General features: G+C 45.9%; 59 protein-coding genes, 1 tRNA gene and 1 other RNA gene (1 of these 61 running past the window's edge). 32 read left to right on the top strand and 29 right to left on the bottom strand.

All coding sequences use genetic code 11. From position 1 onward, the window contains the following. On the top strand, nucleotides 1–2248 hold the 3' portion of the coding sequence (gene barA, locus ACF8CV_RS17750) for a two-component sensor histidine kinase BarA (RefSeq protein ID WP_138938650.1). It extends 551 nt beyond the left edge of the window; only the last 2248 of its 2799 coding nucleotides appear in the window; the start codon falls outside the window, past its left edge; its stop codon occupies nucleotides 2246–2248. Between the two features lie 69 nt (nucleotides 2249–2317). On the opposite strand, the gene acpS is transcribed toward barA, so the two are convergent. From acpS to rpoE, 11 genes are all read right to left on the bottom strand, one after another. Beyond that, nucleotides 2318–2698 (bottom strand): holo-ACP synthase, encoded by a 381-nt coding sequence (acpS, locus tag ACF8CV_RS17745; protein WP_017449143.1) that lies wholly within the window; start codon nucleotides 2696–2698, stop codon nucleotides 2318–2320. Nucleotides 2699–2711: 13 nt separating this feature from the next. Continuing rightward, nucleotides 2712–3443: a pyridoxine 5'-phosphate synthase gene (pdxJ, locus tag ACF8CV_RS17740; RefSeq protein ID WP_005484124.1), complete on the bottom strand. Its 732-nt coding sequence runs from the start codon at nucleotides 3441–3443 to the stop codon at nucleotides 2712–2714. Beyond that, the gene (gene recO / locus ACF8CV_RS17735) at nucleotides 3440–4171 is read right to left on the bottom strand and encodes a DNA repair protein RecO (RefSeq protein ID WP_138938651.1); all 732 of its coding nucleotides are present in this window, start codon (nucleotides 4169–4171) and stop codon (nucleotides 3440–3442) included. Before recO ends, pdxJ begins: the two co-directional genes overlap by 4 nt. 121 nt (nucleotides 4172–4292) lie before the next feature. Beyond that, nucleotides 4293–5255: a GTPase Era gene (era, locus tag ACF8CV_RS17730; RefSeq protein WP_005460684.1), complete on the bottom strand. Its 963-nt coding sequence runs from the start codon at nucleotides 5253–5255 to the stop codon at nucleotides 4293–4295. Continuing rightward, nucleotides 5248–5925, bottom strand: a complete 678-nt coding sequence (gene rnc / locus ACF8CV_RS17725; RefSeq protein WP_005460683.1) for a ribonuclease III — start codon at nucleotides 5923–5925, stop codon at nucleotides 5248–5250. Before rnc ends, era begins: the two co-directional genes overlap by 8 nt. Nucleotides 5926–5945: 20 nt before the next feature. Then, on the bottom strand, nucleotides 5946–6845 hold the full coding sequence (lepB, locus tag ACF8CV_RS17720) for a signal peptidase I (RefSeq protein ID WP_005460682.1): 900 nt from the start codon (nucleotides 6843–6845) through the stop codon (nucleotides 5946–5948). Nucleotides 6846–6948: 103 nt separating this feature from the next. Next, nucleotides 6949–8742, bottom strand: a complete 1794-nt coding sequence (gene lepA, locus ACF8CV_RS17715; protein ID WP_005460681.1) for a translation elongation factor 4 — start codon at nucleotides 8740–8742, stop codon at nucleotides 6949–6951. A 127-nt stretch (nucleotides 8743–8869) separates the two neighbouring features. After that, the gene (locus ACF8CV_RS17710) at nucleotides 8870–9340 is read right to left on the bottom strand and encodes a SoxR reducing system RseC family protein (protein ID WP_208870998.1); all 471 of its coding nucleotides are present in this window, start codon (nucleotides 9338–9340) and stop codon (nucleotides 8870–8872) included. Continuing rightward, nucleotides 9340–10302: a sigma-E factor regulatory protein RseB gene (rseB, locus tag ACF8CV_RS17705; protein ID WP_005490311.1), complete on the bottom strand. Its 963-nt coding sequence runs from the start codon at nucleotides 10300–10302 to the stop codon at nucleotides 9340–9342. Before rseB ends, ACF8CV_RS17710 begins: the two co-directional genes overlap by 1 nt. Next, nucleotides 10299–10925, bottom strand: coding sequence for a sigma-E factor negative regulatory protein (locus ACF8CV_RS17700; RefSeq protein ID WP_208870999.1), 627 nt, complete (start codon nucleotides 10923–10925; stop codon nucleotides 10299–10301). The genes rseB and ACF8CV_RS17700 overlap by 4 nt, the downstream gene beginning before the upstream one ends. A gap of 26 nt (nucleotides 10926–10951) precedes the next feature. Next, the gene (gene rpoE / locus ACF8CV_RS17695; RefSeq protein ID WP_005493913.1) at nucleotides 10952–11530 is read right to left on the bottom strand and encodes an RNA polymerase sigma factor RpoE; all 579 of its coding nucleotides are present in this window, start codon (nucleotides 11528–11530) and stop codon (nucleotides 10952–10954) included. A 573-nt stretch (nucleotides 11531–12103) separates the two neighbouring features. Here rpoE and nadB point away from each other — a divergent pair. Continuing rightward, on the top strand, nucleotides 12104–13726 hold the full coding sequence (gene nadB / locus ACF8CV_RS17690; protein ID WP_005490333.1) for an L-aspartate oxidase: 1623 nt from the start codon (nucleotides 12104–12106) through the stop codon (nucleotides 13724–13726). An 18-nt stretch (nucleotides 13727–13744) separates the two neighbouring features. Here the strand turns inward: nadB and ACF8CV_RS17685 are convergent, their stop codons facing one another. After that, on the bottom strand, nucleotides 13745–14167 hold the full coding sequence (locus ACF8CV_RS17685) for a protein YgfX (protein WP_323135442.1): 423 nt from the start codon (nucleotides 14165–14167) through the stop codon (nucleotides 13745–13747). Next, on the bottom strand, nucleotides 14139–14399 hold the full coding sequence (locus tag ACF8CV_RS17680; RefSeq protein ID WP_005458651.1) for a succinate dehydrogenase assembly factor 2: 261 nt from the start codon (nucleotides 14397–14399) through the stop codon (nucleotides 14139–14141). Before ACF8CV_RS17680 ends, ACF8CV_RS17685 begins: the two co-directional genes overlap by 29 nt. A 404-nt stretch (nucleotides 14400–14803) precedes the next feature. Here ACF8CV_RS17680 and ygfZ point away from each other — a divergent pair, with 404 nt between their 5' ends. The 3 genes from ygfZ to ACF8CV_RS17665 all read left to right on the top strand — a co-directional run bounded on the left by ygfZ (nucleotide 14804) and on the right by ACF8CV_RS17665 (nucleotide 17092). Beyond that, nucleotides 14804–15772, top strand: a complete 969-nt coding sequence (ygfZ, locus tag ACF8CV_RS17675; protein WP_005493910.1) for a tRNA-modifying protein YgfZ — start codon at nucleotides 14804–14806, stop codon at nucleotides 15770–15772. Continuing rightward, nucleotides 15765–16238: an aminoacyl-tRNA deacylase gene (locus ACF8CV_RS17670; protein WP_020835379.1), complete on the top strand. Its 474-nt coding sequence runs from the start codon at nucleotides 15765–15767 to the stop codon at nucleotides 16236–16238. The genes ygfZ and ACF8CV_RS17670 overlap by 8 nt, the downstream gene beginning before the upstream one ends. Nucleotides 16239–16885: 647 nt before the next feature. Next, nucleotides 16886–17092 carry a DUF1107 domain-containing protein gene (locus ACF8CV_RS17665; protein WP_005380970.1) on the top strand — a complete coding sequence of 69 codons (207 nt, stop codon included), beginning with the start codon at nucleotides 16886–16888 and terminating at the stop codon, nucleotides 17090–17092. An 82-nt stretch (nucleotides 17093–17174) separates the two neighbouring features. Here ACF8CV_RS17665 and ACF8CV_RS17660 read toward each other — a convergent pair whose 3' ends face one another. Genes ACF8CV_RS17660 through ACF8CV_RS17650 form a run of 3 tightly spaced genes read right to left on the bottom strand, consistent with a single transcriptional unit; the run spans nucleotide 17175 to nucleotide 20212 of the window. Then, nucleotides 17175–18383, bottom strand: coding sequence for an FAD-dependent 2-octaprenylphenol hydroxylase (locus tag ACF8CV_RS17660; protein WP_140203363.1), 1209 nt, complete (start codon nucleotides 18381–18383; stop codon nucleotides 17175–17177). A gap of 49 nt (nucleotides 18384–18432) precedes the next feature. Further along, nucleotides 18433–19611, bottom strand: coding sequence for a 2-octaprenyl-6-methoxyphenyl hydroxylase (ubiH, locus tag ACF8CV_RS17655; RefSeq protein WP_005493906.1), 1179 nt, complete (start codon nucleotides 19609–19611; stop codon nucleotides 18433–18435). Between the two features lie 22 nt (nucleotides 19612–19633). Beyond that, nucleotides 19634–20212: a YecA family protein gene (locus ACF8CV_RS17650; RefSeq protein WP_005457285.1), complete on the bottom strand. Its 579-nt coding sequence runs from the start codon at nucleotides 20210–20212 to the stop codon at nucleotides 19634–19636. A gap of 249 nt (nucleotides 20213–20461) precedes the next feature. Between ACF8CV_RS17650 and ACF8CV_RS17645 the strand changes: the two genes are divergently transcribed. The 5 genes from ACF8CV_RS17645 (at nucleotide 20462) to serA (ending at nucleotide 23799) form a co-directional block, all read left to right on the top strand. Then, on the top strand, nucleotides 20462–20770 hold the full coding sequence (locus tag ACF8CV_RS17645) for a cell division protein ZapA (RefSeq protein ID WP_005484120.1): 309 nt from the start codon (nucleotides 20462–20464) through the stop codon (nucleotides 20768–20770). A gap of 8 nt (nucleotides 20771–20778) precedes the next feature. Then, nucleotides 20779–20963, top strand: a non-coding RNA gene (ssrS, locus tag ACF8CV_RS17640) — 6S RNA. Between the two features lie 19 nt (nucleotides 20964–20982). Beyond that, a complete protein-coding gene (locus ACF8CV_RS17635; protein WP_024699283.1) occupies nucleotides 20983–21576 on the top strand; it encodes a 5-formyltetrahydrofolate cyclo-ligase in 594 nt (197 codons plus the stop codon). A 59-nt stretch (nucleotides 21577–21635) separates the two neighbouring features. Then, nucleotides 21636–22292: a ribose-5-phosphate isomerase RpiA gene (rpiA, locus tag ACF8CV_RS17630; protein ID WP_005493901.1), complete on the top strand. Its 657-nt coding sequence runs from the start codon at nucleotides 21636–21638 to the stop codon at nucleotides 22290–22292. Nucleotides 22293–22566: 274 nt separating this feature from the next. Continuing rightward, on the top strand, nucleotides 22567–23799 hold the full coding sequence (gene serA / locus ACF8CV_RS17625) for a phosphoglycerate dehydrogenase (RefSeq protein WP_005482463.1): 1233 nt from the start codon (nucleotides 22567–22569) through the stop codon (nucleotides 23797–23799). Between the two features lie 64 nt (nucleotides 23800–23863). Here serA and ACF8CV_RS17620 read toward each other — a convergent pair whose 3' ends face one another. Together ACF8CV_RS17620 and ACF8CV_RS17615 are read right to left on the bottom strand one after the other, a co-directional pair. After that, entirely contained in the window at nucleotides 23864–24556 is a 693-nt protein-coding gene (locus ACF8CV_RS17620) for an oxidative stress defense protein (protein WP_023585651.1), read from the bottom strand. A 223-nt stretch (nucleotides 24557–24779) separates the two neighbouring features. Then, complete coding sequence (locus tag ACF8CV_RS17615) at nucleotides 24780–25676, bottom strand: LysR family transcriptional regulator ArgP (protein ID WP_029843003.1); 897 nt, start codon at nucleotides 25674–25676, stop codon at nucleotides 24780–24782. A 139-nt stretch (nucleotides 25677–25815) separates the two neighbouring features. Between ACF8CV_RS17615 and ACF8CV_RS17610 the strand changes: the two genes are divergently transcribed. Together ACF8CV_RS17610 and ACF8CV_RS17605 are read left to right on the top strand one after the other, a co-directional pair. Next, nucleotides 25816–26445, top strand: a complete 630-nt coding sequence (locus tag ACF8CV_RS17610) for a LysE/ArgO family amino acid transporter (protein WP_017449137.1) — start codon at nucleotides 25816–25818, stop codon at nucleotides 26443–26445. Nucleotides 26446–26469: 24 nt separating this feature from the next. Then, nucleotides 26470–26952 carry a YbaK/EbsC family protein gene (locus tag ACF8CV_RS17605; protein ID WP_021450043.1) on the top strand — a complete coding sequence of 161 codons (483 nt, stop codon included), beginning with the start codon at nucleotides 26470–26472 and terminating at the stop codon, nucleotides 26950–26952. 47 nt (nucleotides 26953–26999) lie between these two features. Here the strand turns inward: ACF8CV_RS17605 and mscS are convergent, their stop codons facing one another. The 5 genes from mscS to ACF8CV_RS17580 all read right to left on the bottom strand — a co-directional run bounded on the left by mscS (nucleotide 27000) and on the right by ACF8CV_RS17580 (nucleotide 33988). Then, nucleotides 27000–27866 (bottom strand): small-conductance mechanosensitive channel MscS, encoded by an 867-nt coding sequence (gene mscS / locus ACF8CV_RS17600; RefSeq protein ID WP_005482477.1) that lies wholly within the window; start codon nucleotides 27864–27866, stop codon nucleotides 27000–27002. Between the two features lie 450 nt (nucleotides 27867–28316). After that, entirely contained in the window at nucleotides 28317–29393 is a 1077-nt protein-coding gene (gene fbaA, locus ACF8CV_RS17595) for a class II fructose-bisphosphate aldolase (protein WP_005482445.1), read from the bottom strand. 154 nt (nucleotides 29394–29547) lie between these two features. Beyond that, a complete protein-coding gene (locus ACF8CV_RS17590) occupies nucleotides 29548–30708 on the bottom strand; it encodes a phosphoglycerate kinase (RefSeq protein ID WP_005482432.1) in 1161 nt (386 codons plus the stop codon). A gap of 153 nt (nucleotides 30709–30861) precedes the next feature. Then, nucleotides 30862–31899, bottom strand: coding sequence for an erythrose-4-phosphate dehydrogenase (gene epd, locus ACF8CV_RS17585; protein ID WP_005461726.1), 1038 nt, complete (start codon nucleotides 31897–31899; stop codon nucleotides 30862–30864). A gap of 130 nt (nucleotides 31900–32029) precedes the next feature. Next, nucleotides 32030–33988, bottom strand: a complete 1959-nt coding sequence (locus ACF8CV_RS17580; protein WP_015297287.1) for a ligand-gated channel protein — start codon at nucleotides 33986–33988, stop codon at nucleotides 32030–32032. 136 nt (nucleotides 33989–34124) lie between these two features. Here ACF8CV_RS17580 and ACF8CV_RS17575 point away from each other — a divergent pair, with 136 nt between their 5' ends. Next, nucleotides 34125–35018, top strand: a complete 894-nt coding sequence (locus ACF8CV_RS17575) for a LysR family transcriptional regulator (protein WP_005461724.1) — start codon at nucleotides 34125–34127, stop codon at nucleotides 35016–35018. 77 nt (nucleotides 35019–35095) lie between these two features. On the opposite strand, the gene tkt is transcribed toward ACF8CV_RS17575, so the two are convergent. After that, nucleotides 35096–37090 (bottom strand): transketolase, encoded by a 1995-nt coding sequence (tkt, locus tag ACF8CV_RS17570; RefSeq protein WP_005493886.1) that lies wholly within the window; start codon nucleotides 37088–37090, stop codon nucleotides 35096–35098. Between the two features lie 316 nt (nucleotides 37091–37406). Between tkt and metK the strand changes: the two genes are divergently transcribed. From metK to ruvX, 8 genes are all read left to right on the top strand, one after another. Then, nucleotides 37407–38561, top strand: a complete 1155-nt coding sequence (gene metK, locus ACF8CV_RS17565; RefSeq protein ID WP_005461723.1) for a methionine adenosyltransferase — start codon at nucleotides 37407–37409, stop codon at nucleotides 38559–38561. Nucleotides 38562–38905: 344 nt separating this feature from the next. Next, a complete protein-coding gene (locus ACF8CV_RS17560) occupies nucleotides 38906–39703 on the top strand; it encodes a DUF2189 domain-containing protein (RefSeq protein WP_005461722.1) in 798 nt (265 codons plus the stop codon). A 66-nt stretch (nucleotides 39704–39769) separates the two neighbouring features. Then, a complete protein-coding gene (locus ACF8CV_RS17555) occupies nucleotides 39770–40267 on the top strand; it encodes a SprT family zinc-dependent metalloprotease (RefSeq protein WP_015297290.1) in 498 nt (165 codons plus the stop codon). Between the two features lie 119 nt (nucleotides 40268–40386). Then, nucleotides 40387–41082, top strand: coding sequence for a deoxyribonuclease I (gene endA / locus ACF8CV_RS17550; protein ID WP_005493878.1), 696 nt, complete (start codon nucleotides 40387–40389; stop codon nucleotides 41080–41082). Between the two features lie 124 nt (nucleotides 41083–41206). Next, nucleotides 41207–41938: a 16S rRNA (uracil(1498)-N(3))-methyltransferase gene (gene rsmE, locus ACF8CV_RS17545; protein WP_017449132.1), complete on the top strand. Its 732-nt coding sequence runs from the start codon at nucleotides 41207–41209 to the stop codon at nucleotides 41936–41938. Nucleotides 41939–41952: 14 nt separating this feature from the next. After that, entirely contained in the window at nucleotides 41953–42903 is a 951-nt protein-coding gene (gene gshB, locus ACF8CV_RS17540; RefSeq protein ID WP_005425823.1) for a glutathione synthase, read from the top strand. Nucleotides 42904–43016: 113 nt separating this feature from the next. Continuing rightward, nucleotides 43017–43580 (top strand): YqgE/AlgH family protein, encoded by a 564-nt coding sequence (locus ACF8CV_RS17535; RefSeq protein ID WP_005461717.1) that lies wholly within the window; start codon nucleotides 43017–43019, stop codon nucleotides 43578–43580. 48 nt (nucleotides 43581–43628) lie between these two features. Next, complete coding sequence (gene ruvX / locus ACF8CV_RS17530) at nucleotides 43629–44054, top strand: Holliday junction resolvase RuvX (protein WP_005461715.1); 426 nt, start codon at nucleotides 43629–43631, stop codon at nucleotides 44052–44054. A 61-nt stretch (nucleotides 44055–44115) separates the two neighbouring features. On the opposite strand, the gene ACF8CV_RS17525 is transcribed toward ruvX, so the two are convergent. Then, nucleotides 44116–45222, bottom strand: coding sequence for a PilT/PilU family type 4a pilus ATPase (locus tag ACF8CV_RS17525; protein WP_005461714.1), 1107 nt, complete (start codon nucleotides 45220–45222; stop codon nucleotides 44116–44118). Between the two features lie 30 nt (nucleotides 45223–45252). After that, nucleotides 45253–46293 (bottom strand): type IV pilus twitching motility protein PilT, encoded by a 1041-nt coding sequence (locus tag ACF8CV_RS17520; protein WP_005461712.1) that lies wholly within the window; start codon nucleotides 46291–46293, stop codon nucleotides 45253–45255. Between the two features lie 28 nt (nucleotides 46294–46321). Between ACF8CV_RS17520 and ACF8CV_RS17515 the strand changes: the two genes are divergently transcribed. From ACF8CV_RS17515 to hemW, 7 genes are all read left to right on the top strand, one after another. Further along, the gene (locus ACF8CV_RS17515; protein ID WP_138938657.1) at nucleotides 46322–47035 is read left to right on the top strand and encodes a YggS family pyridoxal phosphate-dependent enzyme; all 714 of its coding nucleotides are present in this window, start codon (nucleotides 46322–46324) and stop codon (nucleotides 47033–47035) included. A gap of 119 nt (nucleotides 47036–47154) precedes the next feature. Beyond that, a complete protein-coding gene (gene proC, locus ACF8CV_RS17510; RefSeq protein ID WP_005482485.1) occupies nucleotides 47155–47973 on the top strand; it encodes a pyrroline-5-carboxylate reductase in 819 nt (272 codons plus the stop codon). A 52-nt stretch (nucleotides 47974–48025) separates the two neighbouring features. After that, nucleotides 48026–48583: a YggT family protein gene (locus ACF8CV_RS17505; RefSeq protein ID WP_138938658.1), complete on the top strand. Its 558-nt coding sequence runs from the start codon at nucleotides 48026–48028 to the stop codon at nucleotides 48581–48583. After that, on the top strand, nucleotides 48583–48873 hold the full coding sequence (yggU, locus tag ACF8CV_RS17500) for a DUF167 family protein YggU (protein ID WP_005482461.1): 291 nt from the start codon (nucleotides 48583–48585) through the stop codon (nucleotides 48871–48873). Before ACF8CV_RS17505 ends, yggU begins: the two co-directional genes overlap by 1 nt. Before the next feature lie 127 nt (nucleotides 48874–49000). Beyond that, nucleotides 49001–49432: a DUF4426 domain-containing protein gene (locus ACF8CV_RS17495; protein WP_005461703.1), complete on the top strand. Its 432-nt coding sequence runs from the start codon at nucleotides 49001–49003 to the stop codon at nucleotides 49430–49432. A 117-nt stretch (nucleotides 49433–49549) separates the two neighbouring features. Next, on the top strand, nucleotides 49550–50152 hold the full coding sequence (locus ACF8CV_RS17490; protein ID WP_025518666.1) for an XTP/dITP diphosphatase: 603 nt from the start codon (nucleotides 49550–49552) through the stop codon (nucleotides 50150–50152). 18 nt (nucleotides 50153–50170) lie between these two features. Continuing rightward, on the top strand, nucleotides 50171–51349 hold the full coding sequence (gene hemW / locus ACF8CV_RS17485; RefSeq protein WP_029852371.1) for a radical SAM family heme chaperone HemW: 1179 nt from the start codon (nucleotides 50171–50173) through the stop codon (nucleotides 51347–51349). Nucleotides 51350–51410: 61 nt separating this feature from the next. On the opposite strand, the gene glsB is transcribed toward hemW, so the two are convergent. The 3 genes from glsB to trmB form a co-directional block, all read right to left on the bottom strand. Then, nucleotides 51411–52331: a glutaminase B gene (glsB, locus tag ACF8CV_RS17480; RefSeq protein ID WP_005482494.1), complete on the bottom strand. Its 921-nt coding sequence runs from the start codon at nucleotides 52329–52331 to the stop codon at nucleotides 51411–51413. Between the two features lie 92 nt (nucleotides 52332–52423). Further along, nucleotides 52424–53452, bottom strand: coding sequence for a TRM11 family SAM-dependent methyltransferase (locus ACF8CV_RS17475; protein WP_392417361.1), 1029 nt, complete (start codon nucleotides 53450–53452; stop codon nucleotides 52424–52426). Between the two features lie 11 nt (nucleotides 53453–53463). Beyond that, on the bottom strand, nucleotides 53464–54183 hold the full coding sequence (gene trmB, locus ACF8CV_RS17470) for a tRNA (guanosine(46)-N7)-methyltransferase TrmB (RefSeq protein ID WP_005482471.1): 720 nt from the start codon (nucleotides 54181–54183) through the stop codon (nucleotides 53464–53466). 203 nt (nucleotides 54184–54386) lie between these two features. On the opposite strand from trmB, the gene mutY reads away from it, so the two are divergent. The 4 genes from mutY (at nucleotide 54387) to ACF8CV_RS17450 (ending at nucleotide 57159) form a co-directional block, all read left to right on the top strand. Beyond that, the gene (gene mutY / locus ACF8CV_RS17465) at nucleotides 54387–55463 is read left to right on the top strand and encodes an A/G-specific adenine glycosylase (RefSeq protein WP_029816103.1); all 1077 of its coding nucleotides are present in this window, start codon (nucleotides 54387–54389) and stop codon (nucleotides 55461–55463) included. Between the two features lie 19 nt (nucleotides 55464–55482). Beyond that, a complete protein-coding gene (locus tag ACF8CV_RS17460) occupies nucleotides 55483–55755 on the top strand; it encodes an oxidative damage protection protein (RefSeq protein WP_005482430.1) in 273 nt (90 codons plus the stop codon). Between the two features lie 88 nt (nucleotides 55756–55843). Next, nucleotides 55844–56983 (top strand): membrane-bound lytic murein transglycosylase MltC, encoded by a 1140-nt coding sequence (gene mltC, locus ACF8CV_RS17455; protein WP_005490305.1) that lies wholly within the window; start codon nucleotides 55844–55846, stop codon nucleotides 56981–56983. Between the two features lie 100 nt (nucleotides 56984–57083). Next, nucleotides 57084–57159, top strand: a tRNA-Phe gene (locus ACF8CV_RS17450). The last annotated feature ends 50 nt before the right edge of the window (nucleotides 57160–57209 follow it).

The following is a 57209-nucleotide window of genomic DNA, read 5'->3' as shown; positions in this document are numbered from 1 at the left end:
TGGTCTTGGGCTTGCTAGCGTGTTTGCTTCCCGCTTAATGCATGATGTTACCCAACCAATCACGCACATGAAAAACGTCGTTGATCGCATTCGTCGTGGTCACTTGGATGTGCGTATCGAAGGCAAAATGCACGGCGAGTTAGACCAACTGAAAAACGGTATCAACGCCATGGCGGTTTCGCTATCGGAATACCACGTCGAGATGCAGCACAGTATAGACCAAGCCACGTCAGACCTACGCGAAACCTTGGAACAGTTAGAAATTCAAAACGTTGAGCTCGATATTGCGAAGAAGCGCGCACAAGAAGCCGCACGTGTGAAGTCAGAATTTTTGGCCAATATGTCGCACGAATTACGTACGCCATTGAATGGTGTAATTGGCTTTACTCGTCAAATGCTCAAAACGCAGCTTTCTAATAGCCAAACCGACTACTTGCAAACCATTGAGAAGTCCGCAAACAACCTACTGAACATCATCAATGACATTCTCGATTTCTCGAAATTGGAAGCCGGTAAGTTGGCGTTGGAAAACATTCCATTTGATTTCCGCGAAAGCTTAGAAGAAGTAATCAACCTACAAGCCACCAGCGCGCATGAGAAAGGTCTGGAGATCACCTTGAAAGTGGATCCGAAGATCCCGCCAGGTCTAGTCGGAGACCCGCTACGTATCCAACAAATTTTGACTAACTTGGTGGGGAACTCCATTAAGTTTACTGAGCGCGGAAACATCGATGTTAGCGTCGAAATGCGTTCACAAGCAGGTGACTCGGTTGAGCTGCAATTTATGGTGCGAGACACCGGTATCGGTATTTCAGAGCGTCAACAAGCGCAGTTATTCCAAGCATTCAGCCAAGCGGATGCCAGCATCTCTCGTCGATATGGTGGTACGGGTCTGGGCTTGGTTATCACCCAGAAACTGGTTAGTCAGATGGGCGGCGAAATCAGTTTGACCAGTCGTCTTCACCAAGGTTCGACATTCTGGTTTACGCTTCGCCTCAACTCGACAGAAATGCCAATGAGCGATCTGATTGAAGTCGAGCTACTAACAGGCAAACAGTTGCTGTTGGTAGAACCAAACATGCAAGCGGCATCGGTGACTCAGCAGATCTTGAGTCAAGAAGGTATTCTCGTGACCTATCGTTCTTCCTTACCAGAGAACGAAGAGCACTACGATTACGTATTGCTGAACTTGGCAGCTAACCAAACTTATGACGAGCAATCAGTCGCTGCTTGGATTGAGCAAGCGAAGCGCATGGCACCAAGTGTCATCATGGGTACACCGAGCACCGAATTAGCGCTTGCCGACCAAATCATGACCGAGCATCAAATCCAGTGCTTAACCAAACCGCTATCACGCCGTAAGCTGCTGCAAAGTTTGATCAATGAACATGTTGAAGCACCTCAAGCTATTGCCGCTCCTGTTGCAACAGAAGAAAGCGAACGACTGCCACTGACAGTGCTCGCGGTGGATGATAACCCTGCAAACCTAAAACTGATTTCAGCACTACTGAAAGAAAGGGTTGAAACCGTAACGGCTTGTAGCAATGGTCAGCAAGCCGTAAATCTCGCTACCGAGAAGAAATACGACCTGATCTTTATGGACATCCAAATGCCATTAATGGATGGCGTGACCGCTTGTCAGAACATCAAAGAGCTTGAGCTAAACAAAGACACACCAGTGATCGCCGTTACCGCGCACGCTATGGCCGGAGAGCGCGACCGCCTACTCGCAGCAGGTATGGATGATTACCTCACCAAACCAATTGAAGAGCATGTACTGCAACAAGTGTTGGTCCACTGGAATCCGAATACCTGTACAGAAAGCATAGGGAAAGTTGCGCCGTCCTACGTCGATGAACCAGCAAGTGAAGCTCCTGCCACAGCTGAAAATACACAACCGGATGTGATTATTGACTGGCAAACCGCATTGAAACAGAGCGCGAATAAGGAAGACTTAGCCAAAGATATGCTGCGTATGTTGATCGATTTCATTCCAGAAGTAGAAGAAGTTGTCGACCACGCACTTGAGCAAAACGATTATTCGCGTGAAGAGTTAATTCATGTGATCCACAAACTGCACGGCAGTAGCTCTTATTGTGGCGTACCAAGGCTAAAATCTCTCTGTGCTACGCTTGAACACGCACTTCGTTCAGGAGCCAGCATTGAGGAAATTGAACCTGAAATGTTTGAACTGCAAGATGAAATGATTAAGGTCACCACCACCGCAAAACTTTATCTAGAGCAGTAGCATTCTGACTAAACTTCATACAAAAAAGCCAGAGCATTTGCTCTGGCTTTTGTTATTCAACTTAAAGGGTTAGGATTCAAGAATCACGGTCGCAACCGCGTAGTGACGTTCATCAGAAATGGATAAGTGCACGTGATTAACGCCCATCGTCTGCGCCATTTTTTGAGCCACGCCAGACAGCATTAAAATTGGCTTACCCAACTCATCATTCGAGACGGTAAAATCATGAAAAGTTACGCCTTGTGCAATTCCTGTACCAAGCGCTTTCGATGCTGCCTCTTTAGCGGCAAAACGCTTAGCAAGATAACGCCCTTGCTGCTTAAGTTGCGAAAACTTTGCCATTTCATCCTCAGAGAGAATACGTCGAGCAAAAGGTTCACCACTGCGGCCTAGCGCTTTCTCTATACGCTCGATTTCAGCAATGTCGGTTCCTAAACCTAAAATAGCCATTCGTAGAACCTAGTTATTTGCGTGCCGCGATCATCAGTGCTTTCATCTCTGCCACAGACTTTTCTAGGCCATCAAACACTGCACGGCCAATGATAGAGTGACCAATGTTCAACTCGTAAATTTCTGGTAGCGCAGCAATTGGTGCCACGTTGTGGTAAGTCAGACCGTGGCCAGCATTCACAATAATACCAAGGTCATCAGCGTAGCTTGCACCCGCAGCAATCTTCTTCAACTCTGCTTGTTGCTCTTCTTCTGTTTCTGCATCAGCGTAATGACCAGTATGAAGCTCGATAAATGGTGCACCACACTGCTTCGCCGCTTCAATTTGCTGACGATCCGCATCAATAAACAGAGAAACTTTAATGCCCGCTTCCGTTAGCTTTTGCGTTGCCGCTTTTACTTTCTCAAGTTGGCCAACCACATCTAAGCCGCCTTCAGTAGTGAGCTCTTCACGCTTTTCTGGTACGAGACAAACAAACTCTGGCTTAGTTTTTAGTGCGATCTCAACCATTTCCTCAGTGACCGCCATTTCTAGATTCATACGTGTTTGAATCGTCTCACGTAGAATACGCACATCACGATCCAAAATATGGCGACGGTCTTCACGCAGGTGGATGGTAATGCCGTCCGCCCCAGCACGCTCTGCGATTTCCGCAGCGTGTACAGGATCTGGGTATTTTGTACCACGCGCATTACGTAGAGTGGCAATATGGTCGATATTAACGCCTAAATAAATTGAGCTCATTTTCCATTACTCCGTGCTCTGGGTGTCTGAATAAACAATTCACGACTTTTTAAAGGTTTGCCGCCAAGATACGGCTTTAAGGCTATACGTGTAAAGCGTTTTGCCGCTTTTAACTGCTCTTTAGTGACAAACCGCCGCTCACTGATTGCAATCAGCTCATTGCCCAGAAATGTTAGATTGTCGCGCCTTACCGATGCGATAAATCCCTTTTGTTCTCGGTAACGGTAGGTCATCTCAGGATCGACCGGCTCACCCGTGCCAGCACAGTGCAAAAAGTCGATGCCATACCCCATTGAAGAGAGCAAAGCCAACTCAAAACGGCGTAATGCGGGTTCTGGGTTTTCACACTGAGCGAGCTCGGTTAAGGCATGCAGGTAATCATGAAACAGTGCAGGCATTGGGACTTCTGCCATTAGTACTCGCCCAACGAGCTCGTTGACGTACATGGCTGAGTACAGGTTGATCCCAAATAAAGGTAAACCGAGGCTGATAGGCTCTGCTTGGCGCAACGTTTTCATCGACCCTTTACCAGACCATTTAAGCAATAGCGGCGTAAAAGGTTGTAGTGCGCCTTTTAGATTGGAGCGTTTACTACGCGCGCCCTTGGCCATTAACGTGATACGACCATATTCCTCGCTAAATACATCAAGGATTAAGCTCGATTCACTGTAAGGGCGTCGGTGCAGGACAAAGCAGCGTTGAAAACCTTCTGCGGATAAGTTGCTCATCTAAATCTGTGTGCCTAAAAATCTAATGCCAGAATAGTAAAAAATAAGGAGCCATGCGGCTCCTTATTTTAATCGATATTGGATTCTACTTAATATTGAAACGAAGTGCTCTCGCCTCAAATTATAGATCGTCGATGTAACCCAGTGAGCGTAGTGCACGTTCGTCATCTGCCCAACCAGACTTCACTTTAACCCAAGTCTCTAGATAAACTTTACGACCGAACAACTCTTCCATATCTAGACGTGCTTCACGACCAATGGTTTTGATCTTCTCGCCGCCTTTACCAATCACCATCTTCTTCTGACCATTACGTTCAACAAGAATCAGGGCGTTGATATGGAAACCGTCGGTTTCTGGGTTGTAATCGAAACGCTCAATCTCAACCGTTACAGAATATGGCAGTTCATCACCAGTAAAGCGCATTAGCTTTTCACGTACGATTTCTGAAGCCATGAAACGCTGAGAGCGATCCGTTACGTATTCTTCAGGGAAGTGATGCGTCGCTTTCGGCAGGTGATTACGTACGTGCTTGCGCAATACATCAATGTTCTTACCTTGCTTTGCAGAGATTGGCACTACATCGACAAAGTCCATTTTTTTAGACATTTCAGCCATGTGTAGCATCACTTCATTACGATCTTGCACGTTATCGACTTTGTTAACACAAAGTACAACAGGGAAGTTCGATTTCTGAAGCTTGGTCAACACCATCTCGTCGTCTTTAGTCCAATGGGTACCATCAACCAAGAAGAAAACTAGGTTCACGTCACTCAACGATGAGTTTGCAGCGCGGTTCATCAAACGGTTGATTGCACGTTTTTCTTCAATGTGAAGTCCTGGAGTATCAACGTAAATCGCTTGGTAATCGCCATCTGTGTCGACGCCCATGATACGGTGACGCGTCGTTTGTGGCTTACGTGACGTGATCGAAATCTTCTGACCTAAAATTTTGTTCAGAAGCGTCGATTTACCCACGTTAGGACGACCAACAATGGCAATGAAACCACAATGCTGGTTTTCCGGTGAGCTCACCTCACCATGTGATGCGAAAAACGCATCGATGTCGAATTCGTTATCAGCCATTAGTTAATTGCTCTAGTGCTGTTTCTGCTGCCGCCTGTTCTGCCTTGCGGCGGCTGGTGCCTTTACCGATTACAGGCTTATCCACACCTGCTACTTCACACTCAACCGTAAACTCTTGGTTGTGCGCTTCACCTTTAATATTAGTCACTGTGTAGACAGGCAGCGGTTTTCTTCTGCCTTGCAGGAACTCTTGTAGGCGAGTTTTTGGGTCTTTTTGTGATACGCCAGGTTTGATGGCTTCAAGACGCGAGTTGTACCAACTCAGAACAATACTGCGTACTTTCTCAATATCACTATCTAGGTAAATCGCACCAATAATGGCTTCTACCGCATCGGCTAGAATAGAGTCTCGGCGGAAACCGCCACTCTTCAATTCACCTGGACCTAATTTTAAATAATCTCCTAGATCGAATTCACGACCCAGTTCCGCCAATGTGTGTCCACGTACCAGAGTAGCGCGCATACGGCTCATGTCACCCTCGTTCACTTTCGGAAAACGATGGTACAGATCATCAGCGATGACAAAACTTAAAATTGAATCGCCCAGAAACTCAAGACGTTCATTGTGCTTGCTGTTGGCGCTGCGGTGAGTCAGCGCCAAGTTGATAAGCCCAGCATCCTTAAATTGGTAGCCGAGCTTTCTCTCTAGTTTATCAATTGGAGAATTCATACTCTCTCGATATTAAATAGTTAGTGAATACCACCGATGCGGTTGAAACGCACACCAGTTGGGATCCATGAAGGTAGAACGCTATCTGCGCCACGATCAAACTCAAAGCTGATCCAAATGGCAACAGCTTTGCCGACAAGGTTAGCTTCAGGAACAAAGCCCCAGTAACGGCTGTCTGCACTGTTGTCACGGTTATCACCCATCACAAAGTACTGACCTTGTGGTACCACCCATTCAGTTGTACCGCTACGTGGGAAGTATTGCTCCACACGGTTACGTACAAGTGGGTTAACCAAAATATTGTGCTCAACGTTACCCAATTTCTCATCCAGTTGGATCATTGGGATACCGTTTGATTTGAATTGACTCTCTTCTACATTGCTCAGTTTAACTGGCTTACAGCTGGATTCGCCTTGGCTTTGAATGCACAACTGCTTATCACCAGAATAACGAACAATGTCACCCGGCAAACCAACGACACGTTTGATGTAATCAACGCTTGGTTGAGGTGGGTATTTAAAGACAACAATATCACCACGTTCAGGCTTACCAGTTTCCACTAGCTGAGTACGCCATACTGGGTCTTTTAGACCATACGCGTACTTCTCAACTAAAATGAAATCGCCAACCAGCAAGGTGGGCATCATTGAACCTGACGGGATTTGAAAAGGTTCATAGATAAAAGAACGTAATACTAAGACGAAAGCGATAACAGGGAAAATAGACACACTGTTTTCAATCCACCATGGCTGGCGCTCCACTTTCTGTAGAGTGACCGCATCCAAACCATTTGTAGTTTGCGCTTGAATCTCCGCTACTTTCGCTTGACGTTTTTTTGCAAACACCAGCTTTTCCAGTAGCCAAACTACACCCGTTACCAAGGTGACGATAACCAGCATCAGTGAGAATGTATTCGCCATTAAATTCCCTTATCTAAAAATACGAAAGTGAAAGAGCCTAAACCCTTTCACTTATTTAAGTTCTAACGTCTTATGACCAACAATAGCGGGACAAAGTTCAACTCTAATCTTTGCCGACGTGAAGAATTGCTAGGAACGCTTCTTGAGGCAGTTCAACGTTACCGATCTGCTTCATACGTTTCTTACCTTCTTTCTGTTTCTTCAGAAGTTTCTTCTTACGACTCACGTCACCACCGTAACATTTTGCGATTACGTTTTTACGTAGCTGCTTAACGGTAGAACGCGCAATGATGTGGTTACCAATAGCCGCTTGAATCGCGATATCGAACATCTGACGAGGGATAAATTCTTTCATCTTCTCAACCAGCTGACGACCACGAGTCTGAGACTGATCTTTGTGCGTGATAAGCGCTAGAGCATCCACTTTGTCGCCGTTCAATAGTACGTCGACGCGTACCATGTTTGACGCTTCAAAGCGTTGGAAGTTGTAATCCAGAGATGCGTAACCACGAGAAGTTGACTTCAGACGGTCGAAGAAATCGAGTACTACTTCTGCCATTGGGATGTCGTAAGTTACTGCCACTTGGTTACCGTGGTAAACCATATCAACTTGGAGACCACGCTTCTCCACACACAGTGTGATCACGTTACCTAGGTAATCAGAAGGCACCAAGATGTTACAACGCGCAATCGGCTCACGAATCTCTTCGATGTCGTTAATTGCAGGTAGCTTCGCTGGGCTATCAACGTACAGTAGCTCACCATCCGTTTTCTCAACTTCGTAAACTACCGTTGGCGCTGTGGTAATCAGGTCGAGATCGTATTCACGCTCTAGACGCTCTTGGATAATTTCCATGTGCAGCATGCCAAGGAAACCACAACGGAAACCAAAACCAAGCGCTGCTGAGTTTTCTGGCTCGTAGAATAGCGATGCATCGTTTAGGCTCAATTTACCCAGTGCGTCACGGAAGTTTTCGTAATCGTCAGATGATACAGGGAACAGACCCGCGTATACCTGAGGTTTTACTTTCTTAAAGCCTGGAAGTGGCTTGTCGCTGCCGTTCTTCGCTAACGTTAGCGTATCACCTACTGGTGCGCCTAGGATGTCTTTGATACCACAAACAACCCAACCTACTTCGCCAGTATTTAGAACATCAGTATCCACTTGCTTAGGTGTAAAGATACCCAAACGGTCTACACCCCAAGCTTGGCCTGTGCTCATTACTTTGATTTTGTCGTTCTTCTTCAGTGAACCGTTTTTGATTCGTACCAAAGATACTACGCCAAGATAGTTATCAAACCATGAGTCGATGATCAGCGCTTGTAGTGGCGCATCAGGATCACCTTCTGGTGCTGGAATTGCTGATACGATGTTTTCTAGAACGTCCTCAACACCCAGACCTGTCTTCGCAGAACAGCGTGTTGCGTCCATCGCATCAATACCAACGATTTCTTCAATTTCTTCAGCTACACGTTCAGGATCAGCGGCTGGCAAGTCGATCTTGTTTAGGATTGGCACTACTTCCAGATCCATTTCGATCGCGGTGTAACAGTTAGCAAGTGTTTGCGCTTCTACACCCTGACCAGCATCAACAACCAATAGCGCGCCTTCACAAGCCGCTAGAGAACGTGATACTTCGTATGCAAAGTCTACGTGTCCCGGAGTATCGATGAAGTTCAGCTGATAAGTTTCACCGTCTTTAGCGGTGTAGTTTAGCGTCACACTCTGAGATTTAATGGTGATACCACGCTCACGTTCAAGATCCATAGAATCCAGAACCTGTGCGGCCATTTCACGATCGCTTAATCCTCCACAAACTTGGATTAGACGGTCTGATAGGGTCGACTTACCATGGTCGATGTGGGCGATAATCGAAAAGTTACGAATGTGCTTCATAGATTTAGGGTGACTAACTCTTTACAAATTGGGACAGTAAGAAAGCCATCATTTGACGGCATTTCAATCAAGTTGGCAGATTCTACCGAATTTCGTTAACGGGCGCACCTAATTTAAAGTGTAGAGCTTATTGGATAGGTTCACCGAGAACTCGAATGAGGGTGACTTGGCGTTTTGACTCATCTTCAAGCGGTTTTGATAGGTGTTTTGCGAACCACATACCACCGCCTGCAAATAGCATGGATGCGAGAATAACATTGCCTTCTCCACCAGCGGTCAGAGGAGTCAGTAAGAAATGACCAACCATAGCACCAAGAATCAAACCAAATAAAGGCAGTAGATACACCGCCATGGCTGACTTGATAAGGCTGGATTCAGGAAAGCCGATTTCCACGACTTGACCGACTTGCACGTTTTTTTCTGTGCGCAGATGCCACGACAGGCTCTTATTACCTATCGCTTTAGTGACAACACCTGTGCCACAACTTTTTTGCGAGGAGCAGCTGCTGCAACTCGTTTGCTGCTCGCAGCTTAAATCTATCTCGTACTGCTTACCGTGACGCTCTACTCCGATCACGGTAGCTAACGCAGTCATCATTATTGCTTACTCTTTGTTACATTAAATGTGACAGATTGAGCAATGCGCTGCGCCGTAGCTGGCGGAATATCTCCGACCACAGAGATTTCATAATCACCATTCACAAAACTGTGTAAGGTTCTACGGCCTTGACGAACCAGTTGTCCTTTTAATGAATGCTCATCTTTGTTTGCTACGTAAACAGAGAAGTTGAACAAGCCATCAGAATACAACTGACTTTCTACCATTTGGTCTGTTGATGCCATACGGTAGCGGTTGAGATCGTTTGGATGAAAACCGTCTGGAGTCCAGCCCACAGTCCAATTGCTCGTGCCAATTTCACCTTTCGGCATTGTAAGCACAGCAGGAAGTTGAACGTCTTCAAGGCCGCTCATCAACTCTGCAATTTTAGGGTTTACTGTGTAAGAGATCGTGCGGTATTGCTCTAGCATCTCGCCATCACGATCGACAAGATCGGCGCGAAGTGGCAATTTGCTCTTTTCGTCAATCCAAAGGACATAGGAATAACGTAGTCCGTCTTTCGGCACAATGCGTAATACCTGAGTTGGAACACCGGCTTCACGCGCACGCCCTACTTGAACGTAGTCGTAATACAGGTTTAGCTCGTCGATATTGGTGTTAAGCATCGGTATCGTTGGTGCAACCATTTTGCCTGATTCGATAGTGAACGGTTCCACGCCAGTTTCGATATAACTCACTTCTGTTCCGCGACGAATCACCTCACGTACAGGTCCACTTAAATAAACAAGATGAGCGTACTGATCTTCGCCGTGTGTCGCGTGACGATACAGCAAAGGCTCAATGCTGTTCTTTTTGATAAGGATGTAAGAAAGTTCGTAACTTAAATTCTTACTCGCCTCGCTCATTTGATGCAATAAAGCCTCCGCCGGCTTATCACCAGCAAAGGCTTGCGAAGACATCATACTGAACAGAGCGCAAGCGCTGATCAGAAATTTTTTCATTCACTATCCGGAGTCAGATGCGCATCTTGCTGAGATGCGTCACTGTTAATTCTTAACTGCAATTCGTAGTCACGCAGCATAGCATGAACGCGTTTACGTTGCTCCTGCATATTTGCCTCACCCACTGAGCGATCTACGGACTCACGAGTTAAGCTCACAGGTTCAGCACTGCCTGCAAACGGAACGGTTTGCAAAACTGGTAACTGTTCAGCTTGTGGCGACATTGGATCGCTACCACCGTATTGCTGCACACCTAAGATAACGACTAGCGACACACATGCAGCAACAGCGACTTGCCCAAACTGAGTTAACCACGCTGGCAACTGACGTTTGGCTTTTTGCGGTTCTGGTTGCGACTCTTTAGGCGCATCAGCGATTGAAATGACATTGGCACTGCGCGAATCGATCGCACGATGCACAGGTTCGTCTTCTAACGCTAACGCTACGCTTTCAGCAATATTCCACTCAGGTTTTGCTGGCGCCTCGCCTCGCATCACATCACCAATTAGGTGATAATTCTGCCAAGCTTCACGGCTCTCTTGGTCTTGCTCTAACTCTTGAATTAAAGCCTTATCGACCAATTCTCCATCCATGAGAGCTGAAAGTTGTTCTTTGTCAGCCATTGTTTTCACCATAGTTATTACTTGTACTAGCGCTGTAAAAGAGGTCTGATTTTCTTTTCCACCGCTTCACGAGCACGGAAGATACGTGAACGTACCGTTCCTACCGGGCAATCCATTACTTCAGCAATTTCTTCATAACTTAAGCCATCGAGCTCTCGCAATGTCATTGCTGTCTTTAAATCTTCAGGTAAAGCTTCGATTGCACTGAACACTACCCGTTGCAATTCTTTGGACAACGTTAAGTTCTCAGGGTTCGAAATTTCTTTAAGTGCACTACCTGTTTCGTAAAATTCAGCTTCTTCAGCATCAACATCTGTCGCTGGGGGTCTGCGCCCTTGAGCCACAATGTGATTTTTCGCAGTATTCACTGCAATGCGATACAGCCACGTATAAAACGCACTTTCCCCGCGAAAGCTAGGGATAGCTCGGTAAGCTTTGATAAAGGCTTCTTGTGCTACATCTGGTACATCGCCAGGATTACTAACGTATCTGGAAATAAGATTACACACCTTGTTCTGATACTTTGTTACCAGCAGGTTGAATGCTTGCTTATCACCATTCTGAACTCGCTCAATCAATACTTGATCGGTCAGCTGCTCGTTCATTCGAGCGGATACTCCTATTTGTTATGCCCCTACTCTTCTCAGATATGGGTACTAATTATGCAAAACGTAGTATTGACACCACTGCTTACTTGAGCACTATTGTGACTCCAATGTGAATGAGAAAGTTCCATGGTTTCTCAAGTTTTTTGTCATTGTTTTTTCACAGTGTGATGTCATGCGCCAAATCCCATGCACTGCCTGACTTATGTCTAATTTGACAAGCGAGCATATTAAAGGGAAATGGGTATAATGGATGATCTCTGTCCCAGATTGTGCTGGGTAGAAACTAGAAAAGCAATGAGATTGACAAACTATTACTTTTCATTTGCATGGCTATTGGCTGTCTGAATAACGCGTTTTCAACCAAAACTCAGAAAACAACCGTGTGTCATTAGGCCTCAATGACCTAAGCATGCAAAAAGAAGAGTGGCTCAAGTCACCAGAGTAACTGTGATTTAGATAAGTCTCCCAACTTAGCCCTTAGTGACGGATGTCACGCATATGGAATGCACATGGTGTGCAAATAATACACAAGGTAACGTTGTTACCTTAGCTTGGGATTATAAAAGTTATATGAACACAAATCGTGAACATGAATGTGATGTGTTAGTGGTAGGGAGTGGCGCTGCGGGCTTGTCGTTGGCTTTACGTGTCGCAAACCACTGTAAAGTAATGGTACTCAGCAAAGGACCGCGCAGCGAAGGGGCAACTTACTACGCTCAAGGCGGTATTGCCGCGGTGTTCGATGAATCCGACACCATTGAGTCGCACGTTGAAGATACCCAAATTGCCGGGGATGGTATCTGTGACGAAGAGACCGTGAGATTCATTGCAGAACACTCAAAAGAATGTGTGCAATGGCTGATTGACGGCGGTGTACCGTTTGACCGTGAAGACGATGATTCTGACGATGAACCTCGTTACCACCTAACCCGCGAAGGTGGCCACAGCCGCCGCCGTATTCTGCACGCCGCAGACGCAACCGGTATGGCAATGCAAACCTCATTGCAGGACAACGCCCACAACCATCCCAATATTCATGTTCTTGAACGCCACAACGCTCTGGACTTGATCACTGAAGATAAAATCGGTGGTGATAAAAACAAAGTCATCGGTGCCTATATCTGGAACCGAAACGAAGAGCACGTAGAAACCGTGCGCGCCAAATTTGTGGTTCTAGCGACAGGTGGCGCGTCAAAGGTTTATCAATACACCTCTAACCCTGATGTCTCATCGGGTGATGGTATTGCTATCGCGTGGCGAGCGGGCTGTCGAGTGGCGAACTTAGAGTTCAACCAGTTCCACCCAACTTGCCTTTACCACCCTGAAGCTCGCAACTTCTTGCTGACCGAGGCCCTTCGTGGTGAAGGCGCCTACCTTCGTCGCCCAGACGGCACTCGCTTTATGCCAGATTTTGATGAGCGTAAAGAACTCGCCCCCCGCGATGTTGTCGCTCGTGCCATCGACTTCGAAATGAAACGCTTGGGTGCAGACTGCATGTATCTCGACATCAGTCATAAACCAGCGGACTTCATCACCAAGCACTTCCCCACCATTTACTCGCGCTTGATGGACTTGGGCATTGATATGACCAAAGAGCCTATTCCAATCGTACCAGCTGCGCACTATACCTGTGGCGGCGTGATGGTGGATCAAAACGGTCATACGGATTTGAAAAACCTATACGCGATTGGCGAAGTGAGCTACACCGGCTTGCATGGTGCTAACCGTATGGCATCGAACTCACTGTTGGAATGTGTGGTTTATGCGTGGTCTGCTGCAAAAGATATTCTGAAACATCACACCAGCGTTGAGCTGCCTTCACGTGTTCCATGTTGGGATGAAAGCCAAGTCACCAACAGTGATGAAGAAGTTATTATTCAACACAACTGGCACGAACTTCGCCTGTTCATGTGGGACTACATGGGCATTGTGCGTACCGATAAGCGCTTAGAACGTGCATTGCGCCGCATTCAACTGCTACAACAAGAAACGCATGAGTACTACAGTAACTTCCGCGTATCTAATAACTTGTTGGAGCTGCGTAATCTACTGCAAGTTGCAGAGCTTATGGTTCGCTGTGCAATGCAGCGTAAAGAGAGCCGCGGCCTGCACTACACGCTTGATTACCCAAATCAACTGGAAAACAGCGGCCCGACAATTCTGGTACCAGCAAAGCAGTTAACCGATAATTAATATCGAATGTAACGCTTATCAACAGGGAGCTTTGGCTCCCTGTTTCATTTTCCATTGACGCAAAATCAAGGAAAGTTGCCGATAGCACCGTTCATCACAACTGTCTCGCCAAATCGTCACCATTTCATCCGACTCTAGCGTAAAGGAGAGTTTAAAAGGCAGCGTCGTCAGGTTGACGTGTTTGATATGCGAATTACTCGTTTCATTTTTTACCGTGCCGTCGCTGTGCACATACCAATGTCCTTGACTCGACAAAAGGACAAAGCCTGGATCACGTAGCTTGCTAGCAATCAGTAATAACAAATAAATCGATAATACGAGCGGAATGTCGGAAAGCGACACGGCCCAAGTCAAGCTTAAGAAAACGGTCAGATTGCTGACTTGAGCCGTAATTGAGGAAGATACGTTAAGATTAACGAACTTTGCTGAGGTTGTGGGCAACAATTTTATCAACCATTGCTGCGTGGCCTAGGTTCTCGCTACGACCATGTCCCATCACCCAAGTGAACAGATCTGGATCATCACATTCAAGCAGAGAAACAAAGTCACGCTGTTCTTGTTCGTTCAGCGCATCAAAGCACTCTTCAAAAAACGGCATAATCACCACATCCAGCTCAAGCATGCCACGACGACAAGCCCATTTAATACGCGCCTTTTCTTCAGGAGTGTACATTCATTATTCCTTCATAGATGTCTTGTTATTAATGCGGAGTGTAACAAGGGATGTGCTACGTCACTAGTGTGCGGGTCACAATACGTTAAGTAACTTCAAGGTGTCAGATTCAAAGCTGGTCACTGATTCAACACCACTGAACCTCACGTTTAGCAACAGCGAGCTCTTTCCTAATTATTCTGCCATGAAATCACGATAGAAAACGTCACCTATCCTTGATTGGCATACGTTGTTGACGTTTCTTACTCAAGGTTGATTAGATTTCCAAATTACCGCTACATCTGAAAACTGAGCGGTTCTCGCTAAACCGAACACCTTAAGGTGACTTGGGCATATTGAAAGCTGACAAATGGTGAATCTGCATTTAACATAGCTGAAAAATATCTTCAAAAGGCATTGTAATCATGGAATGGCAAACTCGCTTTTCACCGCTCAACCTATCGACTCAAGATGCTCTACCAGAACTGTCTATCTCACGACTCGATCATCTAGGCATGATCACCATGGTAGGCGATGACAAAAAATCGTACCTGCATGGTCAAGTTACCTGTGATGTGGTTTCTCTAGAAAAAGACCAATCAACACTCGGTGCGCACTGCGACGCGAAAGGTAAAGTGTGGAGTGTATTCCGCTTGTTCCATCATGGTGATGGCTACGGCATGATCCAGCCGAAATCTGCGATTGAAATCGAACTGAAAGAAATAAAAAAATACGCCGTATTTTCCAAAGTCACGATTGAAGAATCTAACGATGTGATTCTTGGCGTTGCAGGTGTCAACGCCGATGCGTTTGTGTCTGCTTTAAATGAAGATGCCGGTGATGTACGCATCATCAATGGCGGCACTGCGGTAAAAGTAGAGGCGAACCGTTGGTTACTTGTTGTGACAGAAGAAGCGGCGCAAGCACTGATCGAAAACAGCGATGCTACGCTGACAACACGCGAGCTTTGGACTCGGTTCGACATTGAATCTGCACTGCCATTCGTTTCTGCCACAGCGCAAAACGAGCACATTCCACAAGCCTTGAACATTCAAGCCCTAGGTGGCATTAGCTTCACTAAAGGCTGTTACACAGGCCAAGAAACCGTAGCTCGAGCGAAATACCGCGGCACAAACAAGCGCGCTATGTACATCGTGAAAGGCGTAACGTCGACCGCGTTAAACGATGATGCGATTGAACTAGAACGCAGCGTAGGCGACAACTGGCGCTCAGTCGGCACGTTACTGGCTCACTATCAATTCAGTGATAACCAAGCTATGGGTTTGATCGTGTTACCAAATAATCTGGATGACGACACTCGCCTTCGTTTGACGTCTCAGCCTGATTGTGAATGGACCATCGCAGAATTGCCTTACAGCCTTGATGATGAATAATGCCATTCATACTCCTTTGATGCAGTTTCTTGCCGACCAAAACATCACGTTTCGTCTGCTTCCGCATCAAAGACCAGCCACAACAATTGAGGATGCCGCGCAACAACGCGGCATTCGCCCTTCTCAAATGGTCAAAGCGATATTGCTGCGAGACATGGGCAATCAATACGCCCTCGCCTGCGCCCCTGGTGATCGCAGTGTGGATCCAAAAAAGGTACGAGCTTTACTGCAATGTCGCCGCATGACTTGTGTCGATCAGGCCGATGTAGAAGCCATCACTGGTTATAAAATTGGCACTGTGACGCCGTTATTACTCAAACGACAGATGCCGATTGTGTTTGACCCAAGCTTATTGGAAGAACGTGAAGTCACCATCAGCAGTGGGGACCGCATGGCAGGGCTGGCGTTATCCATCGACGATTTGGTTCAGTTGTGCCACCCCACCGTGGCCGAAATCTGTCGTTAACATCTAATTCATAATGCAATAAAGCGCAGTGTTCTCATCACTGCGTGATCTCCCTCATATCTATAAAAACACGCCACAGAATTTTTAATCAAAATTAAAACATAAATAGTCACCATTATAAAACTCGTATATGCTGATTCTGTTGGTTAAGTTTTCAACAAGCACTTAACCAACATAAAGTGAATCGGCTGACACGCATGACCACGCTCGTGATGTCAGCTATCCACTTTTGTGTAATGCATCTGTGACTATTCGCCCGCTCAAGCGGGCTTTTTTTTGCTTGGAACTTTTTTCAAGCAGTCTCATCTAATCTTGTGTAAGCAAGCTATAACACTTAGATAGAAGGTGTAGGTTTGAAAAAGAAACAATTAGCAAACAATCATTTTCCTTCTATTCTTATTTCTGTAACAAAACTATTGCTTAATGCACCACGTATGAAGGAGAACAGAAACATTTGGGTTCTTTCCAGTGTAATTTTTTGGGGTAATCCTCACGCTATTTGAGATATCAGTCTGTCAATTTGTCTAAGGCAGCACAATTCTCCAAAGCGATACATTTCACCTGTACTTAATACTATTGCTGTCACAATAATTTTTACGTCCAAAACGTAGAATAACTGGGCTAGGTAAGAGAAAAGGAAAGTAAATATGAGACTGTTTAAGCGCTATACACCAAGTATGATTGCTAAACATATAAGTCGTCTTTTTAAGGGAAGAATCTATATTTACGGGGTCGGAAGATTCGAGTTTGATAACGGTAAATTGATACTACCGGAAAAAGCGGAGCAACGTCATTTTCGAGCGGTAAAAGAGATTAACCAAGAAATAATGAAACTCCGATGCGCATACGCTTAGCACTTCATCGATGTCAAAAAGATAAGTAAAACAAAGGCTGGATTATCCAGCCTTTTGTATTTTCAGGTAATGTAACTCAGAGCTATTGACGAGCCAGTTCTGGTAGGTGCCCCTTCAAACCCAGTGCACGCTTCATGATCTCATCTTTAGCACCCGGTAATTGTCCCGCTAAACTCAAGCCAATACCGCGAACCAGTTTTTTCGCTGGATGGCCACCAGAGAATAAATCACGGAAACCTTGCATCGCCGCAATCATCTTCGCCGCTTCAGCCTTACGCCAACGCTCATAGCCACGCAGATTGCGTTTACTACCAATGTCTTGCCCTTGTTTCCAAAGAGTCAGCACTTCTTGCGCCAGACTGGCAGCATCCAATAAGCCGAGGTTCACGCCTTGGCCAGCTAAAGGGTGGATGGTATGAGCCGCATCACCAACCAGTGCAACACGCTCAACTACAAAGTCTCGGGCATAACGCATTTTTAGCGGAAACGCCGCTCGCTCTCCCACCACTTCACACACGCCTAAACGAGCATCGAATTCGCTGGTTAGCGTTTTGTTGAACGCTTCATCGCTCATGGCCAGCAATTCTTCCGCTCGGTTTGGCTCTGTCGACCAGACGATAGAACACATGTTTGGTTGAGACATCGGCAAGAATGCCAAAGGCCCGTGAGGTGTAAAAATCTGACGCGCGATGCTGTGGTGCGGATCCGCTGTTTTCACATTAGCAACCAACGCATGGTGACCGTAGTCCCAATGCGTCAAAGGAATATCCATCTGGTTACGCAGCCACGAATTCGCGCCATCTGCGCCCACCACCAGCTTCGCTGTCATCGCTTGGCCGTTATCGAGCGTTAACCAACTCTCTTGTTCACCGACCGCGAGTGTCGCACAGCGCGCAGGCATGAATAACGTTACGTTCTCTAGCTTTTGCACTTGTTCCAACAACGCTAACTGAATCACGCGATTTTCAACGATATGACCCAAATCAGGTTGTGCCATACTTTGTGCATCAAACTCTATTTTTGCGAAGCTGTCTTGCTCCCACACTTCCATACCGTAGTAAGGTGCAGCACGGCGTTGCTCAATACCCTGCCAAGCTCCTAGCTTACGTAAAATGGTTTCACTTGAGCGGCTCAGTGCAGAAACTCGCACATCAGGCAGTTCATTCAACACTTCATCTGGCACGCTACCTTCGATCACGGCGATACGCAGGTCACTGTCTTTGAATGCGGCGGCAAGCGCCAACCCAACCATCCCTCCGCCGATGATGGCGATATCTACACTTTGCATCATTGCTATTTATTACCTAATAACTGGTTGTTACCTAGTTTGTTGCAGTCAATCATCGTTTCACTAAACCAAGAGTATGGCGCAAGAGCGGCTGCTTAAAAATAGAAAGGTTATCCATCGCGGCTAAGGCTGTATTTCGCCCAATTCGCATCGCGAGTAAATCGTTTGAAAAAACATGGACTAACGAGCTTGTTAGCCAAATGGTTTCGTTGCGGTCTGCTTCTCGGCGTTGACTAAAGCGGATCAGGCCTTGGTAACGCCCAACATCTTCACCTTGCTTGACCAGTTCCTCAGCGAGAGTGACCACGTCTCGGATCCCCAAGTTGAAGCCCTGCCCAGCAATCGGATGCAGCGTTTGTGCTGCGTTACCGACTATCGCAAAACGGTGTGAAATATTTTGCTTGCGATGACGAAGCAACAACGGATAGCTCGCACGCAGCCCCACTTTTTGCATCGCACCTAATCGCCAACCAAAATCTTGCTGAAGCCGTTCAAGAAATTCGCTTTCGGACAATTCCATTACAATTTGAGCTTCATCAGGACGTAAGCACCATACGAGCGACATTCGATTATCACTCATCGGCAGCAGGGCAACTGGGCCGTTTTCAGTAAAACGCTCAAATGCGCGACCTTGATGCGGCTCTTGAGTCACAATATTGGCAATTACGGCAACTTGGTCGAAATCATGCTCAGAAAGCTCCAAACCAATTTGCTGACAACATTGCGAAACCGCACCATCGGCGGCAACAAGTAATTTCGCATTAAGCAACTCACCACTAGCAAGCTCAATCGTCACATTTTCTTGAGTTCGGGTAATGTGCTTCGCGGAGTCTGGGCAGTACAAATCGATAGCGGTACTGTGAGTCAGCAATTCTTGGTAAACACGACCAACATCGGCTAACTCTACGACATAACCTAACGCTTCAACGCCAACGTCGTGCTTAGTGATGTCCGTCATTCCCGCATGAGAACGATCGGACACATGGATGTGTTCAATCGGGGTCGAAAAAGGTTCAATCGCAGACCATAACTCTAAGTGACGCAGCAGGTTAACCGTACCATAAGACAAAGCAATCGAGCGCGAATCAAAGCCCGGATGCTGATCAGATTGCGCTTTAAACGGTTCAACAACGGCAACACGCAAAGCCCCTTGAGACAAATGCTCAATCGCTAAAGCTAGTGTAGCCCCAGCCATGGCACCACCAGCAATTACTACGTCATATTGCTTCATGTTAACCTCTGGTCTATCTAGATTAATGAATCGTCGGTTTGCTTTCGCTGCTTTCTGGGCGAGCTCCGAACTCTGCATGAATGGTAAGTACGCAAGCTTTCACGTGTTCAATGACTTGTTCCAGCAATTGTGCTTGTTCACCAAAGTCATCATCTTCATCAATGCCTAACTTGGCAATTTCTTCTAGGTCAGCCAACGCTTCTTTTGCATCATCCGATGCATTGTTCAGCGCAATGCCTGCTAAACCAAGACCAGAGATAAAGTGATTCACAAAATCAGACAAGCTATCTGCCAACGCGAATAAACCCTCTTCGCCCGACTCATCCGGCAGAAGTAGTGACAGCTCCATGGATGAACCCGTTAGCTCGTTCGCCGTCACTTTGAAGACCGTCTGTGCAAAAGCTAACGCCGTCGTTGGCCAGCCCATGCCATCATTGGTGTAATCGAATAGAATTGGTTGCCAGGTTTGATCGTTAATCGCCAATCCACCACTTAGCATGCCGACAAGCAAACCGTGCAGCTCAGCAGGTGTCACAGCTAAACTTGCAGATTGTAGCTCTGCAGCAATAGATTGATATTCTGGAAGGGTGATTTCACTCATAACTTGGCTCATTCTTGCGTAATAATGTATCGACATATCCTACCATCAAGGTTAGTCGTCTGAAACGGCTATCAAATTCAATTTTGAACACCATTTGTTCAATTTGCCCAATTCCTGTGTGATCACGTCATCATTTCTCTTTCTGTGATGGGAAATGCTTGAATCTTAATAACGGTTTTCCTATAGTTTCCTCCTCGGTAGTTGCACGTAGCAACACCTTAGATAGCGCGAATATAGAGTTTATTCATCATGAGCAATCAAGCGATCGACGTAGAAATACTAGGCAAAGTTACACGAGTAAATTGTCCAGCAGGGCAAGAAGAGTCTCTCGTTGCAGCAGCAAAAGATCTTGATCGCCGATTGAAAGAGATGAGCGAACGTACTAAGGTAACCAATGAAATTCAACTGCTGACGTTTGCTGCATTAAACATTTGTTATGAGTTGCACACCAAGTCATACGAATCAAACGGTCAACAGCAAGAAATTACTGAGCGCATGGAAAAGCTCACCGCGTCTTTAGAGAACGCACTAAGCAAAGTTACGCAAGGACAGCCGTAGATACAAAATTTACCCTGGGGTGTTCGTCAGACGGATTTAAGTCCCTGAGCCGATAAGCAATACCAAAGGGTTAGTACTTGATAGCTATTGAGCAAGCTTGGCATGCACCGAGAAGCCTACGGTTATCATTGCTGATCCGCCTTGAACCAGCTGGTTCAAGGGCCACAATCCTCAACGGCACCCTGGGGTATTCCTTTATGTCATCACAATCCATATCATCACGCTCCCGACAAGACTTCCGCAAACTTATCCGTGAAAAACGCAACGCCTTGTGTAGCGATACGCAGTTTCAAGCGGGGCTAGACCTAGTTACTCAATTCGCCCAACTTCCAGAAATCCAACAAGCGCAGAACATTGCCATTTATCTCTCTGCCGATGGTGAACTCGATACGAAGCCACTGATTGAATGGTTATGGCAACAAGGAAAGTCGGTGTATTTACCCGTCATCCATCCGTTCTCAAAAGGCCAGTTATTGTTTCTTCAATACGTGAATGAAGATCAATTGGTCTACAATAAGTACCGCATTCTCGAACCAAAGCTCGATATTCGCCACCTTCTTCCCGTCAAACAATTAGATGTAATCTGCACGCCTTTGGTCGGCTTCGACAGCATCGGGCACCGCTTAGGTATGGGTGGAGGCTACTACGATCGCACTCTTTCTCATTGGTTCAAGACAGGAGAAGGTGCCAAACCGATTGGCATTGCTCACGATTGCCAGCATGTAGAACGCTTACCAATTGAAAGCTGGGATATTCCATTACCTAAGATCGTGACTCCAAGCCAAATATGGCAATGGGAAAAGTAACGCTTAGCCGCTATAATCACGCCCGCAAACGTTAACGAACATCTATTCAGGAGATTGGCATGACTCAAGATGAAATGAAAAAAGCGGCTGGTTGGGCAGCACTTAAATATGTTGAGAAAGGCAGCATTGTCGGTGTTGGCACAGGCTCTACCGTGAATCACTTCATCGATGCACTAGGCACTATCAAAGATGATATCAAAGGTGCAGTGTCTAGCTCAGTTGCTTCTACAGAGCGTCTAAAAGAGCTTGGTATTGAAGTTTTTGAGTGCAACGACGTAATTAAGCTAGACGTATATGTTGATGGCGCAGACGAAATCAACCCTGCGCGTGAAATGATCAAAGGTGGCGGTGCTGCGCTAACTCGTGAAAAAATCGTTGCAGCAATCTCTGAAAAGTTTGTATGTATCGTTGACGACACGAAAGCGGTTGACGTACTTGGCCAGTTCCCTCTTCCAGTGGAAGTGATTCCAATGGCACGTTCTTACGTTGCTCGTGAGTTGGTGAAACTTGGTGGCGACCCTGCATACCGTGAAGGTGTTGTAACGGATAACGGCAACATCATCCTAGATGTGCACAACATGCAAATCACCAACCCGAAAGAGATGGAAGACAAAATCAACGGTATCGCGGGTGTGGTAACGGTTGGTCTTTTTGCTCACCGTGGTGCTGATGTTGTGATCACTGGTACGCCAGAAGGCGCAAAAATTGAAGAGTAAATAACAGCCATGAATCGGTCTATCTGATTCAGTTTTCTGTTATTTCATTACAGACGGTGCTGCAAGGCACCGTTTTTTATTCCTTTCTCTAAGAAAATTATCTCTTATTCCGTAATTTTCTTACCCAAAGCAATTTTTTTTTGTTACTTTATTGAACAGAAGACGCACAAGGAAACGTTTGTCCTCCTACAAAACTATTAATTATCCCCTTTTTAATGGTTTTGCCCAATGTGCGCCACATTAGCCCACCTTTCCATTTTAAGGACGAGAAAAAATGGCCAAAGTTTCACTGGAAAAAGAAAAGATTAAGATCCTCTTACTCGAGGGACTTCACCCTTCTTCAGTTGAAGTTCTTCAAGCAGCTGGTTACACCAACATTGAATATCACAAAGGTTCGCTTTCAGAGGAAGAACTGATTGAAGCAGTTAAAGATACGCACTTCATCGGTATCCGCTCCCGAACGAATCTATCCGAGGAAGTGATCAATGCGGCAAACAAACTGGTTGCGATTGGCTGTTTTTGTATCGGAACTAACCAAGTCGATCTTGGTGCGGCGGCAAAACGTGGTATTCCTGTATTCAATGCACCGTTTTCAAACACGCGAAGTGTAGCTGAGCTCGTGCTTGGTCAGATTCTTCTGCTCCTTCGTGGGATTCCTGAAAAGAACGCCTTGGCACACCGTGGTATTTGGAAGAAGAGCGCAGACAACTCTTACGAAGCGCGTGGTAAACGCCTTGGTATCATTGGTTATGGCCATATCGGTACTCAGCTGGGCATTATTGCTGAAAACTTAGGTATGCGCGTGTACTACTACGACATCGAAAACAAACTATCACTTGGCAACGCAACGCAAATCCACACGATGAGCGAGCTGCTAAACAAATGTGATGTTATTTCGCTGCACGTACCAGAAACACCTGAAACGAAGAATATGATGGGCGAAGAAGAATTTGCTCGCATGAAGCCTGGCGCAATCTTCATCAACGCCGCTCGCGGTACCGTTGTTGATATTCCTGCGCTTTGCCACAGCCTAGAAGCAGGTCACTTAGCTGGCGCAGCAATCGATGTATTCCCAGTTGAACCAAAAACAAACGCTGACCCGTTTGAATCTCCACTACAGAAATTCGATAACGTCATTCTAACGCCACACGTGGGCGGCTCTACTCAAGAAGCACAAGAAAACATCGGCGTGGAAGTTGCGGGTAAACTGGCGAAATATTCAGATAATGGTTCAACACTATCAAGCGTTAACTTCCCTGAAGTATCTCTGCCTGAACACGGTCGTGAGTGCTCTCGCTTACTGCACATTCACAAAAACCGCCCAGGTATTCTGACTCAAATTAACACCATCTTCGCAGAAGAAGGCATCAACATCGCAGCGCAGTACCTACAAACTGAAGCTGAGATCGGCTACGTAGTTATTGATGTGGAAACTGAGCGTTCAGAAGAAGCACTAACTAAGCTGAAAAGCATTGAAGGCACGATTCGTGCTCGTATTCTTCATTAAGAAGAATCCATACAATAAAGGCAGGGATTATCCCTGCCTTTTCTTTTTGTGTTACCAAAACAAATTATTTTAATTTGTAAACCACATCCACTTGGTCACGAATTACAAGAGTCGAGTCTTGGTAACTGTTCGAACCTTGCTTGCTGTCCATCGCCATTGAGCGCATCAACACAGGCTGTACATGCATTTGGTTATAGTTAATTTGCCAGATGCCGCCGAGTTTTTTATCAAAGCCAGATGCAAGCGATGCCGCTTTTTCTCTCGCATCTTTGATCGCAGCCATGCGTGCTTTTTGTTGGTATTCCACTTGATTGCTCACTTTCAATTGGATGTTGTCGACCTGATTAATGCCAGCTTTCAACGCCATATCCAAATACTGGTTAAGATCGGCTAAATCTGTCACTGTTACATTGATGCTGCGTGATGCTCTGTATCCAACCAACTCCGCTTTGCCAGATTTAGGGTAGTGATACTGAGGCGCAAGATACAGGTTTGAGCTGGTGATATTGTCCTTTGATAAACCAGCATCAGACAGATATTGGAGAAAATCTTCGACTGTTTTATCGACGGATTGTTTTGCTTGTTCCGCTGTCATGGTGGTATCCACCACTTTTACAGAAAAGGTCGCCATGTCTGGTGTTGCGACCACCTCACCGTAACCCGTTGTTGTTACGTGAGCAAATTCAGGCACATCAGCCAAGACTGAAACACTGCTAAGACTAAGAGCTGAAGCCAGCAAACACGAATACAGTTTCATTCGACAAATCCATCCATATCAATAGTGAAGTGTCTCCACAAATCAGCATCACCGACTTTGTTAAGTCGCCGAGCTGTAGGAGTAAGTGGTTTCATAATAGAAACTTCCGGTGATTATCCAAGCTCCTAACTTCACTTCTAACACAACTTTGACTGTGTAACTTTGGTGTAATTTCAACCATTCGTCATTTAATATTCGTCAGAAATGGTCGTATATTCAATCACTACTGTGGTAAATGACGCTGTGCATAATTGACAATCGCTTGTGAAATCTCCTGCAATACGCCAGTTTCCAACTGCCAATGATGCCAATAAATACGATAAGACATTAGGAAGCCAGGCGTAATATCAATTAACAAGCCTTGCTCTAGCTCATCAGTAATTTGCAGACGAGGGATCAAACAATATGCCACTCCAGCTAACGCCATTTTGAGAAAAGCCTCTGAGCTGCTGATGTTGTGATGAATCACGCTATCAGGACGCACATTGAAATGCTCCGTGAGAAATTTTTTATGTAAGTCATCATACTGATCGTAGGAAACCGCTGGCGCCTTTGCTAAGGTCTGATTGTTTACACCTTCAGAAAAGTAACGCTGATAAAACTCAGGGTTAGCCACACAAACGTAATCAATTCGTCCTAAGTAATCGGCGCGACAATTTGGTATCGCTTGAGACTCTAAACTGATCGCCCCTGCGACCTCACCACTTTTCAGTTTTTCTATTGAACGTGATTCACCGTAAATCGTCAGCTTCAACTCTACTTGACGAGTTTTCATGACGTCTTGCAAAGCTGGCAGTAACCACGTTGCCAAACTGTCGGCGTTAGTAGCCAAAGACAGTTGCACTGGGCGCGTTGTAGTATCGTTTTTGATCTCAGGTAAAATTTCGTGCTCTAGCAACCGAACTCGGCGGTAAAGCCCCAATAGTTTTTTCCCGATGGGAGTTGGCTTGGGTGGCTGCTCTCGAATTAACACAGGTTGCGCCAAGAATTTTTCGAGCTGTTTAATACGCTGCGAAATGGCAGATTGTGAGACAAACAGATGCTCAGCAGCTCGTTCAAAACTGCCTTGATAAACAACGGCATCCAAGGCTTCTATCCATTTGTAATCCAACCCTCGCATTCACTTTCTCCCAAAAACCCAACACCAAACCACTAAATAAGTAATTCTAATAATATATTAAAATCATTAATTATGCTTATTTAACCAAAGCCATTATCTTTCCCCTCTCTGTCGTTTTCTTAATTATTTGAGGTGTATTGTGAGCTTTTGGGTTTTATTGCAAGGATTTGGTTTAGGGGCATCGATGATCATTCCGATCGGAGCACAAAATGCGTATGTCTTGAATCAAGGCATAAAACGCAATCACCACCTGACGACAGCCACTATTTGTAGCGTCCTAGATATGATCTTCATTTCTCTAGGTATCTTTGGTGGTGGTGCTATTCTGTCTCAAAATGAAATCCTACTGACATCGGTGACACTTGGTGGTATTGCCTTCCTGAGCTTCTATGGACTACTTTCGCTTAAAAGCGCATTCAAGCCAGAGAATGAATCGGAATCAAAAGGGGAAGTCGTAGCTCGTGGACGCCGAACGGTCATTTTAGGCGCATTAGCTGTCACCGTGCTCAACCCACATTTGTACTTAGATACCGTCGTTATCTTAGGCTCAATCGGTGGACAATTTGAAGGCCATGATCGAATCGCTTTCGCGTTAGGCACTATTATGGCGTCATTTGTTTGGTTCTATACCTTGTCGATGGGCGCCGCAAAACTCGGGCCTACGCTATCTAAACCGAAAGTGAAAAAAGGCATCGATATCGCCGTTGCACTGATGATGTTCACCATTGCTTATGTACTCGCGAGCGAGCTCATCACTAAATACTGGTAACCCAAACCAAAGGATATGAATGACATGGAGTCACTGGAAAACATCTATCGCATCAACAAAGAGCGATTGCATTCGCTCTCGATTCCATTTCGAGAATGGCGACATGAAGCCATTCTCGACTTCGACACCGACCTTAAAGTCGCGAAAGAACTCGGCTGGCAAGGCACACATAGCAAAAGCTTGTTTTTAACACTCAAAGGTGGCGGGTATGCCGTGTTCATTACCGATAAAGACTCTCGCCTTGATGCCAACACGATTAAAGCAATATTAGGCAAGCGACCTTCTATTAGCAGTGATGAACTCATGCAGGAATTACTTGGCTGTCTACCCGGTGCTGTTTGCCCGATAGGTTTACCACCAGAGGTTGCGATCGTGGTGGATACCAAGCTCTATCATCACGAAGAGTTGCTTTATACACCAGGGCTACCAGAGCGCACCTTCGGTATTGCAGGTATTCATTTAAAACCACTCTTACAGATAGGTAATAACCCTCTGTTTGAAATATAAAAAAAGCGAGGCTAGTGCCTCGCTTTTTAGATTATCTATCGTTCGAATTAAGATTCGACACGGTTCAAATGAACATCCATTTGTGGGAATGGAATTTCGATACCGTTCTCGTCCAATGCTTCTTTAATGCCTTGCATTGAATCGAAGTACACACCCCAGTAATCCGCAGTTTTAACCCAAGGGCGCACTACGAAGTTAACTGAAGAATCAGCTAGTGTTAGAACACCGATAGTCATATCAGGATCTTTCAAGATACGAGGATCTTTTTCTAGCGTTTCGCGAATCACTTTCTTCGTTAGCTTAAGATCGGCTTTGTATGAAACACCGATAACCAAGTCTACGCGTCGCGTTGCATGGCGAGAGTAGTTCGTGATTGCACCACCAATAACAGACGAGTTAGGTACAACAACCATTTTGTTGTCTGGTGTTTTTAGAACTGTTTGGAAGATTTGAATCGCTTCAACACTACCCGCTACGCCGCCAATCTCTACATAGTCGCCAGATTTAAATGGACGGAATGCAACAATCAGTACGCCTGCCGCAAAGTTTGATAGAGAACCTTGTAGAGCAAGACCAACAGCAAGACCTGCCGCACCGATTACAGCAACAACCGATGCCGTTTGAACACCTAAGCGGCCCAGAGCTGCGATAAGTACGATAACGAATAGTAGGTAACGAACAAGACCGTGAATAAATTCTACGACCGCCTTATCCATGTTTTTCTTTTCAAGTACTTTGGAAACACTGCCAGCGACTGCTTTAACGATAATATTACCGATAAATAGGATAATCAGCGCTGAAATAATGTTCACACCGTACTGAATAAGTAGGTCTGAGTTGTTTGTAAGCCAAGTCTCAGCTTGAGTCAGCCCATCTGTTAGAGTGGTATCGATACCCATCGATTCACCTGCCATAATTCTTATCCTCAAAAAATAAAGATATATAAATCTAATTGCCGTTAACTTATGAGCCTTGTTTTTTATAGGCCCTTATCTACAACAATATCCCTATTGCCCAACTGAACAGTGTCAGATTTTTGGCACGATATCCCAACTTTGACATTTTGCAAAGTCAGAGTTTCGCAAAGATATGCAAAACAAGGCTTTATCAGAATTTTCTGATATCGACCTGTTACAGAGTACGCAATGCTTTAACATTTCGCCACTTCTATTACCTAGATTCATGCGAAGCGGCTAAAAAACAACCTAATGATTATTGGCGCATTATTAATACGTACTTACATGCCCCTATCCATTCTTCTATTCAGCATGGGTATAAATCTATTAACGTTGAAGAAAGCCAAATGACAGACACAAAAAAACCCGCTCAAAGAGCGGGTTTTTAGATAACTCAATTCAGACGAATTATAGTACGTCGATTGCGTTAAGGTCAGCAAATGCTTGCTCAAGACGAGTAACCATTGAAGCTTGACCAGCACGTAGCCATACGCGTGGATCGTAGTACTTCTTGTTTGGCGCGTCTTCGCCAGTTGGGTTACCGATTTGACCTTGTAGGTAATCGTGGTTTTCAGCTTCGTACTGACGGATACCATCCCAAGTTGCCCACTGTGTATCTGTATCGATGTTCATTTTGATAACACCGTAGCCGATAGATTCACGGATTTCTTCTAGAGAAGAACCAGAACCACCGTGGAATACGAAGTTTAGAGAGTTCGCTGGAAGACCGAATTTCTCAGAAACGTACGCTTGAGAATCACGTAGGATAGTTGGAGTTAGAACAACGTTACCTGGCTTGTAAACGCCGTGTACGTTACCGAAAGATGCTGCGATAGTGAAACGGTGGCTGATAGCGTTTAGTTTCTCGTATGCGTATGCAACGTCTTCTGGAGAAGTGTATAGCTCAGACGCGTCCATATCAGAGTTGTCAACGCCGTCTTCTTCACCACCAGTACAACCAAGTTCGATTTCTAGAGTCATGTTCATTTTAGCCATGCGCTCTAGGTACTTAGCAGAAATTTCGATGTTCTCTTCTAGAGACTCTTCAGAAAGGTCGATCATGTGAGAAGAGAATAGAGGTTTACCAGTTTGCGCGAAGTACTCTTCACCAGCGTCTAGTAGACCGTCGATCCATGGTAGAAGTTTCTTAGCAGCGTGGTCAGTGTGTAGGATTACTGGAACACCGTAAGCTTCAGCTACAGCGTGAACGTATTTCGCACCAGCAACAGCACCTAGGATTTGAGCTTCTTGACCTTCAAGTTTTAGACCTTTACCAGCAAAGAAAGCAGCGCCACCGTTAGAGAACTGAACGATAACTGGAGCTTTAACTTTTGCAGCTGCTTCAAGTACTGCGTTTACAGAGTCAGTACCAACACAGTTTACTGCTGGAAGTGCAAAGTGGTTTTCTTTTGCAACTTCAAATACTTTCTGAACGTCATCGCCAGAGATAACACCTGGTTTTACGAAGTCGAAGATCTTAGACATGGATGTAATCCTATTTATCTGTCGTTTTTAAACAAAACTTGTTAAGTTGAAAATCTTGCAAACGTTTGCTCACAACTGAGGCTATTCTAGCAGAGTTCCTCTCACGTTGCAGCAAACAAGAAAGCGGGAGAGTAACTCCCCCGCTTTGCTTTAATTACTTAGCGCGTGCTTCTAGCATTTCTACTGCTGGAAGAACTTTACCTTCTACGAACTCAAGGAAAGCGCCGCCGCCAGTAGAGATGTAAGATACGTCAGCTTTGATACCGAACTTGTCGATAGCTGCTAGCGTGTCACCACCACCTGCAACAGAGAAACCTTCAGAAGCTGCGATAGCTTCAGAGATACCTTTAGTACCTGCTTCGAAGTTCTTGAATTCGAATACACCTACAGGACCGTTCCATAGGATAGTTTTCGCGTTTTTAAGGATTTCAGCTAGAGCAGCTGTTGATTCTGGACCAAGGTCGAAGATCATGTCGTCGTCTTGTACTTCAGAAACGTGTTTGATTTCTGCTTCTGCGTTCTCGTCGAATGCTTTCGCACATGCAACGTCAGTTGCCACTGGAATTGCACACTCGTCCATTAGCTTCTTAGCAGTGTCTACTAGGTCAGCTTCGTATAGAGATTTACCAACGTTGTGACCAGCAGCAGCGATGAATGTGTTAGCAATACCACCACCAACAACAAGTTGGTCAGCGATTTTAGATAGAGATTCAAGAACAGTTAGCTTAGTAGAAACTTTTGAACCACCTACGATAGCAACCATTGGACGAGCAGGCTTGTCCATTGCTTTGCCTAGAGCTTCTAGTTCGTTTGCTAGTAGAGGGCCAGCACAAGCTACAGGAGCGTGCATACCAACGCCGTGAGTTGACGCTTGAGCACGGTGAGCCGTACCGAATGCATCCATTACGAATACGTCACATAGTGCTGCGTATTTCTTAGATAGCTCTTCTTCGTTTTTCTTCTCGCCTTTGTTGAAGCGAACGTTTTCTAGAACAACAAGCTCACCAGCGTTTAGCTCTAGGCCATCTAGGTAATCTTTAGCAAGTTTAACTTCGCAATCTAGTGCGTCGTTTAGGTAGTTAACAACTGGTTGTAGAGAGAACTCTTCAGCGTATTCACCTTCAGTTGGACGACCTAGGTGAGAAGTAACCATTACTTTAGCGCCAGCTTCTAGGCAGTGCTTAATAGTTGGAAGAGATGCGATGATACGTGCATCAGAAGTTACTTTACCGTCTTTTACTGGCACGTTTAGGTCAGCACGGATGAATACACGTTTACCTGCAAGATCCAGGTCAGTCATCTTGATTACAGACATGATGTGTCCTCTCAAATATTTAATAATTAAAGTTTTTGAAAACTCGGCAACCCTGCCAAGCCTGTTAATTCTTCAAACTGGTTATAGATATGGAGATACGTCAGATTTATTTCAAGGCTTGAAATAAAAATTCTCTCCATCACTTCTTCACCTTTATAGCTCCACTTGTGAAGAAGCTTTCATTGCTAAAGCGGTATCCAGCATCCGGTTAGCAAAGCCCCATTCGTTATCGCACCAAACGAGCATTTTTACTAATTGCCCGTTACTCACTCTTGTCTGAGTTCCATCCACTATCGCGCTATGGGGATCGTGGTTAAAGTCGATGGAAACGAGTGGCGATTCAGTATAGTCAACAATGTTACGTAATGTACACTGAGATGCGTTAACAATGGTTTGATTTACGTCATTAACTTTCACATTTGTATTAATTGTGACACTTAAATCCATTGCAGTGACGTTAACTGTCGGAACTCGAACGGAAATGGCTTCGAATTTGTTGGAAAATTTCGGGAAGATTCTTTCAATTCCTTTATGCAACTTAGTGTCAACAGGAATGATAGATTGGCTCGCAGCTCGAGTACGACGTAAGTCATTATGGTAAGCATCAATAACTTGTTGGTCGTTCATGGATGAGTGGATTGTGGTAATGGTACCTGACTCAATCCCAAATGCTTCATCCAATACTTTGATTATGGGAACAATACAGTTGGTGGTACATGAACCATTGGACACCACGCGGTGTTCATCTTTGAGGGTTTCGTGGTTCACACCGTAAATAATGGTGTTATCGAGATCGTTCGCTCCTGGATGAGAGAAGAGCACTTTCTTCGCTCCGGCTTCGATATGGGCAAGACCATCAGCCTTTGAACCATAAACGCCGGTACAATCTAAAACGATATCGACTTCAAGGTCGCGCCACGGAAGCAGTTCAATTTCAGAGAGATGAAGAATTCGGATGGCATCATATTCACCGCTTTCATGGTGAACATTCAAATGTTCTTGATCGTGGGAGATTTTCTTACCAAAACGGCCATGACTGGTGTCATATTGTAGAAGGTGAGCCATTGCCTCTGGTTGAGCAAGCTCATTAACCGCTACCACTTTAATCTGCTGATGTTTGCCGCTTTCATAGACAGCTCGCAGAACATTACGACCTATACGTCCAAATCCATTGATCGCAACTTTTAGCATTTATCCTTCGCCCCACCAAAAATTTCGTGGCACAGATAGTACCTGATAAGGCTGAAAAACGCACCTAATGAATCATAGTAAAGCATGATTTAAAAAGGCTGGGACATAGCCCAGCCTTCTTTGAAAGAGATTAGAACGCTACGTCTAACCCTAACCAGTAACGACGTCCATCTTCGACGTACCCATATTCTTTGTAGTTGATGTCTTCATCGAACAGGTTGTAAATCGCACCTTTGATCTTGGTGTTATCCGTCAACTGATACGTTACGCCGGCATCTACAAACGTATAAGCAGGTTCAACGATGCTGTTGCGTGATGGGCCAGTGACCGGATCCATTTCTTTGCCTCGGTAGGTCACTTTCGTCCAACTCTCTAGGTTGTCTGTTGTTTGCCAAGTGACATCAACATTAAACAGATGCTTTGGAAGTTGCTGAAGTGGCATGCCTTTGTATTCACCCGTTTTTTGCTCCGAGTCGGTAAAGGTATAGCTTGAGCTTAAGTAGATAGTCTCGGTTAGTGGTTTCGCCAACGTTGCTTCTACACCCTGAGTAACAGCTTCATCCACATTAATGCGGTAAGTAGGATCCGCCCCCCATTGGTTTGGGCCATCCGTACAAATTGTATCTGGGCACACCACGCGAGTAATCTTATCTTTAAACTCATTGTGGAAGGCGGTTAATGTCACATCAAGACCAGAATCACCTTGGTAAAGCACACTGATTTCTTTGTTCAGGGAAGTTTCCGGATCCAAATCTGGGTTACCATAAATATTACCGCCACCACTGACTTGCGCCCAACCTGGGGTAATTTCACGTAACTGAGGAGAGCGGAAGCCTGTCGCCACACCGCCTTTGACCGTCCAAGCAGGATCAACACGCCACACACCATACACTCTCGGGCTAAAATGCGCGCCGTAGTTTTCATCGTGATCCAAACGACCACCTAATGTCAGACTAAAAGGTTCTGCGATCTTCCATTCATCTTCGATGAACACAGCCCATTGAGTATTTGATGCTTTAGTCTTAGATGATGCTTTGTTAGACGTAAAATCTTCCAACTCGGCATGCGTCGCATCGACACCAGTTGTCAGAGTATGCGCGCCCAGCCCTTTAACTACGCTGGATTTAAACGTGGTATTTACAATGGTCATTTCGCGAGATTTGTTTTCACTCTCCTCGCGCTGCAAGTAGGTATCAGAATTACCCAATAACTCCCACTCCCCGGTGTGACTAAGCGTAACGTAGTTGCGACGGTATTCATTCAATGAATCTTCACAGCCTCTACGACAGCCAGTCGTAGGTACAGAAAGACCAACATTACCGCGACGACTTTGTGCCGATGTACCACCCTCTAACTGCACAGAGTGACGGTCATTGATTTGATAGATCAGTTTTGAAGAGATGCTCTGCATATCTTTGTCTTCATAACCATAATCAATGTCATCTTCTTCCCTTGCGGTGTATTGACCATAAACCTGTAGCAATAAGTTTTCTGCAAGAGGGCCATTTACAAAGAAGTTCGCACTCTGTTCACCACCAGAACGGCTGTTTTCTTGGATAACCGTCCCCAGCTGCACATTACCTGTCCACTCAAGCGCATCTTTACGGGTGATCACGTTAATCACACCACCAATCGCATCGGAACCATACAGCGTCGACATCGGGCCGCGGATCACTTCGATTCGCTCAATGGCTTGAAGTGGTGGCAACCAACCTTGTTCAATACCAGGGCCATCGCTATTTGGGCGAGTTTCGCGAGTACTTTGGCGCTTACCATCCACAAGAATTAACGTGTACTTAGAGCCCATACCACGAATGCTGATATCGGTTGTATCACCACCACCAGTCACAACAACACCCGGCACACTTTTCAGTGCATCAGTCACGTCGCGGTAGTAGCGCGAGTCCAATTCTTCTCGCGAGATAACACTAATACTTGCAGGCGCATCCGCTTGGGATTGCTCATAACTTGACGCTGTCACCACGACGGTTTCCATTTTAGAAACTGAGTCGTTGGCAAATACATGAGGGACACTGACGAAGGCTAAAACACCAGTTGCAGTTAGCACTGGCAGTCTAAGAGTGGACATCTACATCTCCATAATTGATAATGATTATTATTTTCGAAGTGGAATTATTCATAAATAGAATGAGATGCATAGTGAGAGTTATGGAACGGTTCTTCCCATATATGGAATCCGTACATAACGCAGTAAGGAGTAAGATATGCACGACTTAGCATCAATTCGTGCTTTTGATGCGCTTAACCAACACAAAAGTTTGACCGCAGCCGCCAAAGCACTGAATCAGCCGAAATCCACCGTGAGCCGCCGCTTAGCACAATTAGAAGCCGACTTTGGCCAAGCGCTAACGACTCGACAAGGCAACCGCTTGATTCTGACACGCGCAGGGGAGATTTTTGCCGACTACAGCCGCCAGATCTTAGAGCTCAGCGAGGAAAGTTATGAGGCGCTTCAAGGCTTAAATAATCAAGTATCAGGCTCTCTACATATCGTTTGCCACGCAGCGTTAGTTCGCAGTTGGTTAGGCGATGTGCTCAATGAATTTCTGGCGGAGAACCCTGACGTCAGAGTCCAGCTCACCAGTGATTTTTCCGATACACACCACGATCCAGATTTGTTTATCTGGCTAGGTGAACACAAAGGGCTGGATTGGCGCAAAGAAACGCTTGGCGTATTTCGTTACACCCCATTCGCGTCGCCAAACTACATCGAAAAACATGGCCCGATCCACCACCCGAGAGAACTAGACAAACATCCGTGGATAGATTTTGGGTCGATACAAGAGAATGGTTTGCTACTCTCGCACCCAGAACAAGGGGAGTTTTTTCTAGAACCATTTGTCAGCCGACTCTATAGCGACAACATTGCTATGCAGATCGATAGTATCGCCAACGGACACGGCATTGGTCTCTTGCCAACTTGGACTGCACAAGGGTATGAGAAACATCACCCCGGCCGTATCACCCCATGCCTTGAAGGCTGGCTTTCAGAGCCAATAACGATCAACTGTTATACACCAGCAGGGCGTCATCCTCTTCGCTTATCCGTACTGCTTGAAGATATTCACCAAAGTATTCCGCTAGATTGGAAATATTGAGACAAATAAAAAGGCCATCAACATGATGGCCTTTTCTCACAACCGCTCAACAGAGCCGGTTTAAACAACTGTCTCGATTACGCTAGTAGTTCTTTTGCTGTGTTCACTACGTTTTCTACAGTGAAACCAAACATTTCGAACAACTGGTCAGCAGGTGCAGATTCACCGAATGTTGTCATACCGATGATGCGACCGTCGAAACCAACGTACTTGTACCAGAAGTCTGCGATGCCCGCTTCAATAGCGATACGTGCTGTTACGTCTGATGGTAGAACTGCTTCACGGTAAGCTGCGTCTTGTTTGTCGAATGCATCTGTTGATGGCATTGAAACCACGCGTACTTTCTTACCTTCTGCTGTTAGTTGTTCAGCGGCTTTCACTGCTAACTCAACTTCAGAACCTGTTGCGATTAGGATTAGCTCAGGCTTACCTTCACTGTCTTTCAGGATGTAAGCACCTTTCGCGATGTCTGCGACTTGCTCAGCGCTGCGTGGTTGTTGCGCTAGGTTTTGACGAGAGAAGATAAGTGCTGTTGGTGCATCTTTACGTTCAATCGCTAGTTTCCATGCTACAGCAGACTCAACTTGGTCACATGGGCGCCATGTGTTCATGTTTGGAGTCAAACGTAGAGACGCCATTTGCTCAACTGGTTGGTGAGTTGGGCCATCTTCGCCAAGACCGATAGAATCGTGTGTGTACACTTGGATGTTCTGAATTTTCATCAAAGCAGCCATACGCATTGCGTTACGAGCGTATTCCATGAACATTAGGAATGTTGCGCCGTAAGGAACGAAACCACCGTGTAGTGCGATACCGTTCATAATAGCAGTCATACCAAATTCACGTACACCGTAGTGGATGTAGTTACCAGAGAAGTCGTTCGCTTCTAGAGACTTAGAACCAGACCACATGGTTAGGTTAGAAGGTGCTAGGTCAGCAGAGCCGCCCATAAACTCAGGTAGCATTTGACCGAAAGCTTCTAGAGCATTTTGAGATGCTTTACGTGACGCAATGTTTGCTGGGTTTGCTTGAAGATCAGCAATGATTTGGTTTGCTTTCTCTTCCCACTCAGCAGGAAGTTCGCCATTTAGACGACGCTTAAGCTCTGCTGCTTCTGTTGGGTAAGCCGCTGCGTATGCTTCAAACTTCGCGTTCCACGCCGCTTCTTTTTCAGCGCCAGCTGCTTTTGCATCCCACTCTGCGTATACATCTGCAGGGATTTCAAATGCAGGGTGTTCCCAACCTAGGAATTCACGCGCTGCTGCGATTTCTTCAGCGCCTAATGGTGCGCCGTGACAGTCGTGAGAACCCGATTTGTTTGGAGAACCAAAACCGATGATAGTCTTCGTACAAATTAGCGTAGGACGAGGATCCGCTTTTGCAGCTTCAATCGCTGCGTTGATTGCTTCAGAATCATGGCCATCTACCGCTGGGATTACGTGCCAACCGTAAGCTTCGAAACGCTTAGGTGTATCGTCAGAGAACCAACCTTCAACGTGACCATCGATAGAGATGCCGTTGTCATCCCAAAATGCGATCAGTTTACCCAGGCCTAGAGTACCAGCAAGAGAACATGCCTCATGCGAGATACCTTCCATCAGACAACCATCCCCCATGAACACGTAAGTGAAGTGGTCAATGATGTCGTGGCCTTCTTTGTTAAATTGTGCTGCTAGCGCTTTTTCTGCTAGAGCCATACCAACAGCGTTCGTGATACCTTGACCTAGAGGACCTGTTGTCGTTTCGATGCCTGGTGCGTAGCCGTACTCTGGGTGACCTGGAGTCTTAGAGTGAAGCTGACGGAAGTTTTTCAGATCATCGATAGATAGCTCGTAACCGCTCAAGTGCAGTAGAGAGTAGATCAGCATAGAACCGTGGCCGTTTGAAAGTACAAAACGGTCGCGATCTGCCCACTCTGGGTTAGCTGGGTTGTGGTTTAGGTGAGAGCGCCAAAGAACTTCAGCGATATCAGCCATACCCATAGGTGCGCCTGGGTGGCCAGAGTTAGCTTGTTGAACACCATCCATGCTTAGAGCACGAATTGCATTGGCAAGATGTTTACGAGACGACATGTCTGCTCCTGAGTACATTAAGCGAAACGAAAAAAGAGGTCACAATTCTCTCAAAGCCAAGTTGGGTGTGCAAACGTTTTCCAACCCAAAACCTCACAAATATTGCACCTTTCAGTTCAAATACATCGAAGTTCTAAAAATTATCAATAATTCAAGCAAACGTTTGGTTATAACAAAAACCAAAAAAGAGCTTGTAATTCGAGCAATCAAAATTAGAATAGACGTCTAGATGTAGATACACCTACAAATATTAGTATTAATTTGCGCTGGGGAGTTTATCATTCCTCAGTTTTAAACCAGATATAGTGGAGCTAACATGGCTAAGCACCTGTTTACTTCTGAGTCAGTATCAGAAGGTCATCCAGATAAAATTGCAGACCAGATTTCTGATGCGGTTCTTGACGCGATTCTAGAGCAAGATCCAAAGGCTCGTGTTGCATGTGAGACTTACGTTAAAACCGGTATGGTAATGGTGGGTGGTGAAATCACGACTTCAGCATGGGTTGACATCGAAGAGTTAACTCGTGAAACCGTTCGTGAAATCGGCTACGTACACTCAGATATGGGCTTTGACGCGAACTCTTGTGCAGTTCTAAACACAATCGGTAAACAGTCTCCAGATATCAACCAAGGTGTTGATAAAGCTGACCCTAAAGAGCAAGGTGCAGGCGACCAAGGCATCATGTTTGGTTACGCATGTAACGAAACTGAAGTACTCATGCCAGCGCCAATCACTTACTCTCACCGTCTTGTTGAAAAGCAAGCAGAAGTTCGTAAAAACGGCACACTACCTTGGTTGCGTCCAGACGCAAAATCTCAGGTAACGTTCCAGTACGACCAAGGTAAGATTGTTGGTATCGATGCTGTTGTTCTTTCAACTCAGCACTGTGATTCAATCTCTACGCCTGACCTACGTGAAGCAGTAATGGAAGAGATCATCAAACCTGTTCTTCCTGCAGAGTGGATCAGCAAAGACACTAACTTCTTCATCAACCCAACCGGTCGTTTCGTTATCGGTGGCCCAATGGGTGACTGTGGTCTAACTGGTCGTAAAATCATCGTAGATACTTACGGCGGTGCAGCTCGTCACGGTGGCGGTGCATTCTCTGGTAAAGATCCATCGAAAGTAGACCGCTCTGCAGCTTACGCAGCACGTTACGTAGCGAAAAACATCGTAGCGGCTGGTATGGCTGACCGTTGTGAAATCCAACTTTCTTACGCAATCGGTGTTGCTGATCCAACGTCTATCATGGTTGAAACGTTTGGTACCGAGAAAGTATCTCACGACATCATCATTGAAGCGGTTCGTCAATTCTTCGACCTACGTCCATACGGTCTACAAGAAATGCTTAACCTACTTCAACCAATCTACAAGAAGACAGCAGCATACGGTCACTTCGGTCGCGAAGAGTTCCCATGGGAAGCGACTGATAAAGCTGAGCTTCTACGCGATTTCGCTGGCATCAAGTAATCGAGCCACGCAAGAATCAACAAAGCCCTCGCCTTATGGCGGGGGCTTTTTGTATCGAACATTCCTCCCTCCCCTTACCGAACAAAAATTCAGCAATTATTTGTAAATTCCCCTATCACCGCCAATAGTTAACATAATGTTAAATGCACTTTTCGATGCATATAACACCGAGTAATAAGATGTAGGTTCACGTGGTGGAGTCCGTGATTAAAACACGTAAACCAAACATCCTTTTGTATGGCTCGATACCAAGTCACTGTACTCCTTAAGATAACCATTGAGATGATCGAGTACTGACGACCTTGGTAAGCGTTGACACCGTGGGAATTAATCAAGGAGGAGTTATGCCTCGTACCGTGAATCCATCTGACTTCCAAAGCAAACGAAAGGAAGTGCCAGATAATGAATACGCCAGAACCATTCCGTGTAACACCGTCAATCTGAGTGCACCCTTTCATTGGTTAGCTCTAGGGTTACATGATTTCGTACGTATGCCTCTCATCAGTGCTTTTTACGGCATCTGTTTTATGGCAGCAGCGATTGGTATTGTGCTTCTGGTGCAATGGCAAGGCACACACTTAGTGGTGATGCCAAGCCTCATCGTCTATATGCTCATAGGTCCGTTTTTAGCACTGGGTCTTTATGATGCGAGTTGGGAGAGAGAACGTGGGCACAAAGCGCGCCTGCTCCATTCCATGAAAGCGATTGGTCGTAACTCCAGCTCACAATGGGCGTTCGCAGTATTGCTCGCCGTCTGTATGATTTTCTGGATGCGTATCGCTGCGCTGCTCCACGCGTTGTACCCATCCGTACAAGGCGCACCACTGACTGAGTTTTTGCCTTTTCTGGTCATAGGTTCATTGGTTGGATTCGTGTTGGCGTGTATCGTATTTAGTATCTCTGCGTTTTCGATTCCATTAATGATGGAGCGCCGTGTCGACATGATGACAGCGGTGTTTACTAGCTTTAACGCAGTGAAATCCAATATTCCGGCCATGATTGTTTGGGCAGCGATAATTTGTGGCGGTATATTGATTGGCTTTGCTACCTACGGAATCGGTATGTTGTTTACCATGCCAATTTTGGGCTACGGTACATGGCACGCCTATCATGCAACCATCAAGAAAAAACACACGCCTTAACGGACAAATGCTATGATTCAGCCCTCGCCAACGCGGGGGCTTTTTATTGAATACACCGGAGTATGGATGGACATTGAACTGAGTTATAAAGCCAAGCAAGTCATGGCTGATTGTATCTCTTTGGCACAGCAGGCATTTAAGCGCTCATTCCCTATCCCAAGCATCACATTCAACGTTCGCGGCAAAGCAGCGGGAAAAGCCTACCTTCAATTAAATCAGATTCGTCTCAACCCTATTTTATTTAGAGAAAATCCACAGGCGTTTTTGGAAGAAGTAATTCCTCATGAAGTCGCCCACTTAATCACCTACCAAGTGTACGGCCGAGTTCGACCACACGGAAAAGAGTGGCGGGGCGTCATGGAATCCGTATTTGGTATTCCTGCCAACACCACACACCGCTTTGAAGTTACCTCAGTCCAAGGTAAGACGTTTGAGTATCGTTGCGGCTGCATGACCTACCCGCTCTCGATTCGCCGACATAATAAAGTTCTGCGCAAAGAGGCAGCCTACTCCTGTCAAAAATGCCACCAGCCTTTGAATTTTACAGGTGTTCAACTTTCTTAATCTCGCCGGTGAGAAACCGCGGCGATCACTTGTTTATTTTTATTATTAACAGACTCATTACGAAAGCCAATCTCTGAGTGATAGAATGATTAAAGTCATACTTTTTAAAGACTTTAATCATGAAATACTTGTTTACTCTGTTTCTCTTTGTTCTTTCTAGTTCCGCTTTTTCTGCCCCTCCTAGCTCATTTTCTGCCGCCAAACGTGAAGCGGTGAAAATCTATCAAGACCACCCAAGCAGTTTTTACTGCGGTTGTGATATCCAGTGGCAAGGCAAAAAAGGCGTTCCTGACTTAGCCTCTTGCGGTTACCAAGTTCGCAAACAAGAAAAACGCGCAGCTCGCATTGAATGGGAACATGTGGTTCCTGCTTGGCAATTCGGCCACCAGCTCCAGTGTTGGCAAAGCGGTGGGCGCAAAAACTGTTCGCGCAACGACACGGCTTTTAAACTCATGGAGGCGGATTTACACAACCTGACCCCAGCGGTTGGTGAGGTGAACGGTGACCGTTCTAACTTCAACTTCAGCCAATGGAACGGCATGGATGGCGTCAGTTATGGCCGCTGCGACATGCAAGTGAACTTCAAGCAACGCAAAGTAATGCCACCCGACAGAGCTCGCGGCTCGATTGCTCGCACTTACTTGTACATGAGCAAGGAGTACGGATTCAAACTCTCCAAGCAACAAACTCAGCTAATGAGTGCTTGGAACAAAACCTATCCGGTAGACAAATGGGAATGTGAGCGTGACGAGCGCATCGCCAAAGTACAAGGTAACCACAACCCGTTTGTTCAAGAGGCTTGCCGCGCACTGTAAAAACACAAGCGCACCCGAGCTTTGTTTGAGGCGTTTCCTTCATTCGAAACGCCTCTTGCCCCTTGTTTTTTCGGTGGAAAGCATCCATGTTAGGAACTAAGTTTATTCTCTTGCTGGAAATCTCATGCGTATCCCTCGAATTTATCATCCAGAAACCATTCATCAACTTGGCACCATCGCTTTAAGTGAAGACGCTGCAGGCCATATCGGCCGAGTACTTCGCATGAAAGAAGGCCAAGATGTTCTATTATTTGACGGCAGTGGCGCAGAGTTCCCAGCAGTGATCAGTGAAGTCAGTAAAAAGAACGTTCTCGTTGACGTGACTGAGCGCGTCGAAAGCAACATTGAATCCCCTCTCGACTTACATCTTGGCCAAGTCATTTCACGTGGCGATAAGATGGAGTTCACCATTCAGAAATCAGTAGAGCTTGGCGTTAATACCATCACACCACTTATTTCTGAACGTTGTGGCGTAAAGCTGGATCAAAAACGTTTTGAGAAAAAGCTCGCGCAGTGGCAGAAGATTGCGATCAGTGCGTGTGAACAATGTGGTCGCAACGTAGTACCAGAAATTCGCCCAATCATGAGCTTGGAACAGTGGTGCCAAGAAGAGTACGATGGTCTAAAGCTCAACCTTCACCCTCGTGCAAAATACTCAATCAACACCCTGCCGACACCTGTAGAGAAAGTGCGTCTTCTGATCGGCCCTGAAGGCGGTTTGTCTTCAGAAGAGATCGACATGACTCGCGAATACCAATTTGAAGAGACGCTACTCGGCCCGCGCGTTCTACGCACCGAAACTGCGGCTCTGACAGCAATTACAGCCTTACAAGTTCGTTTCGGCGATCTTGGTTAAAACGGAGAAAAATAATGATCAAACTCGGTATTGTAATGGACCCAATCTCGTCCATTAACATCAAGAAAGACTCTAGCTTTGCCATGATGCTTGAAGCGCAACGCCGCGGCTATGAAATCCACTACATGGAAATGAACGATCTTCACCTAGACCAAGGCAAAGCGATTGCCGACACTAAAGTGGTTGAGCTGAAAGAAGATCCAAACGGCTGGTACGAGTTCAAATCTGAACAGACGATCGAACTGTCTGAGCTCGACGCGGTACTCATGCGCAAAGATCCTCCATTTGATACCGAGTACATCTACGCGACTTACATTCTTGAGCGTGCTGAAGAACAAGGCGCATTGATCGTTAACAAACCTCAAAGCCTACGCGACTGCAACGAAAAACTGTTTACCGCTTGGTTCCCAGAACTTACGCCAACCACAATCGTGACACGCAAAGCAGAAAAAATTAAAGCCTTCCGTGAAGAGCACGGCGATGTGATCCTAAAACCTCTTGATGGTATGGGCGGCGCTTCAATTTTCCGCGTAAAAGAAAACGATCCAAACGTGTCGGTGATCATCGAAACGCTGACTAACCATGGTCAAAACTACGCGATGGCGCAAACCTTCGTGCCAGACATCAGCAATGGTGATAAGCGTATTCTTGTTGTTGACGGTGAACCGATGCCTTACTGTCTTGCGCGTATTCCTGCTAAAGGCGAAACGCGCGGCAACCTAGCTGCTGGTGGTACTGGTGAAGCTCGTCCGCTAAGCGAAACAGATATGAAGATTGCTCAAGCTGTTGCTCCGACTCTAAAAGAAAAAGGGCTTATCTTTGTTGGTCTTGATGTGATTGGCGACAAGCTAACTGAAATCAACGTGACTAGCCCAACTTGTATTCGTGAAATCGAAGCGGCATTCGACATTTCTATCACTGGCAAACTGATGGATGCCATTGAACGTCGTGTGAAAGGCGAATAACTGAATTTATAGTACAGTTATAGTAGAGAACCAGACATTATCTTAAGCAAACTCATGCACATAGTCGCGAGTTTGCTTAAGTGCATTTACGAGTCTTAAAGGTCGGTATGAGAATGAACCTCACAAACCATTTTTTAGTAGCCATGCCTGGAATGAAAGATCCGTATTTCCAGAATAGCGTTATCTACGTTTGTGAACATAACGAAGAAGGCGCTATGGGCCTGATGATCAACGCGCCTGTTGATATCACCGTAGGCAACATGCTCAAGCAAGTTGACGTGCAGCCTGTTCACCCGCGCCTGTTTGAAGCCAGCTTAGATAGACCCGTCTACAATGGCGGTCCAATCTCAGAAGACCGTGGTTTTATTCTACATAAACCGAAAGATTACTATGAATCCAGCATTCAAATGACCGATGACCTTGCTGTCACCACTTCGCGAGATATTCTTTCCGTATTGGGGACAGAGGCTGAGCCAAGTGACTATTTGGTTGCTCTTGGTTATTCCGGTTGGAGTGCTGGTCAGTTAGAAAATGAACTGGTTGAAAACTCTTGGCTAACCATCGAAGCCACACCAGAAATCATCTTCGATACGCCCATTACAGAGCGCTGGAAAAAAGCGGTAGAAAAGCTAGGTATCGACCCGAGTCAATTGTCGGCAGACGCAGGTCATGCGTAACGCAACCGCCTTCCTTAACTTCCACTTCATTAAGATTTGAGACACTGTATGTCACGCACAATAATGGCCTTCGATTTCGGTACTAAAAGTATTGGTAGCGCGATTGGTCAAGAAATCACAGGCACCGCTTCACCACTGAAAGCGTTTAAAGCCAATGATGGCATTCCAAATTGGGATGACATAGAAAAACAAATTAAAGAATGGCAACCAGATTTATTGGTCGTAGGCCTGCCAACGGATTTACATGGTAAAGATTTAGAAACCATCACCCCGCGTGCGAAAAAATTTGCGAAGCGTCTGCAAGGTCGTTATGGCTTGCCTGTTGAATTGCATGATGAGCGCTTATCAACTTCAGAAGCGCGCGCAGAATTGTTCAGTATGGGTGGCTACAAAGCCTTATCGAAAGGCAATATCGACTGCCAATCTGCCGTGGTCATTCTGGAGAGTTGGTTTGAAGCGCTTTGGGGCGAATAAACCTCGCAAGCACAATGAAAAAGGTTGGCAGAAGCCAACCTTTTTTGTGTCTTGAATACGCTTAATCCATATCGATTTTGACGTTGGCAAGACTGCCTGTAGAGAACGGCTCACCACGCTGTGTTTTCAGCATTAAACGAAGATCGTTGGCTGAATCCGCACTGTGCAGTGCATCCTCTTCGCTGATCTTACCTTGCATCACCAACTTGTAGAGCGATTGGTCAAACGTCAGCATGCCAAACTCATTGGATCGTGCCATGGTTGACTTCAATTCGTGTAAATCACCACGACGGATCAAATCCGACACTCGTGGACTGTTTAGCAAGATTTCAAACACACCATGACGCCCTTGACCATTCTTATCACGGATCAGCTGCTGACCAATCACGCCTTTTAGGTTCATCGACAAATCAAACAAAAATTGCTCTTTTTGATCTTTAGGCACCAAATGGAGAATACGCTCTAACGCTTGGTTGGCGTTGTTGGCGTGCAACGTTGCCATACACAAGTGACCCGTTTCGGCGAAGGTCATCGCGTATTCCATCGTTTCTCGGCTACGGATCTCGCCAATCAAAATCATATCTGGCGCTTGGCGCAGCGAGTTTTTCAATGCGACTTCATAGCTCTCGGTATCCAAACCCACCTCACGCTGAGTTACGATACAACGCTTATGCTCATGCACAAATTCGATCGGATCTTCGACCGTCAAGATGTGACCGGTTTTGTTGCTGTTTCGATAGCCCGTCATCGCCGCCATCGTGGTCGATTTACCCGAGCCAGTCGCGCCGACCACCAGCACCAAACCACGCTTGGCAATCGCTAAGTCTTGCAGCACTAAAGGCAGTTTTAACTGCTCAAAAGTAGGAATGATGGTTTCGATACGGCGAATAACTGCACCCGGCAGTTCTCGCTGAAAAAAAGCACTAACACGGAAGCGACCACAATCTCTGACGATAGCAAAGTTTGATTCGCGGCTTTTGCGAAACTCCTGACGCCGATCAGGATCCATTGCGCTATCAAGCAACTTTGCAACATCATGTTCGGTGAGTTTCTCCCCTTGCGGACGCAATTCACCATCCACACGAAATAGAATTGGCGCACCAACCGTGATGTAAAGATCCGACGCTTTTAGCGTCAACATACCTTCAAGAAATTTATTCAGATCCATCTTCCGTATTCACCATTATCTGTATGAGCGTTACGAGAATTGCTGCACTTCAAGCCCAATCTTGCTGTCGACTTCTTCGCGCGAAACCATGCCTTGCGCCATCAACTGACGGGCATTTTGTTCCATGGTTTGCATTCCATGCGCGGCACCCGTTTGAATGATTGAGTACATCTGCGCGACTTTGTCTTCGCGAATCAAGTTACGAATCGCGGGCGTTGCCATCATGATTTCGTGACAAGCGATACGACCACCGCCATTACGTTTCAAAAGTTTTTGCGCGATAACTGAACGAAGGGATTCAGACAACATGGAACGCACCATGTCTTTGTCACTACCTGGGAACACATCGATGATACGGTCGATGGTTTTTGCTGCTGAACTGGTGTGCAACGTACCGAAAACTAGGTGACCCGTTTCCGCCGCCGTTAACGCTAGGCTGATGGTTTCTTTGTCACGCATCTCACCGACAAGGATCACATCCGGGTCTTCACGCAATGCGCTGCGTAGCGCGTTTTGGAAGCTATGGGTATCACGGTGAACCTCACGTTGGTTGATCAAACACTTATTGTTGTTGTGAACAAATTCAATCGGATCTTCAATTGTGAGGATATGCTTGTTGTGATTACGGTTAATGTAGTCAACAATGGCTGCTAAGGTTGTCGATTTACCAGAACCCGTTGGGCCAGTAACCAAAACCAAACCTTTTTCAGCATTCGCGATTTTTTTGAAGATCTCTGGCGCTTCTAGCTCTTCCAGAGTTGGGATGCTACTTGGGATGGTACGGAACACCGCCGCACAACCGCGAGATTGGTTGAAAGCGTTGACACGAAAACGGCCAACGTTATGCAATTCAAAAGAGAAATCGACTTCGAGTTTTTCTTCGAACTCACTGCGCTGGGCATCGTTCATGATTTCAAAAACCAAACGATGCACTTCTTGGTGTGTAAACGCTGGAATGCCCAGTTTTCTCACATCACCATCAATACGAACCATTGGTGGTACACCTGCAGAAAGATGTAGATCCGAAGCATTATGTTTTACACTAAAATCCAGTAACTCAGTGATATCCATTTAAAATCCTTAAGTCTAAAGTACAGCTATGAGTAGTATTCAACAAAATATTGAACATATCACCTCTCAAATTCGACGCGACGAACAAAAATGTGGTCGATCTCCAGAGTCAGTGCAACTTCTAGCGGTAAGCAAAACTAAACCTGTCGAGGCAATTCTCGAAGCCTACCAAGCGGGACAAACCGCGTTTGGTGAAAACTACGTCCAAGAAGGCGTCAGTAAAGTTCAGCACTTTGCCGAGCATTATCCAGATAATCGAATCGAATGGCACTTCATTGGCCCGATTCAATCGAATAAATCGCGACTTGTTGCTGAACATTTCGATTGGGTTCACACCATTGATCGCGCTAAGATCGCACAGCGAATCAATGAGCAACGTCCGCAAGAACTCAAACCATTGCAAGTGCTGATTCAAGTCAACACCAGTGGTGAAGATTCCAAATCTGGCGTTAGTGACGCAGAAATATTCGAACTGGCTGAGTTGATTTCTCGCCTTCCCAACCTCACTTTAAGAGGATTGATGTCGATTCCTGCGAACGTGTCAGACTACGACGCCCAGCTTCGTGAGTTCGAGAAGCTAGCGACACTGAAGCAAACCCTTGAACAGCAATACCCAGAAATCGATACCTTATCGATGGGCATGAGTGGCGACATGACCGCTGCGATTGAAGCAGGCAGCACCATGGTTCGTATCGGAACGGCTATCTTTGGCGCGCGAGACTACAGCACGAAAAGTGAATAGTCATTTAAGAGCGAAAATGCTTAATTGATACCGCGATGAAACAGCGGTTAACGCAAAGCGGCGCCATTATACACCTGAGCGCACAATAAATCGTAAATATCATGATGGAAATCAGACAAATGGAACATAAAAAGATCGCCTTTATCGGTGCGGGAAACATGGTCAGAGCCATTGTTTCTGGCCTCGTGGCTAACGGCTACCCTGCACAAAACATTGTTGCAACCGCCCCATCAGAGGCGCGTCGTCTGCCGCTTGAGCAAGATTTTGGTATCCGTACCACCAGCGACAACATGCTGGCAGCGTCCGAGGCCGATGTGGTGGTTCTGTCTGTGAAACCACAAATGATGGCGGATGTTTGTAAACCTCTGCAATCTATCGACTTTAGCAACAAGCTCGTGATTTCTATTGCGGCAGGCATCAATTGTTCACGTTTGGATGAGATGCTAGCGACAAAATTGAATTTGGTTCGCGTCATGCCAAACACTCCTTCTCAGTTGGGTTTGGGCATGAGTGGCTTATTCGCTCCAGAACATGTCAAAGAACAAGACAGAGCCTTTGCCGCAGAACTGATGCAGGCGGTTGGTAAAGTTTGCTGGGTGGAACAAGAATCTGGCATCAACAATGTGATTGCAGCAGCAGGCAGCGCTCCGGCATACTTCTTCCTGTTTATGGAAGCGATGCAAGCTGAAGCGATAGCTCAAGGTTTTGATAAAGAAACGGCTCGTTTGTTGGTTCAACAAGCAGCGCTGGGTGCGGCAAGTATGGTGGTGAGCAATCCAGACACCGAACTGTCGACACTGCGTGAAAACGTGACTTCGAAAGGCGGCACAACCGCCGAAGCACTTCGTACATTCAACGAACATCAGTTAACGGACATCGTTGCAAAAGCCATGCAAGCTGCGGTTGCTCGCGCAGAAGAAATGGAAAAACTGTTTTAATTATCTGGATGATTCTCAAGAAACATCATCCACTACTTGTTAAGGGTACCTTATGAATTCAATGAGTTTTCTCATCTCAACCCTATTTGACCTGTATATCATGGTCGTGATTTTGCGAATTTGGTTGCAAGCTGCACGTGCAGATTTCTACAACCCGTTCTCGCAATTTATCGTAAAAGCGACTCAGCCAGTCATTGGCCCACTGCGTCGTGTTATTCCATCAATCGGCAATATTGACCTTGCAACGGTTCTGTTCGCTTACGTGCTGTGTGTATTGAAATTTGTCGCGCTGATTCTGATTGCGTCTAACGGCACTGTCTCTTTCAGCGTTGATTTCCTATTCTTGGGTTTGTTATCACTACTAAAAGCTGCTGGTGGCCTTCTGTTCTGGGTATTGTTGATTCGCGCAATCCTAAGCTGGGTGAGCCAAGGCCGTAGCCCAATTGAATACGTGTTCCATCAATTGACCGAGCCAATGTGCGCACCAATTCGTCGCGTGCTTCCTGCTTTTGGTGGCTTGGATTTGAGCGTGCTGGTTCTGTTCATCGGTTTGCAATTCGCAAACTTCTTGATGGGCGATATCATTGGTCCTATTTGGTTCCAACTGTAATGTCCGCAGCAGTTTGGCAAGATGGCGAGGACATCGTCCTTAAGCTTTATATTCAACCAAAAGCAAGCCGCGATAAGATCGTCGGCTTGCACGGTGAAGAGCTCAAAATCGCCATCACTGCACCACCTGTAGATGGCAAAGCCAATGCTCACCTCACCAAGTTCTTAGCCAAGCAGTTCAAAATCGCTAAGGGTTTGGTTCACATAGAAAAAGGTGAACTAGGACGGCACAAACAAATTCGGATAGAATCGCCCGTACAGATACCCGCTGAAGTAAAAGCCATCTTATGATGGCTTTTTATTTATAATTTTGTACCACACTTACTAGTACCAACTATCGGACATGCTTTTTTAACCTGCCACTCGGGTAAAAGTGCAACTATGGTTGGCTCATAACGAGTGCTTTGAGGAAGTAACAATGAGCAAATGGATTACCGCATTACTGATCAGTCTGTTGTCATTACCGACCTTTGCTGAACAGTTCAAAAACATGAAAGACATCGAAGTACACTATGTGGCTTTTAACTCGACTTTCCTGACACCTAAAGTCGCTCGCAGCTACGACATCAAACGTAATGGTTACGTGGCTGTAGTGAACATCAGCGTGTTAGACAGCGCCTCTTTAGGTAAGCCAGCGGTCGAGGCGAAGGTAGGCGGACACGCGAAAAACTTAATTGGTCAAACTCAAAAATTAACCTTTCGTGAAATTAAAGAAGGCGAAGCCATTTACTACTTAGCTGAGCTGCCAATTACTCACGAAGAAACTTTTACCTTCGATATTGACGTTAAAGCTGGAAACAAAGGCTCAGGTAAGCTTAAATTCACCCAGAAATTTTTTGTCGAAGAGTAATTGGGTTGTGATGATCTAAATGCTTTTTGATCTAAGTAGGCCAAAAGCCTCTATCAGTTCCAGAATATCTAGAGGAGAACGATTTGTTCTCCTCTATCACTATTAAAAGAGATTCCCATGAAAAAAATTGTGCTAGCAACAGGCAACCAAGGCAAAGTTCGCGAGATGGCAGATCTACTGTCTGACTTCGGTTTTGAAGTATTAGCGCAAAGTGAATTCAACGTATCAGAAGTTGCTGAAACGGGCACCACGTTCATTGAGAACGCAATCATTAAAGCTCGCCATGCCGCGCAAGAAACTGGCTTACCAGCGATTGCAGATGATTCTGGTCTGGAAGTCGATTTCCTAAAAGGTGCACCAGGCATCTACTCAGCTCGTTACGCCGGCGAAAAAGCCTCTGACCAAGAGAACCTAGAGAAGCTACTTAAAGCAATGGAAGGCGTGCCAGAAGCAGAGCGCACCGCGCGTTTCCACTGCGTATTGGTATTGATGCGTCACGAAAACGATCCAACGCCTATCGTTTGTCATGGCAAATGGGAAGGTCGCATTCTGACTGAAGCACATGGCGAAAATGGCTTTGGTTACGACCCTATCTTCTTCGTACCAGAAGATAACTGTGCGTCAGCAGAGCTAGAGCCGACACGTAAAAAGCAGTTGTCTCACCGCGGTAAAGCACTGAACTCACTGTTTGCTCAGTTATCAGCGCAAACCGCACAGTAAGATCGAGTGAACTTGTCCATGTTAACGCCCCCAGCACTCAGCTTGTATGTACACATCCCATGGTGTGTACAAAAGTGCCCTTATTGCGACTTTAACTCCCATGCGCTTAAAGCGGAGATCCCAGAAGAAGAGTACATCAGTGCCCTTCTAGAAGATCTGGATACCGATATTGATAAGTACCGCTTAAATGACGCACCGCGTCCGCTGCATTCCATCTTCATTGGCGGTGGCACGCCAAGTTTGATTTCTGCAGAAGGCATTGAGCGTTTGCTAAAAGGCATCGAAGCGCGAATTCCATTCAAGCCAGACATTGAAATCACTATGGAAGCAAACCCTGGCACCATCGAAGCAGAGCGTTTCGTGGGTTATCGTAAAGCGGGCGTCACGCGAATTTCCATCGGAGTTCAAAGCTTTGAGCAGGAGAAGTTGGAGCGTCTAGGACGAATTCATGGTCAAGACGAAGCCGTTAATGCAGCGAAACTTGCCCATCAAATTGGTTTGAACAGCTTTAACCTCGACTTAATGCACGGCTTACCCGATCAAAGCATCGAACAAGCGCTAGCCGATTTGGACAAAGCGATTGAGCTCGCACCGCCGCACCTGTCTTGGTATCAGCTCACCATCGAACCAAACACCATGTTCTACTACAAGCCACCGACACTGCCAGATGACGATGACTTGTGGGACATCTTCGAACAAGGGCATGAAAAGCTAGCAGCAGCAGGTTACGTTCAGTACGAAATCTCTGGCTACAGCAAACCGGGCTATCAGTGTCAGCACAACCTGAATTACTGGCGCTTTGGTGATTACCTCGGCATCGGCTGTGGCTCACACGGCAAATTGAGTTTCGCTGATGGCCGCATCATTCGTACCACGAAAGTGAAGCATCCTCGTGGCTACTTGGCAGCTTATCAAAATATGGTAAAACCGTATTTGCATACCGAGCAGCTCGTTGCCGATGAAGACCGCCCATTTGAGTTCTTCATGAACCGCTTCCGCTTGATGGAAGCGTGTCCGAAGCAAGATTATGTGGATACCACGGGCTTATCACTCAGTACCATTCAAAACACCATTGATTGGGCGTTAGAGATGGGCTATTTGAGTGAAACGGAGACGCACTGGCAGATCACCGAGAAAGGAAAGCTGTTCCTCAACGACTTACTTGAAGCCTTTATGGCAGAAGAAGACGAAGAGTAAACCACGCGAACTACAAAAAAGCCTCTCAGACGAGAGGCTTTTTGTATAGAAACAGTTAACACTAAAAAATCGAACGACCAATTCGCTCAGAGAGCAGTTCCAGTGCTTTCGTACCCGCCAACGAGTTCCCTGATGCATCAAGTTCTGGAGACCAAACCGCAATGGTCATTTCACCCGGAACCACGGCAATAATGCCGCCACCGACGCCAGATTTACCCGGCATACCCACACGGTAAGCAAACTCACCGGCACCATCGTACAAACCACAAGTTGCGAGCAATGCATTCAGTTGCTTCGTTTGTGTTGGTGACACCACTGGCTTGCCCGTTTGCACGGAAGTGCCTTTGTTGGCTAGGTAGCTAAAGGTTTTTGCTAAGTCCACACAGCTCATCTTTAAAGCACAGGCATGGAAATAGTTTTGCAGCACAGGAATAACCTCGTTTTCGAAGTTCCCGAATGAACGCATTAGGTAAGCAATCGCCGCGTTGCGATCGCCGTGCATCATTTCCGAAGCGGCCACGACTTTGTCGTAGACAATGTGAGTATCACCCGACAGCTGACGAACAAACTCAAGTAAGCGCTGACGAGGTGCAGACAAACGACTTTGCAGCAAGTCAGCCACAACAATTGCACCCGCGTTAATAAACGGGTTGCGTGGAATACCCTGTTCCATCTCCAACTGAATCAGCGAGTTAAACGCCTGACCGGATGGCTCTTTACCTACTCTTGCCCAAATTTCTTCTTGTTTGTACAAGCACATGGCCAACGTTAGGCTCAGTGCTTTCGAAATAGACTGAATAGAAAAAGACTCATCGGCATCGCCAGCCTTAATCACTTCACCTTCATTGGTGTATACCGCAATAGCTAATTTATTATTCGGTACTTTTGCCAGAGCCGGAATGTAGTCCGCCACTTTTCCTTGGCCGATCAAAGGGCGCACTTCCGCCAGAATATCTGTCAAAATTTCCGCTGTCGGTTTCATTGTCTACCTTCTTGTCACAAGAGTATTCGCTCAGAGGTAAAAAAAGCCAACAGAGCGTTGGCTTTTCATCGGATTCGTTATCGAAGATTCGATTATGGTTTCACTGCCACAATAATATTGCGGTTGATAGATTGATCAACACGGTGAAGATAACCGATGTAAGGCTCTTCTGAAAGTACCTTCCACCCTTGCTCTTCAAATAATGCCGCGATATCTTTCCATTTCAACGTGAATTCATTGAAAGACAGCACCACAGAACCTTGTTTTTTCAGCACCACTTTCCATGCAGGCAGAGCCTCTTTCAAAAGCTCTAGTGGGCTACGGTTCAGCTTGCTGTCTTTGGCATTTTTGCTACCGTGCTGCACACCATAAGGTAGGTCAGACACCATGACGTCAACCGAGTTTTTCTTCACAACTTGGTCAGCGATACGGGTATCTGCTGAATACAACTTCATGGTTTGAAGATTACCCTGGAGGTAGTCTTCTTTACTTGCAGCCGCTTCAACAACGAAGCCATCTGCCACTTTCTTGCCACCAGAAGTGCGCTTTTCTTTGCTCACTTTGTGCTTGAAGCGGCCATTCTTCATAAACTTAACGATGAAGGTTTGGATCTCTTGAACCCATTTCTGGTTGATCTCCACACCCACGACATTCAAGCCATGGATCAAACCTTCAAACAGTGTCGTACCCTTACCACACATTGGATCCATCAGCGTTAGCTGCGTGCTGTCAGTATTTGCAGCACTCACGCCAAGGTTAACCATCAAGCGAGTAAACTGCTCATTGGTTTTACCTGTATAACGCAGGATCTGGCTCATGCTCTCAGGGAAAGTATTGAATGCAGGCGCCTGAATTGGACGAAGCAAACCATCTTCACGCACTTCAAACAGCGCGTAATAGATAGAAGATGCGGCAATCTTACGAGACTGCGCTTCACTTAACGCCTGCTCACAAGAAAACACCAGCGCCGCAGGTAAACCCACGTCTTTGCTGCCAATTTCAGTCACTTCAACACCTTCAGAGGCCAAAATCGCTTTGAGCTCTGAGCATGCAATGGTCATTGCGCTATCAAAGTAAATTCGGTTGTGACCCGGATTCGCTAATATCGCGTAGTGGTACATCAACTGACTCCTTAAGCAATGCGTTTGTATTTAATATCCCACACACCGTGACCTAGACGGTGACCGCGAGCTTCAAACTTCGTCAGTGGACGATCTTCAGGACGAGGTACAAAGTCACCGTCTTGCGCAATATTTTCGAAACCTGGCGCTTGGTTCATGATTTCAATCATGTGCTCCGCGTAGTTTTCCCAGTCTGTTGCCATGTGGAAAATGCCTTCGTTCGGGATAAGCTTTTGACGAACCATTTCAGCAAACTCAAGCTGCACGATACGACGCTTGTGGTGACGCTTTTTGTGCCAAGGGTCTGGGAAGAATAATTGTAGCGTAGCAAGGCTGTCATTTGGGATCATGTGCTCAAACACTTCAACCGCATCGTGACACATTACGCGAAGATTAGTGATACCCGCTTCGCGTGCATCTGAAAGACAAGCACCAACACCTGGGCTATGTACTTCAATACCGAAGAAGTTTTTCTCAGGCGCATTCTTTGCCATTTCAACTAATGAAGCACCCATACCAAAACCGATTTCTAGTACAACTGGATTATCGTTACCAAACACTTCTTTCCAATCAAGAAGTTCTGCTTTGTAGTCGATACCCATTGTTGGCCAGCACTCGTTCATCGCGTTCTCTTGGCCTTTCGTTAGACGACCTTCGCGACGTACAAAACTGCGGATTTTACGGATAAGCTTGCCGTCTTCGTTGTATTCGTTAGTGGTTACTTCACTCATTGATTTTGCCTGCACATTGATTAATCAAAGCGGGGATTATCCAAAGAATTTACTCGGGTGCAAGTATTTGTTGAGCTTGTGGCCTATCACTACCCAAAAGCCATCACACCCCCTGTAATATCCCCACTGTTTACCAGTTGTACTTCTTACCCATTCTGTGGTGCAATTTTGCCCCTAACCAATAATAGAATACAGAGCAAGTCGTGACCCCTTTCGCCAGTGCCATCTTAGAATGGTATGACGCATACGGAAGAAAAGATCTTCCGTGGCAACAAAACAAAACCGCATACAGTGTCTGGTTGTCTGAAATTATGCTTCAGCAAACACAGGTCACTACCGTTATTCCTTATTACCAACGCTTCTTGGAACGCTTTCCGACTGTCGTCGACCTTGCGAACGCAGAGCAAGATGAAGTGCTACACCTTTGGACTGGCCTAGGTTATTACGCTCGAGCTCGCAACCTTCATAAAGCAGCTAAAGAGGTCGCCCATAAATACAGTGGCGAGTTTCCACTTAATCTAGAACAAATGAATGCGCTTCCTGGAATTGGTCGCTCAACCGCAGCAGCCGTATTGTCATCGGTACACAAGCAACCGCATGCCATTCTTGATGGCAACGTAAAACGAACGCTATCACGCTGCTTTGCTGTAGAAGGTTGGCCAGGTCAGAAGAAAGTTGAAAATCAGCTATGGGAAATTGCCGAAGCGCATACTCCGCAAACTGATGTAGATAAGTATAACCAAGCCATGATGGACATGGGGGCGATGGTTTGTACCCGCAGCAAACCTAAGTGCACCCTATGCCCTGTTGCTGATTTATGTGTGGCGAAAAAACAAGGGAACGTGCTCGACTACCCGGGTAAAAAACCGAAGAAAGAAAAACCGATCAAACAAACCCGCTTCGTGATGCTTCATCACCACAATGAGAACGGACACGAAGTATGGCTAGAACAAAGACCACAAACTGGTATTTGGGGAGGTTTATTTTGCTTCCCACAAACCGAACATGTGGACGTCGAAAGCGATATCGATTTACTACTTGAGCAACGTGGTATAAAAGCCAGCGACATCAATAAGCAGGAAACGTTAATCACGTTTCGCCATACATTTAGTCATTACCACCTAGATATCACACCAATTTTGATTGACCTGTCAAAGCAACCCGATGTGGTAATGGAAGGCAGCAAAGGTCTTTGGTATAACTTATCTCAACCTGAAGAAGTGGGGTTAGCCGCACCAGTAAAACTTTTATTGGAAGCGCTACCTCACGAACTTCGTTAATTGAATACAAGGAGTCATTATGAGCCGCACTGTGTTTTGTGCTCGACTAAAGAAAGAAGGCGAAGGTCTGGACTTTCAACTTTACCCAGGTGAACTAGGTAAACGCATTTTCGATAACATCTCGAAAGAAGCTTGGGCTCAGTGGCAACACAAACAAACCATGTTGATCAACGAGAAAAAGCTCAACATGATGGATCCAGAGCATCGTAAACTGCTCGAAACCGAAATGGTGAACTTCCTATTCGAAGGCAAAGACGTTCACATTGAAGGTTACACACCACCAAGCGAATAAAGCCAATTTGTTCAAAAGCAATGACATCACAACCTAAACTGTGATGTCATTTTTCCTCCAGCGTCTTGTCCTCATCACCTAAAAACTTATGAAGAAAATTGCTTTTATTGCCACCGCTCTCTTATTGGCGGGCTGTAGCCGCGAATTCGTCGAAAAAATTTATGACGTGAACTACGAGCCAACCAACCGCTTTGCAAACAATCTAGCAGAGCTACCAGGCCAGTTTGAGAAAGATACCGCCGCACTCGATGCGTTAATCAATAGCTTCTCAGGCAATATCAAAAAGCGTTGGGGACAACGTGAAGTGAAGTTCGCAGGTAAAAGTAACTACGTCAAGTACATCGACAATTATTTAAGTCGGGCAGAAGTGGATTTCCAGAAAGGTCTTATTACAATCGAGACCGTTTCTCCGACCGAACCACAAAAACACTTGAAGAACGCGATCATCACCACATTGCTAACGCCAGATGATCCAGCAAACGTCGACTTGTTCTCATCAAAAGAGATCAAACTCGAAGGCCAACCCTTTTTGTACAAACAGGTGCTCGATCAAGATAAAAAGCCCATTCAATGGTCATGGCGCGCGAATCGCTTCGCTGACTATCTGATTGCCAATAACATCAAAACCAAAGATGTAGACTTTAAAAAAGCGTATTACGTTGAGATTCCAATGGTAGAGGATCACTTCTCTCAGCGTAGTTACCAATACGCGGATATCGTGCGTCGCGCATCAAAAAAATACGACATTCCTGAAGATCTGATTTACGCCATCATCAAAACCGAGAGCAGCTTTAACCCTTACGCAGTAAGTTGGGCCAATGCTTATGGATTGATGCAAGTAGTGCCCAAAACCGCTGGTCGTGATGTATTTAAGCTCGTAAAGAACAAATCAGGACAACCTAGCCCAGAGTATTTGTTCAACCCAGAAAACAATATTGACACAGGAACCGCCTACTTCTACATCCTCAAAAACCGTTATTTACGCGAAGTTCAGCATCCAACTTCGTTAGAGTACAGTATGATTTCCGCTTACAACGGTGGAACTGGTGGTGTTTTAAACACATTTAATCGCAGTGACCGAAAACGCGCGATGCGAGATCTCAATTCTTTGCAACCCAACCAAGTTTATTGGGCGCTAACTAAGAAACATCCGAACGCTGAAGCGCGTCGTTACCTAGAAAAAGTTACAAATTTCAAAAAGGAATTTAACTCTGAGCACACTTTGTAATGACAGTTGAATAAAAAGCGTTCGAACAACCACTTTTTTGAAATTATTTAAAAAAAGTGGTTGACGCAAAGCGGGAAAATCCGTTTAATAGCGCTCCGTTGCCCGGATAGCTCAGTCGGTAGAGCAGAGGATTGAAAATCCTCGTGTCGGTGGTTCGATTCCGCCTCCGGGCACCACAATTTGATTTGTTGGTGTCTTAGCAAAAGTTATTACACGAACAAAAGCA

Source organism: Vibrio sp. zbq_1, from assembly GCF_043102935.1.
Taxonomy (GTDB): Bacteria; Pseudomonadota; Gammaproteobacteria; order Enterobacterales; family Vibrionaceae; genus Vibrio; species Vibrio parahaemolyticus.
Note: the sequence above shows the minus strand (reverse complement) of the source record. Positions and strands in the feature narration are given on the sequence as shown.

Bases quoted from the DNA above. Each gene is read 5' to 3' on its own strand.
- acpS (WP_017449143.1), bottom strand. From the start codon at position 2,698: ATGGCTATTTTAGGTTTAGGAACCGACATTGCTGAAATCGAGCGTATA.
- pdxJ (WP_005484124.1), bottom strand. From the start codon at position 3,443: ATGAGCTCAATTTATTTAGGCGTTAATATCGACCATATTGCCACTCTA.
- recO (WP_138938651.1), bottom strand. From the start codon at position 4,171: ATGAGCAACTTATCCGCAGAAGGTTTTCAACGCTGCTTTGTCCTGCAC.
- era (WP_005460684.1), bottom strand. From the start codon at position 5,255: ATGGCTGATAACGAATTCGACATCGATGCGTTTTTCGCATCACATGGT.
- rnc (WP_005460683.1), bottom strand. From the start codon at position 5,925: ATGAATTCTCCAATTGATAAACTAGAGAGAAAGCTCGGCTACCAATTT.
- lepB (WP_005460682.1), bottom strand. From the start codon at position 6,845: ATGGCGAATACATTCTCACTGATGCTGGTTATCGTCACCTTGGTAACG.
- lepA (WP_005460681.1), bottom strand. From the start codon at position 8,742: ATGAAGCACATTCGTAACTTTTCGATTATCGCCCACATCGACCATGGT.
- ACF8CV_RS17710 (WP_208870998.1), bottom strand. From the start codon at position 9,340: ATGATGACTGCGTTAGCTACCGTGATCGGAGTAGAGCGTCACGGTAAG.
- rseB (WP_005490311.1), bottom strand. From the start codon at position 10,302: ATGAAAAAATTTCTGATCAGCGCTTGCGCTCTGTTCAGTATGATGTCT.
- ACF8CV_RS17700 (WP_208870999.1), bottom strand. From the start codon at position 10,925: ATGGCTGACAAAGAACAACTTTCAGCTCTCATGGATGGAGAATTGGTC.
- rpoE (WP_005493913.1), bottom strand. From the start codon at position 11,530: ATGAACGAGCAGCTGACCGATCAAGTATTGATTGAGCGAGTTCAGAAT.
- nadB (WP_005490333.1), top strand. From the start codon at position 12,104: ATGAACACAAATCGTGAACATGAATGTGATGTGTTAGTGGTAGGGAGT.
- ACF8CV_RS17680 (WP_005458651.1), bottom strand. From the start codon at position 14,399: ATGTACACTCCTGAAGAAAAGGCGCGTATTAAATGGGCTTGTCGTCGT.
- ygfZ (WP_005493910.1), top strand. From the start codon at position 14,804: ATGGAATGGCAAACTCGCTTTTCACCGCTCAACCTATCGACTCAAGAT.
- ACF8CV_RS17670 (WP_020835379.1), top strand. From the start codon at position 15,765: ATGAATAATGCCATTCATACTCCTTTGATGCAGTTTCTTGCCGACCAA.
- ACF8CV_RS17665 (WP_005380970.1), top strand. From the start codon at position 16,886: ATGAGACTGTTTAAGCGCTATACACCAAGTATGATTGCTAAACATATA.
- ACF8CV_RS17660 (WP_140203363.1), bottom strand. From the start codon at position 18,383: ATGATGCAAAGTGTAGATATCGCCATCATCGGCGGAGGGATGGTTGGG.
- ubiH (WP_005493906.1), bottom strand. From the start codon at position 19,611: ATGAAGCAATATGACGTAGTAATTGCTGGTGGTGCCATGGCTGGGGCT.
- ACF8CV_RS17650 (WP_005457285.1), bottom strand. From the start codon at position 20,212: ATGAGTGAAATCACCCTTCCAGAATATCAATCTATTGCTGCAGAGCTA.
- ACF8CV_RS17645 (WP_005484120.1), top strand. From the start codon at position 20,462: ATGAGCAATCAAGCGATCGACGTAGAAATACTAGGCAAAGTTACACGA.
- rpiA (WP_005493901.1), top strand. From the start codon at position 21,636: ATGACTCAAGATGAAATGAAAAAAGCGGCTGGTTGGGCAGCACTTAAA.
- serA (WP_005482463.1), top strand. From the start codon at position 22,567: ATGGCCAAAGTTTCACTGGAAAAAGAAAAGATTAAGATCCTCTTACTC.
- ACF8CV_RS17620 (WP_023585651.1), bottom strand. From the start codon at position 24,556: ATGAAACTGTATTCGTGTTTGCTGGCTTCAGCTCTTAGTCTTAGCAGT.
- ACF8CV_RS17615 (WP_029843003.1), bottom strand. From the start codon at position 25,676: ATGCGAGGGTTGGATTACAAATGGATAGAAGCCTTGGATGCCGTTGTT.
- ACF8CV_RS17605 (WP_021450043.1), top strand. From the start codon at position 26,470: ATGGAGTCACTGGAAAACATCTATCGCATCAACAAAGAGCGATTGCAT.
- mscS (WP_005482477.1), bottom strand. From the start codon at position 27,866: ATGGCAGGTGAATCGATGGGTATCGATACCACTCTAACAGATGGGCTG.
- fbaA (WP_005482445.1), bottom strand. From the start codon at position 29,393: ATGTCTAAGATCTTCGACTTCGTAAAACCAGGTGTTATCTCTGGCGAT.
- ACF8CV_RS17590 (WP_005482432.1), bottom strand. From the start codon at position 30,708: ATGTCTGTAATCAAGATGACTGACCTGGATCTTGCAGGTAAACGTGTA.
- epd (WP_005461726.1), bottom strand. From the start codon at position 31,899: ATGCTAAAAGTTGCGATCAATGGATTTGGACGTATAGGTCGTAATGTT.
- ACF8CV_RS17580 (WP_015297287.1), bottom strand. From the start codon at position 33,988: ATGTCCACTCTTAGACTGCCAGTGCTAACTGCAACTGGTGTTTTAGCC.
- ACF8CV_RS17575 (WP_005461724.1), top strand. From the start codon at position 34,125: ATGCACGACTTAGCATCAATTCGTGCTTTTGATGCGCTTAACCAACAC.
- tkt (WP_005493886.1), bottom strand. From the start codon at position 37,090: ATGTCGTCTCGTAAACATCTTGCCAATGCAATTCGTGCTCTAAGCATG.
- metK (WP_005461723.1), top strand. From the start codon at position 37,407: ATGGCTAAGCACCTGTTTACTTCTGAGTCAGTATCAGAAGGTCATCCA.
- ACF8CV_RS17560 (WP_005461722.1), top strand. From the start codon at position 38,906: ATGCCTCGTACCGTGAATCCATCTGACTTCCAAAGCAAACGAAAGGAA.
- ACF8CV_RS17555 (WP_015297290.1), top strand. From the start codon at position 39,770: ATGGACATTGAACTGAGTTATAAAGCCAAGCAAGTCATGGCTGATTGT.
- endA (WP_005493878.1), top strand. From the start codon at position 40,387: ATGAAATACTTGTTTACTCTGTTTCTCTTTGTTCTTTCTAGTTCCGCT.
- rsmE (WP_017449132.1), top strand. From the start codon at position 41,207: ATGCGTATCCCTCGAATTTATCATCCAGAAACCATTCATCAACTTGGC.
- gshB (WP_005425823.1), top strand. From the start codon at position 41,953: ATGATCAAACTCGGTATTGTAATGGACCCAATCTCGTCCATTAACATC.
- ACF8CV_RS17535 (WP_005461717.1), top strand. From the start codon at position 43,017: ATGAACCTCACAAACCATTTTTTAGTAGCCATGCCTGGAATGAAAGAT.
- ruvX (WP_005461715.1), top strand. From the start codon at position 43,629: ATGTCACGCACAATAATGGCCTTCGATTTCGGTACTAAAAGTATTGGT.
- ACF8CV_RS17525 (WP_005461714.1), bottom strand. From the start codon at position 45,222: ATGGATCTGAATAAATTTCTTGAAGGTATGTTGACGCTAAAAGCGTCG.
- ACF8CV_RS17520 (WP_005461712.1), bottom strand. From the start codon at position 46,293: ATGGATATCACTGAGTTACTGGATTTTAGTGTAAAACATAATGCTTCG.
- ACF8CV_RS17515 (WP_138938657.1), top strand. From the start codon at position 46,322: ATGAGTAGTATTCAACAAAATATTGAACATATCACCTCTCAAATTCGA.
- proC (WP_005482485.1), top strand. From the start codon at position 47,155: ATGGAACATAAAAAGATCGCCTTTATCGGTGCGGGAAACATGGTCAGA.
- ACF8CV_RS17505 (WP_138938658.1), top strand. From the start codon at position 48,026: ATGAATTCAATGAGTTTTCTCATCTCAACCCTATTTGACCTGTATATC.
- yggU (WP_005482461.1), top strand. From the start codon at position 48,583: ATGTCCGCAGCAGTTTGGCAAGATGGCGAGGACATCGTCCTTAAGCTT.
- ACF8CV_RS17495 (WP_005461703.1), top strand. From the start codon at position 49,001: ATGAGCAAATGGATTACCGCATTACTGATCAGTCTGTTGTCATTACCG.
- ACF8CV_RS17490 (WP_025518666.1), top strand. From the start codon at position 49,550: ATGAAAAAAATTGTGCTAGCAACAGGCAACCAAGGCAAAGTTCGCGAG.
- hemW (WP_029852371.1), top strand. From the start codon at position 50,171: ATGTTAACGCCCCCAGCACTCAGCTTGTATGTACACATCCCATGGTGT.
- glsB (WP_005482494.1), bottom strand. From the start codon at position 52,331: ATGAAACCGACAGCGGAAATTTTGACAGATATTCTGGCGGAAGTGCGC.
- ACF8CV_RS17475 (WP_392417361.1), bottom strand. From the start codon at position 53,452: ATGTACCACTACGCGATATTAGCGAATCCGGGTCACAACCGAATTTAC.
- trmB (WP_005482471.1), bottom strand. From the start codon at position 54,183: ATGAGTGAAGTAACCACTAACGAATACAACGAAGACGGCAAGCTTATC.
- ACF8CV_RS17460 (WP_005482430.1), top strand. From the start codon at position 55,483: ATGAGCCGCACTGTGTTTTGTGCTCGACTAAAGAAAGAAGGCGAAGGT.
- mltC (WP_005490305.1), top strand. From the start codon at position 55,844: ATGAAGAAAATTGCTTTTATTGCCACCGCTCTCTTATTGGCGGGCTGT.